The organism is Rhodococcus sp. 14-1411-2a, assembly GCF_002259485.1.
Lineage (GTDB): Bacteria > Actinomycetota > Actinomycetes > Mycobacteriales > Mycobacteriaceae > Rhodococcoides.
Genome location: NZ_NPGA01000017.1, coordinates 1 through 55,392, shown reverse-complemented (window position 1 = coordinate 55,392; position 55,392 = coordinate 1). Strand labels below are relative to the sequence as shown.

At 64.6% G+C, this 55,392-nt stretch carries 57 protein-coding genes, 1 tRNA gene, 1 rRNA gene and 1 riboswitch (1 of these 60 only partly in view); of the genes, 28 read left to right on the top strand and 31 right to left on the bottom strand.

What is annotated here, in order from left to right; translation table 11 throughout:
• From CH291_RS17255 to CH291_RS17225, 7 genes are all read left to right on the top strand, one after another.
• Positions 1–559, top strand: the 3' portion of a protein-coding gene (locus CH291_RS17255) for a DUF305 domain-containing protein (protein WP_094638670.1). 164 nt of this gene lie to the left of the window's left edge; only the last 559 of its 723 coding nucleotides appear in the window; its start codon lies off the left edge, out of view; it ends in the stop codon at positions 557–559.
• Positions 560–627: 68 nt separating this feature from the next.
• Positions 628–700: transfer RNA gene (locus CH291_RS17250), tRNA-Arg, on the top strand.
• Between the two features lie 60 nt (positions 701–760).
• A complete protein-coding gene (locus tag CH291_RS26840; protein ID WP_094688150.1) occupies positions 761–1,645 on the top strand; it encodes a hypothetical protein in 885 nt (294 codons plus the stop codon).
• A gap of 14 nt (positions 1,646–1,659) precedes the next feature.
• Entirely contained in the window at positions 1,660–2,247 is a 588-nt protein-coding gene (locus CH291_RS17240; protein WP_094638668.1) for a class I SAM-dependent DNA methyltransferase, read from the top strand.
• Between the two features lie 73 nt (positions 2,248–2,320).
• Entirely contained in the window at positions 2,321–3,664 is a 1,344-nt protein-coding gene (locus tag CH291_RS17235) for a DUF2254 domain-containing protein (RefSeq protein WP_094688149.1), read from the top strand.
• A gap of 35 nt (positions 3,665–3,699) precedes the next feature.
• A complete protein-coding gene (locus tag CH291_RS17230; protein WP_094688162.1) occupies positions 3,700–4,233 on the top strand; it encodes a MarR family winged helix-turn-helix transcriptional regulator in 534 nt (177 codons plus the stop codon).
• A gap of 102 nt (positions 4,234–4,335) precedes the next feature.
• On the top strand, positions 4,336–5,160 hold the full coding sequence (locus CH291_RS17225; RefSeq protein ID WP_094688148.1) for a hypothetical protein: 825 nt from the start codon (positions 4,336–4,338) through the stop codon (positions 5,158–5,160).
• Between the two features lie 44 nt (positions 5,161–5,204).
• Here the strand turns inward: CH291_RS17225 and CH291_RS17220 are convergent, their stop codons facing one another.
• The 7 genes from CH291_RS17220 to CH291_RS17190 form a co-directional block, all read right to left on the bottom strand.
• Positions 5,205–5,981: an enoyl-CoA hydratase gene (locus CH291_RS17220; RefSeq protein ID WP_094688147.1), complete on the bottom strand. Its 777-nt coding sequence runs from the start codon at positions 5,979–5,981 to the stop codon at positions 5,205–5,207.
• Entirely contained in the window at positions 5,978–6,886 is a 909-nt protein-coding gene (gene mmsB / locus CH291_RS17215) for a 3-hydroxyisobutyrate dehydrogenase (RefSeq protein ID WP_094638583.1), read from the bottom strand. Before mmsB ends, CH291_RS17220 begins: the two co-directional genes overlap by 4 nt.
• Positions 6,883–7,941, bottom strand: coding sequence for an enoyl-CoA hydratase/isomerase family protein (locus CH291_RS17210; RefSeq protein ID WP_094688146.1), 1,059 nt, complete (start codon positions 7,939–7,941; stop codon positions 6,883–6,885). Before CH291_RS17210 ends, mmsB begins: the two co-directional genes overlap by 4 nt.
• Positions 7,938–9,077, bottom strand: coding sequence for an isobutyryl-CoA dehydrogenase (locus tag CH291_RS17205; protein ID WP_094688145.1), 1,140 nt, complete (start codon positions 9,075–9,077; stop codon positions 7,938–7,940). The genes CH291_RS17210 and CH291_RS17205 overlap by 4 nt, the downstream gene beginning before the upstream one ends.
• 7 nt (positions 9,078–9,084) lie before the next feature.
• The gene (locus tag CH291_RS17200) at positions 9,085–10,593 is read right to left on the bottom strand and encodes a CoA-acylating methylmalonate-semialdehyde dehydrogenase (RefSeq protein ID WP_094688144.1); all 1,509 of its coding nucleotides are present in this window, start codon (positions 10,591–10,593) and stop codon (positions 9,085–9,087) included.
• Positions 10,594–10,671: 78 nt separating this feature from the next.
• Positions 10,672–11,424 carry an SWIM zinc finger family protein gene (locus CH291_RS17195; protein WP_094688143.1) on the bottom strand — a complete coding sequence of 251 codons (753 nt, stop codon included), beginning with the start codon at positions 11,422–11,424 and terminating at the stop codon, positions 10,672–10,674.
• Positions 11,424–14,255: a DEAD/DEAH box helicase gene (locus CH291_RS17190; protein WP_094688142.1), complete on the bottom strand. Its 2,832-nt coding sequence runs from the start codon at positions 14,253–14,255 to the stop codon at positions 11,424–11,426. The genes CH291_RS17195 and CH291_RS17190 overlap by 1 nt, the downstream gene beginning before the upstream one ends.
• Positions 14,256–14,335: 80 nt before the next feature.
• Between CH291_RS17190 and CH291_RS17185 the strand changes: the two genes are divergently transcribed.
• The 3 genes from CH291_RS17185 to CH291_RS17175 all read left to right on the top strand — a co-directional run bounded on the left by CH291_RS17185 (position 14,336) and on the right by CH291_RS17175 (position 16,899).
• Entirely contained in the window at positions 14,336–15,241 is a 906-nt protein-coding gene (locus tag CH291_RS17185) for an NADP-dependent oxidoreductase (protein WP_094688161.1), read from the top strand.
• A 97-nt stretch (positions 15,242–15,338) separates the two neighbouring features.
• Positions 15,339–16,061, top strand: a complete 723-nt coding sequence (locus tag CH291_RS17180) for an HNH endonuclease family protein (RefSeq protein WP_256980881.1) — start codon at positions 15,339–15,341, stop codon at positions 16,059–16,061.
• Positions 16,062–16,071: 10 nt separating this feature from the next.
• Positions 16,072–16,899, top strand: a complete 828-nt coding sequence (locus CH291_RS17175) for a shikimate 5-dehydrogenase (RefSeq protein ID WP_094669477.1) — start codon at positions 16,072–16,074, stop codon at positions 16,897–16,899.
• A gap of 1 nt (position 16,900) precedes the next feature.
• Here CH291_RS17175 and nagB read toward each other — a convergent pair whose 3' ends face one another.
• Genes nagB through CH291_RS17160 form a run of 3 tightly spaced genes read right to left on the bottom strand, consistent with a single transcriptional unit; the run spans position 16,901 to position 20,109 of the window.
• A complete protein-coding gene (gene nagB / locus CH291_RS17170) occupies positions 16,901–17,680 on the bottom strand; it encodes a glucosamine-6-phosphate deaminase (protein WP_094688141.1) in 780 nt (259 codons plus the stop codon).
• The gene (locus CH291_RS17165; RefSeq protein WP_179276586.1) at positions 17,681–18,865 is read right to left on the bottom strand and encodes an N-acetylglucosamine-6-phosphate deacetylase; all 1,185 of its coding nucleotides are present in this window, start codon (positions 18,863–18,865) and stop codon (positions 17,681–17,683) included.
• Positions 18,862–20,109, bottom strand: a complete 1,248-nt coding sequence (locus CH291_RS17160) for a PTS transporter subunit EIIC (RefSeq protein WP_068048343.1) — start codon at positions 20,107–20,109, stop codon at positions 18,862–18,864. The genes CH291_RS17165 and CH291_RS17160 overlap by 4 nt, the downstream gene beginning before the upstream one ends.
• A 175-nt stretch (positions 20,110–20,284) precedes the next feature.
• Between CH291_RS17160 and CH291_RS17155 the strand changes: the two genes are divergently transcribed.
• Together CH291_RS17155 and CH291_RS17150 are read left to right on the top strand one after the other, a co-directional pair.
• On the top strand, positions 20,285–20,515 hold the full coding sequence (locus CH291_RS17155; protein ID WP_032393491.1) for a glucose PTS transporter subunit EIIB: 231 nt from the start codon (positions 20,285–20,287) through the stop codon (positions 20,513–20,515).
• Entirely contained in the window at positions 20,512–20,973 is a 462-nt protein-coding gene (locus CH291_RS17150; protein ID WP_094638592.1) for a PTS sugar transporter subunit IIA, read from the top strand. Before CH291_RS17155 ends, CH291_RS17150 begins: the two co-directional genes overlap by 4 nt.
• A gap of 2 nt (positions 20,974–20,975) precedes the next feature.
• On the opposite strand, the gene CH291_RS17145 is transcribed toward CH291_RS17150, so the two are convergent.
• Complete coding sequence (locus tag CH291_RS17145) at positions 20,976–21,719, bottom strand: GntR family transcriptional regulator (RefSeq protein ID WP_179276585.1); 744 nt, start codon at positions 21,717–21,719, stop codon at positions 20,976–20,978.
• Positions 21,720–21,901: 182 nt separating this feature from the next.
• On the opposite strand from CH291_RS17145, the gene CH291_RS17140 reads away from it, so the two are divergent.
• Together CH291_RS17140 and CH291_RS17135 are read left to right on the top strand one after the other, a co-directional pair.
• Positions 21,902–23,119 carry a benzoate/H(+) symporter BenE family transporter gene (locus CH291_RS17140; RefSeq protein ID WP_094688140.1) on the top strand — a complete coding sequence of 406 codons (1,218 nt, stop codon included), beginning with the start codon at positions 21,902–21,904 and terminating at the stop codon, positions 23,117–23,119.
• 10 nt (positions 23,120–23,129) lie between these two features.
• A complete protein-coding gene (locus tag CH291_RS17135; protein ID WP_068048350.1) occupies positions 23,130–23,603 on the top strand; it encodes an acyl-CoA thioesterase in 474 nt (157 codons plus the stop codon).
• A gap of 4 nt (positions 23,604–23,607) precedes the next feature.
• Here the strand turns inward: CH291_RS17135 and CH291_RS17130 are convergent, their stop codons facing one another.
• Entirely contained in the window at positions 23,608–24,633 is a 1,026-nt protein-coding gene (locus CH291_RS17130; RefSeq protein ID WP_094669475.1) for a phosphotransferase family protein, read from the bottom strand.
• 114 nt (positions 24,634–24,747) lie between these two features.
• Positions 24,748–25,071, bottom strand: a complete 324-nt coding sequence (locus CH291_RS17125) for a hypothetical protein (RefSeq protein WP_068048355.1) — start codon at positions 25,069–25,071, stop codon at positions 24,748–24,750.
• Positions 25,072–25,664: 593 nt separating this feature from the next.
• On the opposite strand from CH291_RS17125, the gene CH291_RS17120 reads away from it, so the two are divergent.
• Positions 25,665–26,378, top strand: coding sequence for a hypothetical protein (locus CH291_RS17120; protein ID WP_094688139.1), 714 nt, complete (start codon positions 25,665–25,667; stop codon positions 26,376–26,378).
• A 40-nt stretch (positions 26,379–26,418) separates the two neighbouring features.
• Here CH291_RS17120 and CH291_RS17115 read toward each other — a convergent pair whose 3' ends face one another.
• From CH291_RS17115 to CH291_RS17105, 3 genes are read right to left on the bottom strand one after another with little or no spacing between them, the layout of a single operon-like run.
• Positions 26,419–27,840 carry an NAD(P)(+) transhydrogenase (Re/Si-specific) subunit beta gene (locus CH291_RS17115; protein WP_037193418.1) on the bottom strand — a complete coding sequence of 474 codons (1,422 nt, stop codon included), beginning with the start codon at positions 27,838–27,840 and terminating at the stop codon, positions 26,419–26,421.
• On the bottom strand, positions 27,840–28,163 hold the full coding sequence (locus tag CH291_RS17110; protein ID WP_068048360.1) for an NAD(P) transhydrogenase subunit alpha: 324 nt from the start codon (positions 28,161–28,163) through the stop codon (positions 27,840–27,842). The genes CH291_RS17115 and CH291_RS17110 overlap by 1 nt, the downstream gene beginning before the upstream one ends.
• Positions 28,163–29,281 carry a Re/Si-specific NAD(P)(+) transhydrogenase subunit alpha gene (locus CH291_RS17105; RefSeq protein ID WP_068048363.1) on the bottom strand — a complete coding sequence of 373 codons (1,119 nt, stop codon included), beginning with the start codon at positions 29,279–29,281 and terminating at the stop codon, positions 28,163–28,165. Before CH291_RS17105 ends, CH291_RS17110 begins: the two co-directional genes overlap by 1 nt.
• A 245-nt stretch (positions 29,282–29,526) precedes the next feature.
• On the opposite strand from CH291_RS17105, the gene CH291_RS17100 reads away from it, so the two are divergent.
• Positions 29,527–29,976 carry an HIT family protein gene (locus CH291_RS17100; protein ID WP_068048366.1) on the top strand — a complete coding sequence of 150 codons (450 nt, stop codon included), beginning with the start codon at positions 29,527–29,529 and terminating at the stop codon, positions 29,974–29,976.
• Positions 29,973–30,617, top strand: coding sequence for a Type 1 glutamine amidotransferase-like domain-containing protein (locus CH291_RS17095; RefSeq protein WP_094638598.1), 645 nt, complete (start codon positions 29,973–29,975; stop codon positions 30,615–30,617). The genes CH291_RS17100 and CH291_RS17095 overlap by 4 nt, the downstream gene beginning before the upstream one ends.
• Positions 30,618–30,641: 24 nt before the next feature.
• Here the strand turns inward: CH291_RS17095 and CH291_RS17090 are convergent, their stop codons facing one another.
• Positions 30,642–30,953, bottom strand: coding sequence for a hypothetical protein (locus tag CH291_RS17090; RefSeq protein WP_068048371.1), 312 nt, complete (start codon positions 30,951–30,953; stop codon positions 30,642–30,644).
• Between the two features lie 192 nt (positions 30,954–31,145).
• On the opposite strand from CH291_RS17090, the gene CH291_RS17085 reads away from it, so the two are divergent.
• The 3 genes from CH291_RS17085 to CH291_RS17075 all read left to right on the top strand — a co-directional run bounded on the left by CH291_RS17085 (position 31,146) and on the right by CH291_RS17075 (position 33,675).
• Complete coding sequence (locus tag CH291_RS17085) at positions 31,146–31,661, top strand: DUF3558 domain-containing protein (protein WP_068282542.1); 516 nt, start codon at positions 31,146–31,148, stop codon at positions 31,659–31,661.
• A gap of 4 nt (positions 31,662–31,665) precedes the next feature.
• Entirely contained in the window at positions 31,666–32,202 is a 537-nt protein-coding gene (locus tag CH291_RS17080) for a DUF3558 domain-containing protein (protein ID WP_094638600.1), read from the top strand.
• Positions 32,203–32,292: 90 nt separating this feature from the next.
• Positions 32,293–33,675 (top strand): FAD-binding oxidoreductase, encoded by a 1,383-nt coding sequence (locus tag CH291_RS17075; protein ID WP_094638601.1) that lies wholly within the window; start codon positions 32,293–32,295, stop codon positions 33,673–33,675.
• Here the strand turns inward: CH291_RS17075 and CH291_RS17070 are convergent, their stop codons facing one another.
• From CH291_RS17070 to CH291_RS17025, 10 genes are all read right to left on the bottom strand, one after another.
• Entirely contained in the window at positions 33,676–34,986 is a 1,311-nt protein-coding gene (locus CH291_RS17070; protein WP_068048381.1) for an aspartate aminotransferase family protein, read from the bottom strand.
• Entirely contained in the window at positions 34,987–36,123 is a 1,137-nt protein-coding gene (locus CH291_RS17065) for an ABC transporter substrate-binding protein (protein ID WP_094688138.1), read from the bottom strand.
• Positions 36,120–36,878, bottom strand: a complete 759-nt coding sequence (locus tag CH291_RS17060; protein WP_094638604.1) for an ABC transporter permease — start codon at positions 36,876–36,878, stop codon at positions 36,120–36,122. The genes CH291_RS17065 and CH291_RS17060 overlap by 4 nt, the downstream gene beginning before the upstream one ends.
• Positions 36,875–37,654: an ABC transporter ATP-binding protein gene (locus tag CH291_RS17055; protein ID WP_094688137.1), complete on the bottom strand. Its 780-nt coding sequence runs from the start codon at positions 37,652–37,654 to the stop codon at positions 36,875–36,877. Before CH291_RS17055 ends, CH291_RS17060 begins: the two co-directional genes overlap by 4 nt.
• On the bottom strand, positions 37,651–38,586 hold the full coding sequence (locus CH291_RS17050; RefSeq protein ID WP_094638606.1) for an ABC transporter permease: 936 nt from the start codon (positions 38,584–38,586) through the stop codon (positions 37,651–37,653). Before CH291_RS17050 ends, CH291_RS17055 begins: the two co-directional genes overlap by 4 nt.
• On the bottom strand, positions 38,583–39,614 hold the full coding sequence (locus CH291_RS17045; RefSeq protein ID WP_068048397.1) for a TIGR03842 family LLM class F420-dependent oxidoreductase: 1,032 nt from the start codon (positions 39,612–39,614) through the stop codon (positions 38,583–38,585). The genes CH291_RS17050 and CH291_RS17045 overlap by 4 nt, the downstream gene beginning before the upstream one ends.
• Positions 39,615–39,617: 3 nt before the next feature.
• Positions 39,618–41,039: a dihydropyrimidinase gene (gene hydA / locus CH291_RS17040; protein ID WP_068048398.1), complete on the bottom strand. Its 1,422-nt coding sequence runs from the start codon at positions 41,037–41,039 to the stop codon at positions 39,618–39,620.
• The gene (locus CH291_RS17035; protein ID WP_197477958.1) at positions 41,039–41,878 is read right to left on the bottom strand and encodes a nitrilase-related carbon-nitrogen hydrolase; all 840 of its coding nucleotides are present in this window, start codon (positions 41,876–41,878) and stop codon (positions 41,039–41,041) included. The genes hydA and CH291_RS17035 overlap by 1 nt, the downstream gene beginning before the upstream one ends.
• 104 nt (positions 41,879–41,982) lie before the next feature.
• On the bottom strand, positions 41,983–43,497 hold the full coding sequence (locus CH291_RS17030; protein ID WP_094688136.1) for an ATP-dependent DNA ligase: 1,515 nt from the start codon (positions 43,495–43,497) through the stop codon (positions 41,983–41,985).
• Positions 43,498–43,705: 208 nt separating this feature from the next.
• Positions 43,706–45,283 (bottom strand): carboxylesterase/lipase family protein, encoded by a 1,578-nt coding sequence (locus CH291_RS17025; RefSeq protein ID WP_094638609.1) that lies wholly within the window; start codon positions 45,281–45,283, stop codon positions 43,706–43,708.
• Positions 45,284–45,381: 98 nt separating this feature from the next.
• On the opposite strand from CH291_RS17025, the gene CH291_RS27215 reads away from it, so the two are divergent.
• The 6 genes from CH291_RS27215 (at position 45,382) to CH291_RS16995 (ending at position 50,978) form a co-directional block, all read left to right on the top strand.
• Positions 45,382–46,029 (top strand): hypothetical protein, encoded by a 648-nt coding sequence (locus tag CH291_RS27215; protein WP_231893729.1) that lies wholly within the window; start codon positions 45,382–45,384, stop codon positions 46,027–46,029.
• Positions 46,030–46,147: 118 nt separating this feature from the next.
• Positions 46,148–47,545: a sugar porter family MFS transporter gene (locus CH291_RS17015; protein WP_094638610.1), complete on the top strand. Its 1,398-nt coding sequence runs from the start codon at positions 46,148–46,150 to the stop codon at positions 47,543–47,545.
• A 63-nt stretch (positions 47,546–47,608) separates the two neighbouring features.
• Positions 47,609–47,708, top strand: a riboswitch (TPP riboswitch).
• A complete protein-coding gene (locus tag CH291_RS17010) occupies positions 47,702–48,424 on the top strand; it encodes a TenA family protein (RefSeq protein WP_068048433.1) in 723 nt (240 codons plus the stop codon). It overlaps the preceding riboswitch by 7 nt.
• Positions 48,421–49,434 (top strand): ABC transporter substrate-binding protein, encoded by a 1,014-nt coding sequence (locus CH291_RS17005; protein ID WP_094688135.1) that lies wholly within the window; start codon positions 48,421–48,423, stop codon positions 49,432–49,434. The genes CH291_RS17010 and CH291_RS17005 overlap by 4 nt, the downstream gene beginning before the upstream one ends.
• Positions 49,412–50,248 (top strand): ABC transporter permease, encoded by an 837-nt coding sequence (locus CH291_RS17000; RefSeq protein WP_094669464.1) that lies wholly within the window; start codon positions 49,412–49,414, stop codon positions 50,246–50,248. Before CH291_RS17005 ends, CH291_RS17000 begins: the two co-directional genes overlap by 23 nt.
• Positions 50,241–50,978 carry an ABC transporter ATP-binding protein gene (locus CH291_RS16995; protein WP_094688134.1) on the top strand — a complete coding sequence of 246 codons (738 nt, stop codon included), beginning with the start codon at positions 50,241–50,243 and terminating at the stop codon, positions 50,976–50,978. The genes CH291_RS17000 and CH291_RS16995 overlap by 8 nt, the downstream gene beginning before the upstream one ends.
• Positions 50,979–51,053: 75 nt before the next feature.
• Here the strand turns inward: CH291_RS16995 and CH291_RS16990 are convergent, their stop codons facing one another.
• Entirely contained in the window at positions 51,054–51,710 is a 657-nt protein-coding gene (locus CH291_RS16990) for an FMN-dependent NADH-azoreductase (protein WP_068048416.1), read from the bottom strand.
• 73 nt (positions 51,711–51,783) lie between these two features.
• On the opposite strand from CH291_RS16990, the gene CH291_RS16985 reads away from it, so the two are divergent.
• Positions 51,784–52,146, top strand: a complete 363-nt coding sequence (locus tag CH291_RS16985; RefSeq protein ID WP_094688157.1) for a helix-turn-helix domain-containing protein — start codon at positions 51,784–51,786, stop codon at positions 52,144–52,146.
• Positions 52,147–52,161: 15 nt separating this feature from the next.
• Here the strand turns inward: CH291_RS16985 and CH291_RS16980 are convergent, their stop codons facing one another.
• Positions 52,162–52,482 carry a homoserine dehydrogenase gene (locus CH291_RS16980; RefSeq protein ID WP_094688156.1) on the bottom strand — a complete coding sequence of 107 codons (321 nt, stop codon included), beginning with the start codon at positions 52,480–52,482 and terminating at the stop codon, positions 52,162–52,164.
• Positions 52,483–52,712: 230 nt separating this feature from the next.
• Positions 52,713–53,483, bottom strand: a complete 771-nt coding sequence (locus CH291_RS16975) for a hypothetical protein (RefSeq protein WP_094688133.1) — start codon at positions 53,481–53,483, stop codon at positions 52,713–52,715.
• A gap of 187 nt (positions 53,484–53,670) precedes the next feature.
• Between CH291_RS16975 and CH291_RS16970 the strand changes: the two genes are divergently transcribed.
• Complete coding sequence (locus tag CH291_RS16970; protein ID WP_068048422.1) at positions 53,671–53,955, top strand: GNAT family N-acetyltransferase; 285 nt, start codon at positions 53,671–53,673, stop codon at positions 53,953–53,955.
• 1,340 nt (positions 53,956–55,295) lie between these two features.
• Here CH291_RS16970 and rrf read toward each other — a convergent pair.
• Positions 55,296–55,392 (bottom strand): 5S ribosomal RNA (gene rrf, locus CH291_RS16960); the annotation flags it as partial.

Genomic DNA, 55,392 nt, shown 5'->3' with positions numbered 1-55,392 from the left:
TGCTGCGGACTCGGTGGACGTCGGCTTCGCGCAGGACATGACCGTGCACCACAACCAGGCGATCGAGATGGCGGCGGTGGCGTTGACCAACGCGCCGGATCAGGCAGTCAAGAGCCTGGCGTTCGACATGCTCACCTCGCAGCAGAACCAGGTGGGACAGATGCAGGGCTGGTTGGCCCTGTGGGACCGAGCACCGATCTCGACCGACGGCTACATGAACTGGATGGCCGAGGACGACTCGCACGGTCACTCGATGGGCGGAATGTCCATGGATCCCGGATCCTCGGATCCCACCAGGGCCATGCCGGGCATGGCCAGTTCCGCTGAGCTCGCCGCTCTTCGCCAGGCCACCGGCTCGGATGTCGACGTGATGTTCCTGCAACTCATGCTGCGCCACCACGAGGGCGGCCTGGCGATGATGGAGTACGCGCAGACTCACGCGCAGTCACCGGCGGTGATCAATCTGGCGAACTCCATGGTCGCCACCCAGACCAGCGAGTCGACGCTGATGAAGCAGATGCTCGCCGAGAAGGGTGCGCAGCCGCTGCCCGAGGGGTGATTTCGGCTCGGGTCGCGGATGCGCTAGTCTTTCGTACAGCCCAACAGGCACACCGGTTCGTCCGGTGCGCCCCCGTAGCTCAGGGGATAGAGCGTTCGCCTCCGGAGCGAAAGGCCGCAGGTTCGAATCCTGCCGGGGGCACACATCTTTCACGCACGTCACCGTCGTACGGTGGCTGCTCGAACGAGACGGTGGACTTCGATGTCCGAGAATCTCCCCCGAGTCGAGACCGTCGTCGACGACCTGTACTCACTCCCTCCCGCTGATTTCGTCTCGCATCGTGCGGCATACGTCACCCGGTTCAAGAAGGCCGGCGACAAGGTCGGTGCCACCCGAATCGGTGCCTTGCGCAAACCCACGGTCGTGGCGTGGTTGGTGAACACCCTGGCTCGCCGAGACGAATCGGCTCTGGCGGAACTGTTCGATCTGGGTGAGCAACTCGAACGGGCCCAGCAGCGCGGCGACGGCCCCCGACTGCGTGAATTGTCCACTGCCCGAAGCACTTCCATACGCGCCCTGACCGATCGAGCAGTCTCGCTGGGACGTGACCTCGGGGTGACCGTCGGCGACAACGCTGCCCGCGAGGTCTCCAACACCCTGAACGCGGCGATGGCCGACGCCGAGATACGCGACCGCGTCCGCAAAGGCAGAACCGTGGTGGCCGAAACGTACAGCGGCTTCGGGCCTGCGCTGCTGTCGATCGTTCCGGACTCTCCCGACGATGACGACGCCGCCGAGGACGACCCGGTTTCTCCCGAGGTCGAGGACGACCGGCATAAAACCGACGAAGCCGAACGAAACCGACTGCTCGCCGAACTCGAGTCGGCCGAATCCGATCTCGATACCGCGCGAACCGAAGTCGACGAAGCCCAAGCGGACACCGAACGAAAAGCGTCCGAACTGCACAGCGCTGCAGAAGAAGTCGAGCGAATCGAGGCCGAGCTGGAGGCCGCCGGAGCCCGAGAGCAGGCTGCACGAGAAGCACACGAGGCCAGCGTCGTACAGGCGGAGTCGACGGCGGCGGCACTAGACGCGGCCCGCATCCGCGTGGCCGAAGCCCGGTCGGCCCTCGACTCCCTGACCTGACCTACCCTGGCGGGGTGACCACACGCTGGCAAGCCGAGAACTCCGCAGACGATTCCGCGCGCTACATCGAGCGATTCGACCGCCTGGCCGAACGCGGCGTGGATCTGCACGGCGAGGCCCGCATGGTCGACGCGGTGGTCTCCCCCGCGTCGAGCATTCTCGATGCCGGATGCGGGACCGGCCGACTCGGTGTCGAGTTGGCCCGGCGCGGACACCGTGTGACCGCAGTGGATCTCGATCCCGTTCTGGCCGAGGCCGCGCGAGCGCACCCCGAACTCGACGTTCATGTCGCCGATCTGACGACGCTCGATCTGGGCCGGACGTTCGACGCGGCCGTCGCAGCGGGCAACGTACTCGTCTTCATGAAGCCCGGTACCGAACGCACTGCGCTCCAACGCATCTGGGCACACCTGACCGAAGGCGGAGTGTTCGTCACCGGATTCGCCACCGATAGGGAGTACACCGTGGACATGCTCGACGAGGATCTGGCGGCGGTCGGTTTCGTCCTCGAGCACCGATTCGCGACGTGGGATCTCCGGCCCTGGCGGACGGACGCCGACTGGGCCGTCACCGTGGCACGAAAGCCGGCCCTGCTGGCCTGACACGGCATCGATCGGAGCGACGGGATTCGAATACCGAGGGTTGATTCGGACGCCTACGGGAAGACTGTGCGTCATGAAGGAACACATGGCGAAGCTGCGGGAATCGTTCTGGTTCATTCCCGCCGTCCTCGGGGTCGTCGCACTCGTGCTCGCGCAGGCTCTGGTGAGTCTCGATCGCTATCTGCTCGATACCCGGGTGGATCTGACGGGCTCGCTGCTCTACCACGTGGGTGCCAGCGGCAGCCGAGACATCCTCGGTGCCATCGGCGGGTCCATGCTCGGCGTGGCTGCGACGTCGTTCTCCATCACCATCTCCGTCCTCGCCACCGCCAGTTCCTCGTACGGCCCCCGCCTGGTGCGCAACTTCATGGCCGATCGCGGCAATCAGGTGGTGCTCGGCATCTTCGGTGCCACGTTCCTGTACTCGCTGATGGTGCTGCGGTCGATTCGCTCGATCGAATCCGACGGCTCGGTCTTCGTGCCGGACATCGCCGTCAACGTTGCCGTCGCACTCGCGGTGGTCGACGTGGGTGTGCTCGTCTACTTCATTCATCACATCGCACAGTCGATCCAGGTGGCGACGCTGTCCGGCCGCGTCCGCGACGAACTGTCGGAGTCCGTCGACGCGCTCTACCCACCCGAACAACCCGCCGATGCAGCGTCGGCAGAGGGCATCGTCAAGCCGCCCGTCTACACGACGGTGCTGGCCGAGGAGTCCGGGGTGATCATCGACATCGACGAAGACGCAGTGCTGAACATCGCTGGCGACACCGACACCGTGATCGATGTTCATCGAGTGCCCGGTGAACACGTCGTCGCCGGTGAACCGCTCGCCGATGTTCTGGCCGATCGATCGGCGAACATCTCCACCGACGCGGTCGGACGGGTTCGAGGGTCGTTCGCCATCGGCACCAGTCGAACACCGCGGCACGACATCGCTTTCGCCGTCGAGCAGATGACCGAAATGGCTGTGCGCGCCCTGTCGACGGGCGTCAACGACCCGTACACGGCACGCAACGCCATCGACGATCTCACGGTCGGACTGGTCGCGGTCGTCCAGCGTTCCAGGCCCTCCCGGGCTCGGTGCGGCTCCGACGGCACCGTACGGGTGATCACCCGCCGCGTCGCGGTTCCGTCACTGATCGACCATGCCCTCGATGCGGTGCGGATCTACGGCACCGGCAGCCCCATGGTGGTGCAGGCCGGAATTCGCCTCGCCGAGCGAGTGGGTCGTGCGGCACAGGATTCCGAGAACGTCGACGCCGTACTGACTCAACTGGACTTGCTGGACCGCGCGTTGGCCTCCGGCGACACCGATACCGCCCGCACAGCCGAAGCCCGCGAGCAGATCTCGCTTGCCCGCGCCGCGATCACGGATCGAGTTCCGCTCGCAGTACCTCGCGTCGTCATTCGGTAGACGCCGGAACCGGACACCGTGGGAGGATGGTCGGTATGCCAGCACCGTCTCCGCTTCCCCTCGATCCCATTGCAGAGGCACACCGCCAGTGGACCGAACACGGATGGTCCGACGCCGCCGACGGTATGGCCGCAGTGACCTCGTTGATGCGCGCGCAGCAGATCATGCTCGCCCGGGTCGAGGAAGTGTTGAAGCCGACGGGACTGACCTTTTCGCGCTACGAACTGCTGACGTTGTTGACCTTCACCAAGAACGGGGCTCTGCCGATGGCGAAGGCGAGCGCACGTCTGCAGGTGCATCCCACGAGCGTGACCAACGCTGTCGATCGTCTCGAGTCCGTGGGATACGTTCGACGCATCCCACATCCGAGCGATCGACGCACCACCCTGGTCGAAATCACCGAGCAGGGACGCACATTGGCCGTCGAGGCCACCGAGCGCTTGAACTCACTGGTGTTCGCACGCCCCGGTCTGGCACGGGACAAATTACTGGCGCTCGTTCGGATCTTGGCGGAACTCCGTTCGGATGCAGGCGATTTCGACAGTGAAAACATCACTACATCGTTCTGAGTTCGATCGTGACTCGTCACAAGACAATGGCACACCCGTACCGTTCGTGGTGCAATTGCTCCAGGAACAGGTCGGAGCCGATCTGCTGAAGGGCGGGGCGGGGTGCTGGTTTTGGGGGTCGGGGCGGGTGCGCACGGCGCACGCGCAATTCTGACGTATCTGGACAGCCCCCACCGCACACCCATCGTGTCCAGGACGGTGCGCCGAGCCCCGGGTCAGTCGCTGTCCACCACGATCGCCACCGGCGTCGACGCCATCCACTCCATCGCCGCGACGATGTCGCTCCCGGTTCAGTTCTCCGCCATCGCTTATCGGGTTGCCACCGATCCCGGCTCGGTCGCCACCAGCGGTACGGCCCGCACGGCCTCGCTCGTTCCGGAAACCGCTGCGCAGGTGCGCTATCTGCGCTTCATCGGGCTGGTGCCCAATCACGGCGTCACTGTGTTGTGCGATATCGGAAGCACCGGAACCACTGTCACCGTCATCGACCTGGCGTCCACTCGCACCCTCATGACGCGGCGCACTGCCACGTTCTGCGGCGACGATCTCGATCACTCGGTTCGACGGCTACTTTCGTCCAACGGTGTTCGTATCGGAATCGACGCCAGCCGGTCCATCAAGGAGCAGCTGAGCGTCGACTCCGTCGTCAGCACCGCCGATCCATCAGGTGCCGCGCGGCATGTGCTGACCCGACGTGACTTCGACGATCTGATCGCCGGACCGGTGCGGTACGCGGGCATACTGGTGGAGCAGACCATCGAATTATCCGGTGCCAGACCGCAGTCCATCGTCGTGGTGGGCGGCGGCGCGAACATCACCTCGATCGCGCGGTCGCTCGAGCTGCGAACCGGCCTGACGACGCTGGTGCCGTCGATGCCGGAGTTGGTCTCGGCCCGCGGGGCCGCCCTCCTGTCCCCCGACAGCTAGGGCGGGCCCGGGAGTGGAGCCTGCGGAACGACCCCGAAGGTCAGCTACCGATGCTGGAAGTTCGGCGTTCGCTTCTCGATGAAGGCCGACATGCCTTCCTTCTGGTCCTCGGTGGCGAAGGTCGAGTGAAACACGCGCCGCTCGAACAGAACACCCTCGCGAAGGCTCGACTCGAACGATCGGTTCACTGCTTCCTTGGCCATCATGGCGACCGGCAGCGACATCTCGGCGATGGTCGTGGCGGTCGCGATGGCGTCGTCGAGGAGATCCGCGACCGGCACGATGCGCGAGACCAGCCCTGCTCGCTCGGCTTCCTCGACCTTCATGTTGCGACCGGTCAAGCACATCTCCATGGCCTTGGCCTTGCCCACTGCACGCGTCAGGCGCTGCGACCCGCCGATTCCCGGAATGACGCCGAGCTTGATCTCGGGTTGCCCGAATACCGCGGTGTCCGAGGCGATCAGAACGTCGCACAGCATCGCGAGTTCGCATCCACCGCCGAGTGCGTAACCGGACACCGCTGCGATCAACGGCGTTCGAGCCGATGCCAATCGGTCCCAGGCGGCGAAGAAGTCGTCGAGATACACGTCCATGTAGGACTTGGGCTGCATCTCCTTGATGTCGGCCCCGGCCGCGAAGGCCCGTTCGGAACCGGTGATGAGAATTGCACCGATGTCGGAGTCCGCGTCGAGTTCATCGACCACCGAGACGACCTCGCGCATCAACTGAGAATTGAGTGCGTTCAATGCCTTGGGACGGTTGAGCGTGATGATGCCGACGCGTCCCCGACGTTCGAGCAGAATCGTCTCGTAGTCACTCACAGGTCTGCTCCGTTCGAGCGCTCGCGGATGTCGTTGATGATGCCGGAGAAGTCGACATCGGTGCCGCCCCCGGTTGTTTCCTTGAAGCGAGCGTACAACTCGGCCGCCCGTAGGCCCAGGACACCCTCGACACCGTTGTCGCGCAGTGCATTGGCGGCCAGGCCCAGATCCTTGTCCATGAGCGCCGCGGCGAAGCCGGGCTTGTACTCGTTGTTGGCGGGGCTCGTCGGTACGGGACCGGGCACCGGGCAATTGGTCGTCAGCGCCCAGCATTGACCGGATGCAGTCGAGGCCACGTCGAACAACGCCTGGTTGCTCAGGCCGAGTTTCTCTCCCAACACGAACGCCTCGCTGATGGCGATCATGGACACTCCGAGAATCATGTTGTTGCAGATCTTGGCGGCCTGGCCGTTGCCCGCTGCGCCGCAGTGCACCACCTTGCGACCCATCACGTCCAGAACTGCTGCCGCAGAGGCGAAGTCCTCTTCGGATCCGCCCACCATGAATGTCAACGTTCCCGCGGCCGCTCCCCCGACACCACCGGAGACCGGTGCGTCCAGACTGCGGTGGCCTGCCTCGTGCACCAGCTTGTGCGCGGTGTGCGCGTCGGCGACGTCGATGGTCGAGGAGTCGATGAACAACGTGCCCGGCGCGGCAGCAGGCAGCAGGTCCGCGTACAACCCGAGTACCAGTGTGCCGTTGGGCAGCATCGTGATGACGATGTCGGCATCGGTGACGGCGGCCACAGCCGATTCGACCACGGTGACGCCGTCCTTCGTGGCCTGCTCGAGCGCGGCGGGCACCAGATCGAAGCCCTGCACCGTGTAGCCCGCCGCAGCCAGATTGGCGGCCATCGGTCCACCCATGTGGCCGAGGCCGATGAAGCCGATCGTCTTCTCGCTCATGACTGCTCACCTTCTGTGTGTGCGTTCGACAGGCCCAGTTCCGCATCCCCGAGAGGTGCGAAGTACCGGTCGACGTCCTCGGGCGTGACGTCTGCCGACGTACGCGGTTGCCATTGCGGGTTGCGGTCCTTCTCGACCACCTGTGCTCGAATTCCTTCGACGAGATCGTGACTGCTCAGGGATGCGACCGACACGCGGTACTCCTCGTCGAGCACCGCCTCCAGCGTCGGCAGCGTGGCCGCCCGGCGCAGCGACCTCAGCGTCACGGCCAGCGACACAGGCGATTTGGACGCAATGTCCTCCGCGGACTTCTGCGCCTCCGGCACCGTGCTGGCTGCCAGAGCGTCGACGATGGCCTGGACGTCGTCGCCTGCATAGCACTCGTCGATCCATCCCTGCTGACCGGCAATCGTGGACTCCGGTGCCGGCTCGCTGAACGTCGCGACGGCCTCTCCGACGCTGACCGTCTCGAGTGCCGAGTAGAAGTCTTCCAGCTTGTCGGACGGGATGTAGTGATCGGCGAAGCCGACTGCGATGGCGTCGCCGGCATTCATCCGCGCCGTGGTGAGCGCGAAGTGGGTGCCGATCTCGCCCGGAGCACGCGAGAGTAGGTACGTACCACCCACATCCGGAACGAAACCGATTCCGACCTCGGGCATCGCGATCTTCGATCGCTCGGTGACGATGCGAGTGTTGGCATGTGCCGAGAGCCCGACGCCTCCGCCCATGACGATGCCGTCCATGATGGCGACGAACGGCTTGGGGAATCGAGCGATCGCGGCATTGAGGATGTACTCCTCGCGCCAGAAGTCCTTGCTGCCGCTGCCACCGTCCTTGGCGTCGTGGTAGATGGAGACGATGTCTCCGCCTGCGCACAGTCCTCGCTCACCGGCTCCGGTCAGAAGGACGACGTCGACAGCGTCGTCGGTTGCCCACTGCGCCAACGCCGGCGCGATCTCACGCACCATCGCATGATCGAGCGCATTGATCGCTTTGGGGCGGTTCAGGGTGATCCGACCGATTCCGCCGGAGACCTCGAGGATGACGTCGCTCATGCGGCACCCACGATCGAACGTGCCACAACCACTCGCATGATCTCGTTGGTCCCTTCCAGAATCTGGTGCACCCGAAGGTCACGAACGATCTTCTCGACGCCGTACTCGCTGAGGTAGCCGTACCCACCCAGCAGCTGCAATGCGCCGTTGGCGACCTCGAAACCGGTGTCGGTTCCGAAACGCTTCGCCATCGCGCACATCTCGACCTTGTCCGCAGCGTCGTTCTGCAACGCGTCCGCGGCCCGCCACAGCAGCGTGCGGGCGGCTTCGAGTTCGGTCTTGAAATCGGCCAGTCGGAACTGGAGCGCCTGCGCATCGAGCAACCGTGCCCCGAACGCCTTGCGCTCGGCGAGGTACGCAACGGCCTTGTCGAGAGCGGACTGCGCTCCGCCGATCGAGCACGCGGCGATGTTGATGCGTCCGCCGTTGAGTCCGTTCATGGCGATACGGAACCCGTCGCCCTCGTTGCCGAGCAGATTCTCGGCCGGAATGCGGACTCCTTGGAGAACGACCTGCCGGGTGGGTTGAGCGTTCCACCCCATCTTCTTCTCGTTGGCGCCGAAGGACAGTCCCGCCGAGTCCTTCGGCACGATGAACGCGGAGATGCCACGTGGGCCCGGTGCACCGGTGCGCGCCATGACGACGTACACCTCGGATGTGCCTGCGCCGGAGATGAATTGCTTGACGCCGTCCAAGACGTACTCGTCACCGTCGCGCACCGCCTTGGTGCCGAGCATCGCGGCATCCGAACCCGCGCCTGGCTCGGTGAGGCAGTAGCTGCCCAACTGATCCATCGTGCACAGGCCCGGCAGCCAACGCTGCCTCTGTTCGTCGGTTCCGTAGGTGTCGATCATCCAGGCGACCATGTTGTGAATGGAGATGTAGGCCGCGATGGACGGGTCGCCGGTGGCCAGCTGCTCGAAGATCCGCACCGAATCGACTCTGGTCAGACCCGATCCGCCCACGTCCTCGCGAATGTAGATGCCGCCCATTCCCAGTCCAGCTGCCTTGCGCAACACGTCCACGGGGAAATGCTTGCTCTGGTCCCACTCGATCGCGTTCGGGGCCAGAAACTCGTCGGCGAATTCACGAGCGGTGTCGTTGATCGCTCGCTCGTCCTCGTTCAATGTGAACATCGCCGAATCAGTCCATGTTCGGAATGACGAAGTGATTTTGTGCCGCAGCCTCTTTGGTGCCCGACGGCCAGCGCTGCGTGACGGTCTTGGTCTTGGTGTAGAAGCGGATCGAATCGGGTCCGTGCTGGTTCAGATCACCGAATCCCGAGCGCTTCCAACCACCGAACGTGTGGTACGCGATCGGCACCGGAATCGGCACGTTGACCCCGACCATGCCCACCTGGACGCGGGAGCAGAAATCGCGAGCAGTGTCGCCGTCACGGGTGAAGATGGACACGCCGTTGCCGTATTCGTGCTCGGTGGGCAGACGCAGCGCATCCTCGTAGTCTTTTGCGCGCACGACGATCAGGACGGGCCCGAAGATCTCTTCCTTGTAGATCCGCATGTCGGTCGTCACTTTGTCGAACAGTGTTGCGCCCGCGAAGAACCCACCCTCGTGGCCTTCGAGGCTGAAACCGCGCCCGTCGACGACCAACTCGGCACCCTCGTCCACACCGATCTGGGTGTAATCGTTGACGCGCTTGAGCGCATCGCTACCGACGAGCGGGCCGAAATCCGCGTCCTCGTCGTCGGAGCGACCGATCTTCAGCTTCGCCACCCGCTCGGTGAGCTTGGCGACGAGCGCATCCGCGGTCTCTTCACCCACCGGAACCGCGACGGAAATAGCCATGCAACGCTCGCCCGCGGAACCGTAGGCGGCACCGAGAAGGGCGTCGGCGCCCTCGTCGAGATCGGCGTCGGGCATCACCAGGGCGTGGTTCTTGGCTCCACCGAAGCACTGTGCACGCTTGCCGTGCTTCGCCGCGGTCTCGTAGATGTACTGCGCGATGGGGGTCGAGCCGACGAAGCCAATCGCCTTGACGCGGTCGTCGGTGAGCAGTACGTCGACGGCGGTCTTGTCACCGTTGACGACGTTGAACACACCCGGCGGCAGTCCTGCTTCGAGGAAGAGTTCGGCGAGCTTGAGCGGGACGGACGGGTCGCGCTCGGAGGGCTTGAGGATGAATGCGTTTCCGCAGGCGATGGCCGGGCCGGCCTTCCACAGGGGAATCATCGCGGGGAAGTTGAAGGGGGTGATTCCGGCTACGACGCCGAGCGGCTGACGCATCGAGTAGACGTCGATCCCGCCGCCTGCACCCTCGGTGTACTCGCCCTTGAGCAGATGCGGGACGCCGACGGCGAACTCGACGACCTCGACGCCGCGCTGAATGTCGCCCTTGGCGTCGGCAATCGTCTTGCCGTGCTCGGAGGACAGCAGGCGGGCCAGTTCCTCGGTGTCGCGAGTGACGAGCTGCAGGAACTTCATCAGGACTCGCGCTCGGCGCTGCGGGTTCCACTTGGCCCATTCACGTTGGGCCTGTTCGGCATCGGCGATGACGGCCTCGACCTCGGATACGTCGGCCAGGGGAACACGGGCCTGAACCTCGCCGGTGTTGGGGTCGAACACGTCCCCGAAGTTTCCGGAGGTGCCGGCGACGTGCTTGCCGCCGATGAAGTGCGTGAGTTCGCGAGCCATGGAGTTTGTCCGTCCTCGAGCGTGGAAAGTGAAGTACGCCCATCCTATAGTCGGATGTCCACGTAAGTCCAGAAGTCGTCACATTCGGTCGTAGAACTGCCTCAGATCGGCACCGGCGCGACTGACCTCGGCCTCGGAGGAGCCGTCGGCGCGGAAGATTCGACGCAGGATCAACGGATCGAGATCGTCAATCGCGGGAGCGAACGCCACCTGGGGAAGTTGGGGGAACGACGCGCGATCGCCGAACCAGTCATCGGGGTCGAACTCGTCGTCCCCGTCGCCGACGCCCTCGATCAGTTGATCGAGATCGACTCCACGCAGTGTCAGGATGGTGGCGGCGGATGCGTCGATGTGCTCGGCGGCGATGTACATCAGCGCCGCCGCGTGTTTGCAGGGCCACCCGTCGTCGGGGCACGTGCAGTCGAAATCGAGCTGCCCCTTGTCGTGCGGCAGCAACACCGACGCAAGCGCCTGCGGAATGGCGTTGGAGGCCAGCTCGGCCAGCATGCCGGGGTTCGAACGCACCCGGCCGACCAGTGCGGCAACCTCACCCTGAGTGAGCGGGTCGACGGTGACCGAGGCCGAGAACGGCTCGAGCTGACTGCCCTGCACCTCGCCGTATATCTGCCCGCGCTCGACCCCGAGAGTGAGCACCTGCCCTTGGCGCGCATACGTTCTACCCCGAGCGATCCGGCCCGGATCCGCGAGGTCTTCCATGGCCGCCACGAAATGCCTGCCCCACCACGTCTGCCCGAAGGCACCGCGCTTGTTTCTGGACTCGATGCCGCCCTTGGCTTTTCGACGCTTGCCGTACTGCGAGAAGTCGACCATCACTCCCCCACCGCATCCTCACTGAGGCGGAACAGTTCCTGCAGCTCCGCGGTGTCCATCTCGGTCACCCAGTTCTCGCCGGTGCCCACCGCCAGATTCGCCAGGTCCTGCTTGGAGACCAGCATCGAGTCGATCCGTTCCTCCACGGTGCCCACGCACAGCAGTTTGCGCACCTCGACGTTCTTGCGCTGCCCGATGCGAAAGGCCCGGTCCGTCGCCTGATTCTCCACCGCCGGATTCCACCAACGATCGAGATGAACAACATGGTTGGCGGCCGTGAGGTTCAACCCGGTGCCGCCGGCCTTGAGCGAGAGCATCATGATCGGCGGACCGTCGTCGCTCTGGAACTTCTCCACCATCTCGTCGCGCTTGGCCTTGCTCACCCCGCCGTGGAGGAACGGCACCTCGGTGCCGAATCGTTCGGCGAAGTAGGGTGCCACGAGCTCACCGAACTCCCGAAACTGCGTGAACAACAACGCTTTCTCGTTGTCGCCGAGAATCGAGTCGAGCATGTCCTCCACCAAGCCGATCTTGCCGGAACGATGCTGACCCCTCTTGAGCACCGGCGAGCCGTCGGACAGGAAATGGGCGGGGTGATTGCACACCTGTTTGAGGCGAGTCAGCGCGGACAGCACCGCGCCCTTGCGCTTCATGCCCTTCGCGTCGGCGATCTGCGCCATCATCTCGTCGACGACCGCCTTGTACAGCGCAGCCTGCTCGGCCGTGAGGTTGGCGCGCACGGTCATCTCGTTCTTCTCGGGCAGATCCGAGATGACTGTCGGATCGGTCTTGACGCGACGCAGAATGAACGGCGACGTGATGGCGCGCAGACGCGAAACCGCGCTCTCGTCGTTCTCGCGCTCGATCGGAACCGAGAATCGCTTTCGGAAATCCGACGGCCTACCGAGCATGCCCGGATTGGCGAAGTCGAGAATGGACCTCAGCTCGTCGAGACGATTCTCGACCGGCGTTCCGGTGAGCGCCAGCTTGTGATCCGCGGGGATCGCGAGCGCCGCCTTGGCCTGCACGGTGCCCGAGTTCTTGATGTGTTGCGCCTCGTCGAGGACCACACGACGCCACGTCTGCTCCGCCAACTGCGCGCGATCCTTCGCCATCAGCGCGTACGTGGTGACGATCAGATCGTGCTCGGCGATCGCCCGGTCGAGCTCCTCGTCGCGTAGTCGCGTCGGACCGTGATGCACCAGAACCCGCAGTGCCGGAGTGAATTTCGCCGCTTCACGCTGCCAGTTGCCGACCACCGACATCGGTGCCACCAGCAGTGTCGGCGTCGAACTCTTCTCGTGCGCGAGCAGTGTCAGCACCTGCAGCGTCTTGCCCAGCCCCATGTCGTCGGCGAGTACCGCCCCGAGACCGAGCCGACTCATGAACGCGAGCCAATCGAGCCCACGCTGCTGATACGGCCGCAGAGTCGCGTTCACACCGTCGGGCACCGGGATCGTCTCCGGCACCACACCGGGCTCGAGCAACGTGGCCGCCCAGCCGGTGGCGCGGATGTCCTGGACCGGAGCAGGTGGCGGATCGGCCAACGTCATCTCACGCATCAGCGTGCTGAGCGCAGTCCCGTCACCGTGATGCTCGGCGACGTACTTGGCGGCTCGCGCGAGCTGACCGCCGTCCGCGAGCACCCACTGACCGCGGAGCCGCACGAGATCGCCCTTCGAGACGGCGAGCCTGTTCATCTCCGCCTCGGTGAGCACCATGTCGCCGAGTTGGAGTTGCCAGTCGTAGGACACCAGTTCGTCCATGCCGACCGCCCGATCGGCTGCAGCTTTCGTCACCGCCGGTGAATCGACGCGCAATCTCATCGACGGATCGAGCCTCGTCCAGGCCCGGGGAAGCAGAACCGTGGTTCCGGTGGCCTGCAGTGCCGTCGCACCGTGTTCGACGAGGTCGATGACCACCGACGCCGGAAGCAACAGGTCCAGGGTGCCTTCCTGCGACGGCAGATCGCGCAGTCTCGGGTACGCCGCCACGGCCTCACCGAGCTTGCGGACGGCGATGGAGAGCAGCGTGGCATCGACCTTACGGCTCATCGGAACCGGTCGCGGCGCTTCGCCGTCCGCGCGCAGACACACCTGCAGCGTCCAGTACGACTCCACCGCCTCCTCGGAGGAACTGTCGACGGCGTCGTCGTCATCGGGTTCGAGCAGCCGGAGTACCAGCGAGGGTTCGTCGACGGTGAGGCTTCCGCGCCACTTCTCGAGCAACGTCGACATCTGTTGAGTGCCATCGGCATACGGGTCGTCGCGAACCAGAGCCGACAACAGTGGATGCTCCGAGTCGGGTCTACCCAGAACCGATCTGACGATCGGATCGGTGAGCTCCTCCACCATGTCGTCGAGAATCTTCTTGGGCCGCTCACCTGCGCGCTGCACCGACGGCATCGCGACGGCGAGTTCGCTGAGCCAGGCACGTTGACGCTCGCCCCCGACCAGACGCCACCGTGGCCACCACTGCCCGTCCATCAACTTCAGGGCCGGAACGACGCGACCGCCGCGGACCCAGCGTTCGATTCCGCGGGCGACATGCGCCAGGTAACGGAGGTCACCGGAGATGGCCGCGTGGTCCGGCGGCGTCCGCAACAGCAGATCGGCACCGTCGTGCGGGGCGAGTGCGATGGCCGGAACCTGCACCGGGGCCTGCGCGGTGGCGGCGCGTCCGGGTGCCGGAAACGACACCGCAGCACGGTGCCGAAACGTTCTGGTGAGCACGTGCGCGTGGGTCGGCGGCAAGTCGGGCTCATCCCCGGTGGTGATCTCGTCGTCCCACAGCATCAGCCCGGCACCGGGAGACCAGAGACCGTGCAGCATCGGTCCATCCAATCAGCAAGCACCGACAGACTTCAGGTGAGGCGCTTCGAGCGAGTCGCTGGGTGAGGCACAGTATGTACATGATCGCGTACGGCTTCAGTGAATACGGCGGACCCGACACCGAATACCTTCTGGACCTACCCGTCGCCGAGCCGGGACCTGGCCAGATTCTCGTCGCGGTCCACGCCGCCGGCGTCAATCCCGCGGATTGGAAGGTGCGGGCGGGCAATCGCAAGGACACCGTGCCGATCACCCTGCCTGCGGTTCTCGGCCGGGAAGTATCGGGCACGGTCGTGTCGGCCGGTGCCGGTGTGGCCGACTTCTCGGTGGGCGACCACGTGTTCGGAGCCACCGCGTCGGGATACGGAGGCTATGCGCAGTACACCGTGCTCAACGCGTCGAGCACAGCCCACAAGCCCGAATCCGTGTCCTGGGCGGCCGCAGCCACTCTGCCGGTGGCCGCCGGGACCGCATACGACGCGCTGGCGCGGCTCGCCGTGGGCGCGGGTGATTCCATCCTGGTGCTCGGCGCGGGCGGCGGCGTGGGTTCGACCGTTCTGCAACTCGCGCGAGCCGACGGTATCGACGTTCTCGCAGTCGCGAGTACGGGCAAGCGGGAGTGGATCGAGAGCCTCGGAGCCGAATTTCTCGCCTCCGGCCCCGATTTCGTCGACTCACTGTCACGACCGGTGAACGGCATCATCGATCTCGTCGGGGGCGAGAGCTTGCGCGCCGCCGCGACCGCTGTGACGGCGGGGATACCGATCGTCAGCGTTGCAGACCCGGTGCTCGCGGCGCAGTGGGGTGGTTCCGGTGTCGATCGCGACCGCACCACCGCGGCATTCGCCCGGCTGGCCGACCTGACTGCGTCGGGCATCATTCGTCCGCGTATCGACCATGTGTTCCCGCTCGAGCGTGCGGGTGAGGCTCTCGCCCTGGTCGAGGACGGGCACGTGCTCGGCAAGGTCGTGGTCGAGGTTCGCTGATGCCGGGTTCGCGGGAGCGGAGAACTGTCGGTGCGTTCCGGCACACTGCTATGACAAGGAACGACGACCGAGTACCGAGATCGACGATGGGGCGTGCGTGAGAAAGCTGTGGGTGGCGGTACTGCTGGTGATCGCTGCGGCCGTGATGGCAGTGTTCGGCTCGTGCGACCGGCCCATCGTCCCCGGTTTCTCCCCCGTCGAACCCGCTCCGGGTAGTCCCACTCGCACTCAGGTCGAGCAGTTGCTCGCGCAGGTTCGCGTGGTCGCCGCCAGGCCCGACGCCCTCGGCTACGAGCGCGGATGCAAGAGCGGCGAAGGGTGTGTGTTCGGCCCGGCGTGGACGGACGACTACGACGGGCCGGGTGGTCACGACGGCTGCGGTACCCGCGACAACGTCCTGGCGCTGTCGATGACGGAAGTCGAGTTCCGGGCCGGCACCCGCGACTGCGTCGTGCTGTCGGGTTCGCTCGCAGATCCGTACTCCGGTGAGCCGATGCAGTTCACCAAGGCCGATGCCGGAAAGATCCAGATCGATCACGTCTACCCCCTGTCCGCCGCGTGGGACATGGGCGCGAACACGTGGTTGCCCGACAAGCGAATTCGGTTCGCCAACGACGTCGCGTTCAATCTGCTCGCGGTCAACGGAGCCGACAATCAGAGCAAGAGCGACAAGACACCCTCGCAATGGTTGCCGCCGAACGAGGCCTACCACTGCTTCTACGCAGGAAAGTACTTGTCGGTCGCCGCCCAGTACGAGTTGCCGATCACCCAGGCCGATCAGGGTGTTCTCGCTTCGGTCGCCTCGACGTGCGCGGCGTAAAGTCTCAGCGATGGCACCAGCACACGCGCGCAGCTTCCTCGACCGTGAGACACAGCTCTGCATGTCCCTGTCCGGCCGACCGAGCAACATCGGAACACGCTTTCACAACTATCTCTACGACGAGTTGGACCTGAACTTCGTCTACAAGGCGTTCACCACCACCGACCTCGCCGCAGCGGTGGGAGGCGTTCGCGCGCTGGGCATTCGAGGCTGCGCCGTCTCCATGCCGTTCAAGGAAGATGTCATCGAACTGGTCGACGTGATGCACGAGTCCGCCAGCGCGATCGAATCCGTCAACACGATCGTCAACGAGAACGGCGTCCTGCACGCATACAACACCGACTACCAGGCCGTCGCGAACCTACTCGGCGCGAGTGGCTTCTCCACCGATTACTCGGTGGCGGTCACCGGCAGCGGCGGTATGGCGAAAGCTGTCGTTGCCGCGCTGCGGGATTCGGGTTACACCCGGGGTACCGTCGTCGCCCGCAACTCGAACACCGGCCCTGCCCTCGCCGAGACCTACGGCTACGACTGGTCCGCCGAAGCGGTGGGCGCAGACCTGCTGGTGAACGTGACCCCGGTGGGTATGGCCGGTGGACCGGACGCTGATTCGGCACCGTTCACCGACGAGCAGATCGACGCGGCGAAGGCCGTGTTCGACGTCGTCGCCATGCCGTCGGAGACGCCGCTGATCGTCGCCGCTCGGGCCGCCGACAAACCCGTGATCACCGGCGCTCAGGTCATCGCCCTGCAGGCGGCAGAACAGTTCGTCCTCTACACCGGAGTCCGGCCGTCGGACGAACAGATCGCGCGCGCATCGGAGTTCTCGCGCAGGTGACTCACAGGTGCTGCCACCGGGGCTTGTTGGCGTAGGCGTACCGGTAGTACTCCGCGAGTGCTAGCGACGACGCCGCGGCCTCGTCCAACAGCACCGTTGCGTGCGGGTGCCATTGAATGGCCGACGCCGGACAGTACGCCGACAGCGGTCCCTCGACGGCCGCCGCCACCGCGTCCGCTTTCGACTCCCCCGTTGCGATCAACACGAGGTGGCGCGCCTCGTCGATGGTGCCCAGCCCCTGCGTCAGTACGTGATGCGGTACGTCCTCGGGAGAATCGAAGAACCGGGCATTGTCGACGCGCGTCTGTTCGGTGAGCGTCTTCACCCGCGTCCGCGACTTCAGTGAAGATCCGGGCTCGTTGAAGCCGATGTGCCCGTCGGTGCCGATTCCGAGGATCTGGACATCGACGCCACCTGCGGCCGCGATCGCGGCGTCGTACCGCTGCGCCTCTGCAGCTATGTCGTCCGCTTCGCCGTCGGGCGAGAAGACCGCGGCGTCGTCCAGGTCGACGTGGTCGACGAAGTTGTCTCGAATGAACGAGAAGTAAGACTGCTCAGCGGTTTTCGCCAGTCCGATGTACTCGTCGAGGAGGAAGGCGCGACAGTGCGCGAACGACAGGCCGTCCTCCCGATGCCGCCGCGCCAATTCGCGATACGTGCCCACCGGGGTCGACCCGGTCGCCAGTCCCAGTACAGCCGGACCGGCTCGCACCACTCGTTCGACGATGTCGGCGGCCGTTCGATCCACTGCGTCGACCCCCTCGAGGATCACTACCTCCATCTAGCTGTCCTCTCCGATTGCAGTTCCGCCTCTGATCACCTGCAGTGGCTCGAACGCCGCGTCGACCACCAGGACGTCGGCTCTCATGCCCTCTTCGAGGCAACCGATCTCGGAGTCGAGGCCGATCGAGGCCGCCGGAGTCGACGATGCAGCCCGCACGGCCTCGACCAGGGGCACGCCGGCGTCCAGCACGGCTCGGCGCACCAGGTCCAGCACGGTAGCGGTTCCGCCCGCGATCGGAGCGGTCTCGTTGTCTGCGTCGCGGGACAACCGTGCAACCGCGTGGCGGACGGTCACATCCAGTGGTCCGAGTCGATAGCGACCGTCCGGCATGCCGGCTGCGGCCATCGCGTCGGACACCAGTGCGATCCGTGCGCCACCGACGAGATCGAACACCGCACGCACGGTCTCGTCGGCGAGATGCACTCCGTCGCCGATCAATTCGAGCACCATCATGCTGCGCGCCGCGGCCGCCAGGCATTCGCTCACCGGGCCCGGCGACCGATGATGCCAGGTCGGCATTCCGTTGAACAGATGTGTTGCAGTCATGGGGCCGTCCCCCAACGACTCGATACCGCGTCGAGTGGTGAGCGCGTCGGCGTCCGTGTGCCCGATGCTGGGAAGTATTCCGTTCTCCCGCAACATCTCTGCGATAACGGGGAACCCGTCGATCTCGGGCGCCAGGGTCATCGACCGCACCGCGCCGCGGCCCGCGTCCAGTATGTCGCGGAGCAGTCCGGGATCTCCGCTGCGCAGCGAGGCCGGATCCTGTGCGCCGCAGCGTGCGACGGCGAGAAACGGCCCCTCGAGGTGGACGCCTGCGATGTCACCGGATTCGTACAGATCGGCCAACACCGACGTCTGCGCGATCAGCCGATCCGGCGGTGCCGACACCAGTGAGGCGAGCATCGTCGTGGTCCCGCGAGAGCGGTGATGCCGTACCGCCGTCATGAGATCGACGGCCGGTGAATCGGGAAACGACGTTCCAGCTCCACCGTGGCAGTGCAGATCGACCAACCCCGGGAGGATCGTCGAATTCGTTTGCGGGACGGCCTCACCGGGCCACGCCGATGTCGGCCCGACCCACGAGATCCGGTCTCCCGTCGACGCGACGACGCCGTCCTCGATCACCCGGTCGCGCGTGACGACCCGTCCGCGGTGCGCCGTCGCAGTGGATGCGGTCATGCTCGGTCGGGTTCGAGCACGGCGTCGTCCTCACGTCCGGGGGTGCGCAGGTTCCACTTCTTGATGACGAAGCTGAACAGGAAGTAGTAGATCACCGCGTACACCAGGCCGATCGGAATGAGCAGCCAAGCCTTGGTGGCGATTCCGTAGTTCAGCAGGTAGTCGATGCCACCGGCGGAGAAGAAGAAACCGTCATGGATTCCGAGGGCATTGGTCAACGCCATCGAGGTTCCGGTCAACACCGCGTGGATGATGTAGAGCGGCCAGGCCACGAACATGAACGAGTACTCGAGCGGCTCGGTGATCCCGGTGACGAAGGCAGTCAGGCCGGTGGACAACATGATTCCGCCGACGATCTTCTTCTGCGACGGCTTGGCATTGCGGTAGATCGCGAATGCCGCAGCGGGAAGGGCGAACATCATGATCGGGAAGAATCCGGTCATGAACACTCCGGCGGACGGGTCGCCGGCGAAGAACCGGTTCAGATCGCCGCGGACCAATTGACCGCTTGCATCCTGGTAGTCCCCCACCAGGAACCAGACGACGGAGTTCAGAATGTGGTGCAGCCCGGTGGGAATGAGCATGCGGTTGGCGAAGCCGTAGATTCCGCTGCCCACCACACTGTGGTCGGCGACGGTGTTGCCCACCCATTGGAGAGCACTGTAGAAGAGTGGGTACACGAACGACATGATCACAGCGACGACGAGACCGGTGATCGCCGTCATGATCGGCACCAGACGACGGCCGCTGAAGAAGCCGAGATAGTCCGGCAGCTTCTGGCGATAGAAACGCTGCCAGAGAATTGCCGAGAGCAGTCCGATGACGATGCCTGCCAACACGCCGTAGTCGATCACGGCGGGGTCACCGTTGGCATCGACCTCTCCGTCGAGCACGACCGGCGACATTGCCGTGAAGACGCCGTTCATCACCATGTAGCCGACCACCGCTGCGAGCGCCGTCGAACCGTCGGACTTCTTCGCCCAGCCGATGGCGATACCGACCGCGAAGATGAGGGGAAGCCAGGTGAAAACCGACTGACCGGCGGCGGAGATGACCGCAGCAGTGGTCTCCAGTGCGCTGAATCTCCCCAGCAGGTCGTCCTGACCGAGCCGCAGGAGAATTCCGGCGGCAGGCAGAACAGCGATCGGCAGCATGAGGCTGCGACCGAACCGCTGCAGCCCGGCCAATGATCGTGATTCCTTCTTCGGCTCGGTATCGATCGAGTCCGTCTTCTTCGGGGTCATGGCGACCTTCTCTTCGAGGCTGGTCCTTCGGGGGCGATTTCGCTGTTGTGACCGGATGCCATCAGGGGTACTGTCCGGTCATTACCAGTTGTAGTTTGGCCAGGTGGCAGGCTCGTGTCAACCCGGCCGTGTGATCCACCCGACAGATACAAGCCGACAGAAAGCGAGAATCCACATGTCCAAAGCGGACGCGATCGTCGAAGGCCTCGGCGGTGCCGACAACATCGTCGAGATCGAAGCGTGCATCACTCGGCTGCGCACCGAGGTGAAGGACGGGTCGTTGGTGAACGAGGCGGCGCTCAAGGCGGCAGGTGCCCACGGCGTGTTTCACAAGGGAACCGCCGTTCAGGTCATCGTCGGCCCCGAAGCGGACACGCTCGCAGAAGACATCGGCGACATCCTGTGAGCGCACGGGCGATCCTCAGCCCGGTTGCCGGGCAGGTCATCTCGCTCGCCGATGTGCCGGACCCGGTGTTCTCGGCGCAGATGGTCGGCTCCGGTGTCGCGCTACGCCCGGCTCCGAGCGACGGGGCCGTCGAGGTTCGGTCACCGGTCGCAGGCACGATCCTCAAACTCCATCCGCACGCGTTCGTCGTCTTCACCGAGGACAAGGCGGGCGTGTTGGTGCACATCGGCATCGACACCGTGAAGATGAAGGGCGCGGGCTTCGAACTCGTTGCCGCAGAGGGTGATCGAATCCAGGCCGGCGACCTCGTCGTCACCTACGATCCCGCAGCGATCGCGGCGGCAGGCTACTCGGATGTCGTTCCGGTGGTACTGATGGACTCGAAGCCGGATTCGGTCACCAGTGCAAGCATCGACAACACCGTGGCAGTGGGCGATCTTCTGTTCGAGCTGCCCTGATCTCACCGACGCTGCGGGGTGCGCCGCCCGCCTTCTACTTCCATCGACAGTTGATACCGATCGCAGCGGTACCAGCTCTCGGTGTGTTCGAGCGGCTCGTCGCCGCTGAAGGAGACGCGGTCGAAATACAGCACGGGGGCACCGCGCTTTGTGCCGAGCAGAGTGGCGATATCGCTGTCGGCCGCAGTGGCTTTGACGGTCTGCTCGGCCCGGTCGATGGTCAACCCGTAGTGGATCTGCACGGCCTCGTACACCGATTTGCTCAGGTCGTGCTCGATCAGGCCGGGGAGCAGGGAAGCCCGGTACCACGCGTCGTCGACGCTGACCGGTTCGGCGTCGGCCAGCCGGAGGCGCTTGACGTGGTAGGTCTGTTCGCCGTTGGCCAGGCCGAGGGCACGAGTCGTTGCCGCCGAAGGGCTTTCGAGCCGTGCGAACAGCACCACCGTGGTAGGCGTCAATCCTTGCGCGCGCATCTCCTCCGAGAACGACGCCAGGTGCAAACGAGACTGAACGGTGCGACTGGCCACGAACGTGCCCTTGCCACGCACCCGAACCAGGTGTCCGTCGTTGACGAGCTGGCCGATGGCCTCGCGGACGGTGATGCGGCTGACGCCGTAGTCCTCCATCAGTTTTCGCTCGCTGGGCATCAGATCGCCGGGTTGCAACTCCTTGGTGCAGCGGTGCAGCAGAATCGCGCGAAGCTGTTCGTGCTTCGGGACTTGACTGTCCCTCAGATGTACGGGCATCACCACTGCGCCGGCCTTTCCGTCACTCGCCGACCCAGCGGTACGGACTGGTCCGGTCCAACCCAAAGACTACGTCACGTCGACCGTGCCCCGACAGCGTTCGGCCACCGACTCCGAGCGCCGACCCGGCGCGACGGGAAACGACGCGACAGGCGACGGCCCACAGTGCATCATCGTCAGTCGTGACCACTGCCGACGCCGCCGACAGACCGACGCCGCTCTCGACCCCCGTCAGCGCGGGAATCGTGGCATCACTGGTCGGCTTCACCAGCTCGTTCGCCGTCGTGCTGACGGGCCTGCGGGCGGTAGGGGCAAGCCCGACCGAGGCGGCCTCCGGATTGCTGGCGCTGTGTGTCACCCAGGCCGTGGGCATGATGTGGCTCGCGCGCAGATACAGACAGCCCATCACGCTGGCGTGGTCGACGCCGGGCGCTGCGCTGCTCGCCGGAACCGGCATGGTGGTCGGAGGGTGGCCCGCCGCAGTGGGTTCGTTCGTCACTGTTGGGGTGCTGATCGTCCTGACCGGCCTGTGGCCACGACTCGGTGCCGTGGTCTCGAAGATCCCGATACCACTCGCTCAGGCGATGTTGGCCGGAGTGCTGCTGCCGCTGTGCGCGGCACCGGTCGTTGCATTTGCCGACTCCCCCGCCCTTATAGCTCCGGTGGTACTCGTCTGGCTGCTGGTACTTCGCTTCAACGCGCGCTGGGCGGTGCCCGCTGCGTTCCTCGCGGCAGCTGCAGTCATCGCAGCGGACTTGATCGGCGGCGGCACACCCATCGCGGCCTCCGATCTGATTCCTCGGATCGACTGGACGATTCCGCACTGGACGTGGCAGGCGACCGTCGGTATCGCAGTGCCGCTGTACATCGTCACCATGGCGTCGCAGAACATCCCGGGCACCACCGTCATGGCGTCGTTCGGCTACCGAATTCCTTGGCGTGCGTCGATGACCGTCACCGGAACCGGAACCGTCCTCGGCGCTTTCGCGGGTGGGCACACGATCAACCTCGCGGCGATCAGCGCTGCGCTCGCGGCGAATCCCGGTGCCCATCCGGACCCGAAGCGGCGATGGGTCGCGGCGTTCTCTGCCGGCTCCTCGTATCTGGTGCTGGCGCTGGCGTCCGCGGCCCTGGCGACCCTGGTTGCCGCAGCGCCTGCAGGCGTGGTCGAAACCGTTGCCGGACTTGCCTTGTTGGCAACTCTCGCCGCGTCGCTGTTCGGTGCACTCGAACATGCGTCGGACAGGGAGGCGACCGTTCTGACGTTCCTCGTCGCCGCTTCCGGCCTGACGTTCGCAGGAATCGGCTCCGCATTCTGGGCCTTGGTCGTCGGGCTGGTGGTCCGAGCGATCCTGCGTCGGCAGTCCCCGGCGACGCCCGCTTCCGACGCCACTGGTTAGGGTCACGTTCATGACCGATCAGGTGAACCCAGGGCCGGAATTGTCGCACGCATCGGACTTTCCGGCTCTGTGGCCCGTGACGACGCGATGGGACGACAACGACCACTACGGCCACGTCAACAACGTCACCTACTACGCGTATTTCGATACCGCCGTCAACGGTTGGTTGATGGAGACGACCGGACTCGATATCCGGACACTGCCGGCGATCGGTGTCGTCGCCGAAACCTCGTGCCGCTACCTGTCCGAGTTGAGCTTCCCGGATCGACTTCAGGTGGGCCTGGCCGTCGAGAGGCTGGGCACCCGAAGCATCGTGTACTCGCTCGGGTTGTTCCGCGAGGCCGGCGACGATGCGTTGGAGTTGGCGGCGAGGGGTCGATTCGTACACGTGTACGTCGATGGGGTCACCCGTAAGCCGGTGGCGATTCCGCCCGAAATCGAGAGCGCAGCGCGCACTTTGGTGATCGGGACCGCGTCGAGCTGACCGACTACAGGCCGATTTCGTCGGCCGTACGCAATGCCCTGGTGACTATGTCGTCGATAAGCGTCGTGGTCGGCCCGCCTGCCACGGCCCGGTTTCGCGAGTCGGCTTCCATCCGGCGCATGACGCCTTCGGCGATGATCGAGAGCTTCCACAGCGCCAACACCTGCCAGAATCCGACGTCGGAGACGTCGCGCCCGGTGTGCTGCGCATACGACTCGACAAGCTCGGCCCTGGTGGGAAAGCCCGGCAGAGTCGAAGCCATGAACGGACCAGCGACCCCGTCGTCGGCTTGCGGCCAGTAGGCCAGCAGACCGCCGAGGTCCGCCAACGGATCTCCGAGTGTGCACAGTTCCCAGTCGACGACCGCCGCGACACGGCCGTCTTCGCGGGCCGTGATGACGTTGCTCAGGTGGAAGTCTCCGTGCACCAGGGTCACCTCGTGCTGCGGAGGAATCCCCGCTGCCAATCGAGTTGCCAGCGAATCGATACCGGGTACGTCGCGAGTGCGCGAGGATTGCCACTGCTTCGTCCACCGGGCGAGTTGGCGAGCGGCGTACGGTTTGTGACTGGCCAGATCTGCCAGACCCGCGGAGTCGAGATCGACGCGGTGGATGTCGGACAGCGCCACCGTGAGGCCGAGTCCGATGCGGCGTCGGTGATCGGGGTCGAGTTGTTCGGCTGCCGCCACCGAGTCGACGACGATCCCGTCGACGAAACTCATCAGCACGAGCGGGACCTCGGACACCGAAGGATCCTCGGTGATCGCAATCATCTTCGGAACCGGCACCGCCGTGTTCTGCAGGCCGGACAGAATTCGATGTTCGCGCACGACATCGTGTGCGGAGGCCAGCAGATGCCCCAGTGGTGGACGGCGAAGCACCCAGTTACTGCCACCGGCGTCGCGGACGGCGTAGGTGAGATTGGACTGACCGTTGCCGATCCGCTGAAAGGTGAGGGGCGAGGTTGCGCCTATCCCCAATCCTGCGATCCAGGTCGATACTGCGTCTTCGTCCAGTCCCACTGCGCCCATACAGAACCCTCACTTCGCCGCGCGACACCGTTGTCGCCTGCCGTCACCGGAATTCGACCGATAGTAGCGAAGCGGAACCTGCCCTGGTGCGAAAGACTCCGGGCTCGGGGCGTGTCAGCTGGCGCGCACGAACGCGGGGACCAGATCCGGTGCGGCAGGTACTGCGGCCGGCACCGCTGCGCCGCGCTTGACGGCGATTTCGTCCACTTCACCGATCAGCATTGCGACCAACGTCTCCGGTTCTGCCGCCCACACCGAGGAGATGTTGCGCACCTCGGCCGGAGCGAAGAGGCCGCTGTTGGTCAGTGCATCGATCCACTCGGCGACGGCCTCGGCGGTGGGCTCGGGCACCGTGGATCGATCGAGGGAGTCCGCCTCGAACTCGTTGCAAAAGAAGGCGCGGACCATGTCGAGCTGTCCCTGAGACATTGCGGTCATGTTCTTCTCCTTCGAGTGTCCGGCGTCCGTAGTTGTCGAATACCCCGTGGCTACGGGTTACGACGGGTAGCACGGTCCGTTTCCAGATCGTTATCGTTTGGGCTGTAACGGTCGAATGCGGGTTTCCGATGCGGCTGAAACTACGCCCTTCCGGTGGGTCTCGCCCAGGGTGAACTGGACTATGTGAGTATCGTCACACAGTTTTACCCATCCGATCAACGCTTTGCAACGAAGTCATAGTTCGCTTTACGAACTGCTGTGATGGGGAACAACGGGAGGACAAATGCCCAGCTGAGAGGGCCGAGGGCCGACCCGGGGTGCTGTTCGACACTCGGACATGAGCACCACCGAATCGAATCCACCCCGCTCCGTTCCAGGTCAGAGGATTGCTGCCACGCATGCAAACATGTTCGCGCACCTGAATATGGCGCTGAAACAAACTTCCAGAATTTGACGGCGCAGACTCTGCTCCTCGACAATTCACGGTTCCGCACACGCGACCCGGTGTGATCGAATCGTTACCAGAGCAATGATCAGCCGGTTCCCAAGTTCCTCACATCCGCCGTTCAGCAGGTTCTGGCACCGTGGCACCCATGTCACCACCGAGCCTGGACTCCGGACCGATTCGCGCGTCGACCGACGCAGAGACGACTGCGCTGCCGTCCAGCACCTCGAGCCGCAGACGCAGGCGAGCCGTCGTCGCGCGCTCGGCCGTGTCAGGTGCCTCTGCGGTCCTGCTGCCGATCTTCCTGATGTGGGCACCGCACATCGCAACCACGACGTCCTGGCAATCGACCCCGGCCGCGGCACTGGCCGCTCATCTGCTCGATGCGATCGATGTGACCGCGGTGTTGATCGCCGTAGCCGCGCTCGCCGTCGTGGCGCTGATACGCAAGCTGCCGTACGGAATCGGGGTGGTGATCGCCTGCACCGTCGGTGCCGTCGTCACCAGTGCGATCGCTCGCGAGATCATGGGAGCGTCGATGCCGTCCGCAGACCTTCCGAGCGGTCAACTCGTCGCCGTGGCCTCGCTGCTCGGAGCTGCATCCATGGTGGCGTCCGCGGCGTGGCGGCCCGTGATCCTCGGTCTGGGAACGGTCGCAACACTCGCGGTGGCGGCGGCCGCCCTGATCGTCGGATCCGCGTCCGTCACCGGGATCGTGAGCGCCGCATCGATCGTGTTCGTGTGGTGGCCGACGTGCTCGATCGTCATGCTCTTCTCGCCCGATGCAGCTGCCCGTGAAGCCCGCAACCCGATCGACACGGCCGCTCTGGCCGTTCGACGCAAGACGGGGCGCTCCCGTTGACATCAGGAGCGCCCCATTCTGCGTTGCTACGAGGTCGTGACTAGAGAGCTTTGAGCTCCTCGGTCACCTCGGATACCGACTTCTTCGCGTCACCGAACAGCATCGAGGTGCCCTCGGCGAAGAACAGCGGGTTCTCGATGCCTGCGAAGCCCGAGGACATCGATCGTTTGAGGACGATGACCGACTTCGACTGATCCACGTTCAGGATCGGCATCCCGTGAATCGGGCTCGACGGGTCGTTGCGCGCCGCCGGATTGGTCACGTCGTTCGCGCCGATGACCAACGTGACGTCGGTACGGGCGAACTCGTCGTTGATGTCGTCCATCTCCTTCATCGCGTCGTAGGCGACGTCGGCTTCGGCAAGGAGCACGTTCATGTGCCCGGGCATGCGACCGGCGACGGGGTGAATGGCGTACTTGACCTCGACGCCCTTCGACTCCAGCAGCTTGGCCATGTCCTTGACCGCGTGCTGCGCCTGCGCGACGGCGAGGCCGTATCCGGGAACGACGATGACCTGGTTGGCGTACGCCATCTGGATGGCAGCGTCGGCTGCGGAGGTGGCCTTCGCCGTTCCGCCGCCTGCACCCGCAGGACCTGCAGCAGCGTCGCCCCCGCCGAATCCACCGGCGACGATCGCCGGAATGGAACGGTTCATGGCCTTGGCCATCAGGTTGGTCAGGATCGTGCCGGACGCGCCGACGATCATGCCGGCGACGATCATCGCAGTGTTGTTGAGCGCCAGGCCTGCGGCCGCCGCAGACAGACCGGTCAGAGCGTTGAGCAGCGAGATGACGACCGGCATGTCTGCGCCGCCGATGGGCAGCACGACCGTCAGACCGAGAATTCCGGCGAGTACGAGAACCGCCACGATCCACCACTGCGACACCCCGCCGCCCGGAGTGGCGTTGATGCCGATGACCACGGCGGCGGCCACAGCACCGATCAGCAGCAGAGCATTGAGCGGCTGCTGCAACTTTCCGATGGTGATGGGCGAGCCGGGCAGGGTCTCCTGCAGCTTGAGGAACGCGATCAGCGATCCCCAGAACGAGATCGACCCGATGATGGCCGCGAACAGCGACCCGATGACGATGTGGACCGTCGGCGATTCACCGTGCTTGAAGTTCGAGAATCCCGACGTGTCGAGGAATTCCGCCCACGCGATCAGCGCAACCGTTCCACCGCCGACGCCGTTGAACAGGGCCACCAACTGTGGCATCGCGGTCATCTTGACTCGGCGAGCAGGCGGGATACCGAGCGCGACGCCGACGACCAAGCCGACGACGATCAGAATCCAGTTTCCGGTATCGCGAATAGAGATCAACGTCGCCACGACGGCGAGGAACATGCCGACAGCGGCGATCTGGTTGCCGCGCACGGCTGTCTTCGGTCCGGTCAGACCCATCAGTCCGTAGATGAACATGCCGAAGGCGACGATGTAGAGAATGTTGACGAGATTGTCCATCAGGAGTCAGCACCCTTCGTGGCCTTGGCAGGAACGGGCTTGGACTTGAACATGCCGAGCATGCGGTCGGTGACCACGAATCCACCGATGACGTTGACCGTTCCGAACACGAGAGCGACGAACAGGATGACCTGCAGGCCGATGGACGGATCCTCGACCTTGCCGAGCACCACCAGGGCACCGAGCACGACGATGCCGTGGATGGCATTGGTTCCCGACATCAACGGGGTGTGCAAGGTGTTGGGCACCTTGGAGATCACCGCGAAGCCGACGAACCCGGACAGCACCAGGATCGCGATGTTCGCGAGCAGCGGGGTGTACATCAGTTCTCCTTCTCACGTGTCACGCAGGCGCCGGCGAGGACCTCGTCCGAGAAATCCGGAGCGAGCTTGCCGTCCACCAACATGAGTTCGAGCAATGCCGAGATGTTCTTCGAGTACAGCTCGCTGGCGTGCTCGGGCATCGAGGCCGGCAAGTTCAACGGGGAGCAGATGGTGACGTCGTGCTTGACGACGGTCTCGCCGGGCTCGGTGAGTTCACAGTTGCCACCGGTTTCCCCTGCGAGGTCGACCACGACGCTGCCCGGCTTCATGCCCTCGACGGCCGCGGCCGTGACCAGTCGCGGGGCGGGGCGTCCGGGAACCAACGCGGTGGTGATGACCACGTCGAATCCCTTGATGGCCTCTTCGAGAGCCTTCTGCTGTTGCACCCGTTCGTCTTCGGTCAGCTCACGCGCGTATCCGCCCTCGCCTGCGGCGTCGATCCCCAGATCGAGCCACTGCGCGCCGACGGAACGAACCTGGTCCGCCACCTCAGGACGCACGTCGTACCCGGTGGGGCGGCCGCCGAGACGCTTCGCGGTGGCGAGCGCCTGCAGACCTGCCACGCCGACGCCCAGTACCAGCACGGTGGCGGGCTTGACGGTGCCCGCGGCGGTGGTGAGCATCGGGAAGAACCGGGTGGACTCCGACGCGGCCAGCAGCACGGCCTTGTAGCCGGCGACGTTGGCCTGAGAGGACAGTGCGTCCATCACCTGCGCCCGTGAGATCCGCGGGATCGCTTCGACGGCGAAGGCCTGTACACCAGCCGCCTTCAACGCCCCGATGCTGTTCTCCGCGTTGCGCGGTGCCAAGAATCCGATGAGCGTCGAACCCGACGTCAGCTTGGCGATCTCGGCATCGGACGGCGGCGCGACCTTCACCACGACGTCGGCCGACCACGGATCACCGATTGTCGCTCCGGCGGCGACGTACAGCTCGTCGGGAATCAGAGCGCCGAGACCGGCGCCGGACTCGACGACGATCTCGACGCCCTTGCCCGCCAGGGAGGCAACGATCTTGGGCACCAGAGCGACACGACGTTCACCCTCCCCCGATTCCCGAACCACACCGACGACAGTCGTGGATCCCGAACCCTTCTCAGTGCTCTGCGATGTATCCAAATCTCCGTCTTCCTGCGTTGAATGGTGTCCACGAATCGACCAACGGCTCCGAGCCTGCGACGAGCGGACGAACCCATGCGACAAGGCACAAGGTCCCTGATAGTAGCCAGAGGAGACAGACCGCGGGTAGCCCGGAACACAGTCCGATTCGTTCTGAATCGAGTCCGTTTCGACATTCCTCGGCCACGGGGAGCGCAATTGTGATGCGCGCCATATGGGTCTATCGGTGATGAACGGACCCTACAGTGACAACCGTGGAACCTTGCATCTTCTGTGCCATCGTCGCGGGTGACGCTCCCGCGCACCGCGTGTTCGAGAACGACCATGCCGTCGCGTTTCTCGACATCCGGCCGGTCACTCGCGGCCACCTGCTCGTCGTTCCGCGCGAGCACGCCACCGATCTGAACGCGACCCACCCGGACGCGGCCGCAGACGTGTTTCGCGTCGGGCACACGCTGGCGCGCGCGGTCCGGCACTCGGACCTGCGCGCCGACGGAGCCAATCTCGTGATCAACGACGGTAAGGCCGCATTTCAGACGGTCTTCCACCTGCATCTGCACGTGGTGCCTCGTTGGCACCGGGACCGCTTCCGGTTCGCGGCCGGCTTCGTGACACGTCGTCTGAGTGAGCCCGAGCGTGTCGCAGACGCCGTTCGTGTCGGGTTGGCCCGGCTCGATGGCGATCCGACAGCATGAAGCTGTTCCTGTCGTCGTATCGATTCGGTGGCCACTCCGAGGCTTTCGTCGACCTCACCGGCCCACCGTCCGATCTCGCCGTGATTGCGAACGCATCGGACGCGTGGCCGCGCGCCGCTCGCGAATCCTCGCTCACAAGCGAGTTCGTTCCGCTGCGGGCGCTCGGGTATCGGCCTGCCGAGCTGGATCTGCGCGAGTACGTGGGTCGGTCCGCTGCTCTCGAGCGCGCCCTCGACGACTTCGGCGCGGTGTGGGTGCGCGGGGGCAACACGTTCGTCCTGCGCGCTCAGCTCGCCCGCTCGGGCGCAGACGAGGTCATCGCCGAGCGTGTTCGGCGAGGATCGATCGTGTACGGCGGATACAGCGCGGGCGCGTGTGTTGCCGCACCGTCGTTGATCGGCGTCGAGGACGCGGACGACCCCGGCGAGGTTCGGCCCGCGACAGGTGTCGATCCGGTGTGGACCGGACTGGGCCTGGTCGGTTTCTCGATCGTCCCGCACCTGAATTCCGTTCTGGACGAGAACGATTCGGGGCATGCAACGATGCAGCGCCTGCGCAGGGACGGCATCGACTGCCGTGGGTTGACCGACGAACAGGCCATCGTCGTCGATGCGTCGGGAACGCGTGTGCTCGGTAGTTGACCGTCCTTCGGCCCGGGCGAGTCTTCAGCCCAGGCGAGCAAGTGGAGCGAGTCGGTCCAGCGAGGACCACGCCAGCGAGCACCGTCTGGCGGTCATTTCGTCCGCGTCGAGCACCAGCATGTCGAACAACTGGCGAGGGGCCTGATGCCACGAGTCGGCAATTTGCGCGATGGCTGCTCGATCGAAGAGCCCGGACTGTGTCAGCGCCTGAACCCACTCGTCGATCTCGCCTCGGTGAATGCGCTCGATGGTGTCGTATTCGATTCCGCCCCCGAGAAATTCGTACGAGAACATCGCGGCCACGTAGTTCCAGGAGTCACTTCCGGGATCGATCATGGTGCAGCCTCCTTGTCGACTCGCACCGCGTGGAGTGCGAGGTTCGCTGCGCTGGACGCTAGCGTGGCGAACTACAAATTTACGTGTCGACGACGCATCGATCTGGTAACGCCTGAGGCTGGTGTTACTGATGTGACTCACTTCGGTCAAACGCTCTCCCTCTCCCCGACAGGGTGGGTAAAGTCCGCGTTCGTGCGCACTCGAGCCGTTGCAGCCTTGATCGCTGCGGTCGCGTGCGGGCTGGTCGGATGCTCGAACACGCCGGCCACCGAGGCCGGTCCGGATACGTCCGAGACGGCCGACCGACCCATCACCGAAGAACTCTTCGTCGGTGAATGCGGCTCGATGGACGACGCAGAAGTGCAGGAACTCACGGCCGTATCCGACCTGACGGCGGTGTCCGAGAACGCCATTCGTTGCCGCTGGGAATCCGCGAGCGGCGCGTACGCGATGTTCACCTGGTACCGCGGCAGCCCCATCGACCGAGAGAGTTCCGTGGCCGAGGCCGTCGGTCGCACCATCGAGCGCATCGATGTGGACGGTCACCCTGGATTCACCGCCGCGGCGTCGGGAGCGTCGTGCGAGGCCGGAGTCGAGAACGGGGACGGCTTCGTGCACTGGTCCGTCAACTTCGTGGTCGACGGCCCCCGCGATTCCTGCGACGTCGTCGAGGATCTGGCCAGAACCACGATCTCGAAGGCGAAGTAGCCTGATGTCGACATTCCGCTCCGCCGATTCCACCCGCCGCGTCCTCGCCGCTGTCCTCGTCACTGCGGCCGTCGGTACCGGATGCACCACCACCGTGACCGGTACGGCCGTGCCCGCTCGATCCGGCGGCAGCGGACAGTTCGACAAGCTGCTCGGGGAGTGCATCGCCGTCCCTGATCCCACCATCGCCGAAACAGTGGGTGCCGACCTCGTCGAGCAGTACTTCTACGGTGCAGTGTGCATGTGGACCGGCATCGGCGGCGGCGGACTCATCGATGTGACTTTCGCCTGGTTCGAGAACGATGCACTCTCGCGCGAGCGAGACCTGGCCGATCGGCTCGGCTACGCGACCGAAGACGTCACCGTTGCCGGCACCACGGCGTTCCTGTCACGACGGCCGGACGATCCGTCGTCGTGCGGAATCAGCGCGGCGTACTCGGGTGTCATCACTTGGTGGGTGCAGTACCGAGGCGCCAGTCCGGCCGACCCGTGCGCCGCCGCCACCGAACTCGCAGAACTGACGCTGCAACGCAATCAGTGACCGAGCGCCGACCGGCCCCGACTCCACCGCACACGCGGCCGTGACACACTCGAGTGGCGACGGTCACAATTTCGATGTGAGGAGACCGAGATGTCGGTGACGACCGATACAGATGCCCGCCTGAGCGAGCTCGAATCCCTGCTGTCACCCGGCGCGGTGGTCACCGACCCGGACATCACCGAGGGCTACCGCCGCGACTGGGCGAAGGATCCCGACGCCGGCACCCCACTGGCCGTCGTGCGCGCACAGTCCACCGAGGACGTTCGCGCCGTCATGCGGTGGGCCACCGAGCACAACGTGGCGGTCGTCCCACGCGGCGCCGGATCGGGTTTGTCCGGTGGAGCCACCGCCGTGGACGGCGGAATCGTGCTCACCACCGAGTTGATGCGCGAGATCACCGTCGACCCGGTGACCCGCATCGCCGTCGTACAACCCGGGCTGCTCAACGTCGAGGTCAAGAAGGCCGTCGCAGAGCACGGCCTCTGGTACCCACCGGACCCGTCCTCGTTCGAGATGTGTTCCATCGGAGGCAATGCGGCCACCAATGCGGGCGGCCTGTGCTGTGTGAAGTACGGCGTCACCACCGATTACGTTCTCGGTCTCGAGGTCGTCCTGGCCGACGGTACCGCCGTCCGACTGGGTGGGCCACGCCTGAAAGACGTTGCGGGCCTGTCCCTTGCGAAGCTGTTCGTCGGCTCCGAGGGCACGCTGGGCATCATCACCGAGATCACTCTTCGACTGATCCCGGCGCAACCTCCCGCCAGTACGGTGGTCGCGTCGTTCGCGTCGGTACACGACGCGACCGCCGCAATTCTGGCCATCACCCGGAACTTGAGGCCGTCGATGCTCGAGTTCATGGACCGCGCGTCCATCGGTGCCGTCGAAGATGCCATGAACATGGGACTCGATCGCGAGGCGGCAGCGATGCTCATTGCTCGGTCCGACTCCCCCGGTGCCGACCGAGGTCGCGAGATCGAGATCATGGCGGCCGCGTGCACCGAGGCCGGCGCATCGGATGTCTTCACCACCGACGACCCCGACGAGGGTGAGGCCTTCGCTGCCGCACGGCGATTCGCCATTCCCGCGGTCGAGCGACTCGGCAGCCTGCTGCTCGAGGACGTCGGGGTTCCACTGCCCGCACTTCCGGCCCTCGTCGACGGAATCGCCGAGCTGTCCACGAAATACGACGTGCTGGTGGCGGTCATCGCCCACGCCGGCGACGGCAACACCCACCCCCTGATCGTCTTCGACCCCGAGGACGCCGACATGACACGGCGCGCCAACATCGCCTTCGGCGCGATCATGGATCTGGCAATTTCGTTGGGCGGCACCATCACCGGTGAACACGGTGTCGGTCGCCTCAAGAAGGCCTGGCTGCCCGATCAGGTCGGTGAGGACGTCATGGAGCTGACCCGCAGGATCAAGACTGCCCTCGATCCGGCGGGCATCCTCAACCCCGGTGCGGTGCTGTGATCACCCGTCGACGGTGAACCCGTCCGCGACCGTCAGCACCTCGTCGAGGATTTCCAGTCCCTGACGAATCTCGTCCTCCGAGGTCGTCAGCGGGGGTGCGATCTGCAGACGGTTACCTGCCACGAACGGCCACAACCCACGCGACTTTGCCGCGGCGGTCACCGTGCCCATGGCCGCCGCGTCCTTGCCCGACGCAGCGAACGGCACCAACGGTTCCCTGGTCTGGCCGTCCTTGACCAATTCGACGGCCCAGAAGAATCCCTTACCGCGCACCTCGCCCACGCTCGGATGAGATTCGGCCAGCTTCGACAGGCCCGCCCCGAGTACGTCCTCCCCGACGTGACGCACGTGCGGAAGAATCTTGTCGCGCTCGAACACTCCGATGGATGCCACGCCGGCGGCGCACCCGAGCACGTGACCGGAGTAGGTCAACCCGCCGGGATAGGGCTTGTGATCGAACTGCGAGGCGATCTTCTCCGAGATGACCACCCCGCCCAGAGGCACGTACCCGGAGTTGACGCCCTTGGCGAACGTGATCAGATCCGGTGTCACATCCCAGGCCTGGCATGCGAACCATTCGCCGATTCGCCCGAACCCGACCATCACTTCGTCGGCGATGTAGACGATTCCGTACTTGTCGCACAGCGCCCGAACGCCGGCCAGATATCCGGGCGGCGGGATCAGCACACCGTTGGTGCCGATGACCGATTCGAGGATCAGTCCGGCGATGTTCTGCGCACCCTCGAGCACGATGACCTGTTCGAGGTGTGCCAGTGCTGCGGCCGTTTCGTCCTCGGGAGTCGTTGTCCCCCAGGGTGACCGGTAGGGATACGGCCCGAAGAACCGGACGACGTCGACGTTGGTGGGTTCGGTGCCCCAACGCCTCGGCTCACCGGTGAGACCGATCGCAACTCCGGTTCCACCGTGGTACGAGCGGTACGCGGCAAGCATCTTCGTGCGCCCGGTGTGCTGTCGGGCCAGCCGCACCGCGTGCTCGACGGCTTCTGCGCCACCGGTCGTGAAGAACACTCGATCGAGATCACCCGGCGCACGTTCGGCGATCAATGCCGCGAGTTCACTGCGTTTGTTGTTGGCCACGGTCGGAGAAATGGTCGTCAGAACCTGGGCCTGTTCGACGATGGCGGCAACGACGTCAGGGTGCTGATGCCCGAGGTTGACGTTGACCAACTGTGACGAGAAGTCCAGGTATCGCTTGCCCTTGTCGTCCCAGAACCACGATCCCTCCGCACCCTCGACGGTGATCGGATTCAGTTCGGCCTGCGCCGACCAGGAGTAGAACACGTGATCCATCTACTTGCCGCCTTCCTCCAGTGTGACCTCCATCGGAGCGTACGACTCTCCGGTCACATCCACACCGTCGGCCTTCAACAAATCCAAAGCCTCGGTGACGTACTCGTTGGTGTACGCCTCGGCGTCGGGGTCGGCCGTCAGCACCGTCGAGCCCTCGGCATTCCGGGTGGACTTCGCGATGTCGACCGTCTGCCGCCAGGCCGCCTCGTCGATCATTCCGATCCCGTCCGCGGACGGCCAGATCAGTTTGTTGACTTCGTTGACCTGCCACAGCTGATGACTCGCGCCGAGTGTCGAGCCCGCAGCGACGGTGATGTCGCGGCACGTCTCGACGTTGTCGCGGCAGAATATCCAGCCCTTCAACGATGCCGCCAAGAATTTGACGGTCTGCTCCCGGTACGCCTCGTCGGAGAGCTTGTCGGTATTGGCCCAGATCGCGTCCTGCAGCATCGCGACGCCGTCGTCGTTCCAGTTCAGCGACGTGAAATCGTCCTCCGTGTAGAGCGCACCGGTTGCGGGGTTCACGGTCTCGAGCAACTGGGCGTACTCGTTGTAGGACATCGCCTGGGCTGCGGCGATATCTCCGGACAGAAGGCCGTTCATGTCGAACTGCTGCTGCACCAACGTCACGTCGGAGGGACTGACCCCGGCCTTGGTCATACCGGCGAACAGCTCGAATTCGTTGCCGTATCCCCAGTTTCCGACGGTCTTGCCCTGGAGATCGGCCGGTGTGGCGATGTTCTGATCCTTGAACGAGACCTGCAATGTGCCCGACTTCTGATAGATCTGGGCCACGTCGGTGATGCCGGCTCCGGCCTCACGGGATGCGAGCGCCTTGGGTACCCACGCGACGGCGTAATCGGCCTGCCCCTGTGCGAGCACGGTTTGCGGAACGATATCCGTTCCACCGTCGAGGATTTCGACGTCCAGCCCCTGTTCCGCATAGAAACCCTGATCGACGGCGGCGAGGTAGCCCGCGAACTGGCCCTGTTTGAACCACTGCAGTTGCAGCTTGATCGTGGTGTTCCCGTCGGCCGCGGTGTCGGTGTCGGTCGTTGTGGTGCTGCAGGCCGAGGCGACCACCGCCAGAGCCATGACGACGGCGAGAAGGGGTCGGGGGGTTCGAGTGATGTTCATATCCATCTTTCCTGGGGACGACGCCGGGACACGAGTTTCTCGAGCAACAGAACAACCACGAAGAAGAGCAAACCGACTGCGATGGCACCCATCACGTAGGCCCACGCCCGGGGGTAGGCCGTGTTCGCCGCGGCGGAGGTGATCCGCGACCCCAAACCGTTCTGCAGTCCACCGAAGTACTCGCAGATGATGGCAGCAATGACAGCATTGGGAGCGGCAACCCGCAACCCGGTGAAGATGTGCGGAACGGCGGACGGGAGGCGAACGATTCGGGTGAACTGCCAACCGCCCACGGCATACGACGTCATCAGGTCGTGGTGCACGGCCGAGACCTGACGCAGTCCTTTTGCCGCACTGACGAATACCGGGAAGAACACGACGATGGTCACCACGAGTCGCCGCGGTAGGTCGGTGGTCGAGGAGAACATCGAGTTGAACACCGGCGCAAGAGCGACGATGGGAACGGCTGCGGCACCCGCCGCCAACGGGGTGAGCAGTTCGTCGACGATCCGCAGGCGAACCGCGGCCATTGCTGCGAGGAGACCCAGAACCGAACCTGCGATCAACCCCACGAGAGCGTTGGTTCCCGTTGCCAGACTTGCCGATCCGATGTTGCCGAGGTTGCGCACGAATTGCTCGGCGATGGCGCTCGGCGACGGCAGCAGGAACGACGGAACCCCCGCGACGACCGTGAGCAACTGCCACAGGGCGAGTGCCGTAGCACCGAACACCACCGGTGGCAGCCAGAGCTTCATCGCAGATCCGCACTGCGCACCGCACGGCCGTGCAATGCGTCACGAACCGCGGTGATGGACGCGAAGAACTCCGCCGATTCTCGTGGATCCCCGTTCGCATCGAAACTGTCGATCGTGAGTGTGTCGACGATCCGTCCCGGCCGAGGGGACATGACAACCACCCGATCGGACAGGTACACCGCTTCCGGAATCGAATGGGTCACGAACACCACTGCTGCGCTGGACTGCTCGGCGATGCGGAGTAGGTCGTTCTGCATCTTCTCGCGGGTCATCTCGTCCAGTGCCCCGAACGGTTCGTCCATCAACAACAGTCCCGGCGTTCGAGCCAGCGCCCGTGCGATCGCCACTCGTTGCTGCATCCCACCGGACAGCTCACTGGGAAATTTCTCTGCGAAATCGGTGAGTCCGACGAGGTCCAGCAACTCGCGAACCCGTTCTGCTCGCTGACGTTTGGGAACCTTGTGCAGTTCCAGCGGCAATGCGACATTCGATTGCACTGTGCGCCAATCGAGCAGCCCTGCCTGTTGAAAGGCGATGCCGTACTTCTGTTCGACGCGGGCTCGGCGAGCGGACAGGCCGAACACCGATACCGAACCGGACGTCGGTTGCTCGAGATCGGCCACGATGCGGAGCAACGTCGACTTACCGCACCCCGAAGGCCCGATCAGCGAGACGAATTCACCGGGGGCGATCGCGAGCGATACATCCTCCAGCGCAGTCACTCCCCCGTCGAACGTCTTCCCCACGCCCTCGACGAGTACCGCATGCTCGGTCATGACCGATCCTTTCGACCGGGCGAGCGGCCCGCATAACGGCCGAGCGCGACATCGAGCAGCGATACCAGTGCGGTCACCACCAACCCGAGCACCGCTGCGCCGAGAACAGCGGCGTACAGGCGGGACGCATCTCCAGTTGCCTGCTGCGAGAACACGATGATCTGCCTACCGATACCGCCGGTCGTTCCGGTGGAGATTTCGGCGACCACGGCACCGATCACGGCTGCGGCTGCAGCCAGCCGCAGCGCCGGAATCAGATGCGGCACAGAGGCGGGCAGGCGAAGTCGAACGAGGGTGCTCCACCATCCGGCCGCGTAACTGTGCATCAGATCGAGTGCTGCCCGATCGGGTGCACGCAGGCCGCGCAGCATTCCCACCGCCACCGGGAAGAATGCGAGATACGACGCGATGACGGTGATGCTCATCCACGGCTGCCAGGCGTAACCGCCGATGGCGATCTTCCCGCCCCAGCCCGCGACGAGCGGTGCCAACGCGATCAGCGGAACCGTCTGCGAGACGATCACATACGGCAACACGGACCGCTCGACCCACACGAACCGTTGCATCGTCACGGCGAGCAACAGCCCGACCACCGTCCCCAGCGCGAACCCGAGTACGGCGAGCCCGAACGTGAACAGGCCACTGGACACGATCGCGGCACCGACACTGCGAGCACCGGCGACGTTCACCTCGGGCTCGGTCAGCGCCGCCAACACCGACCACACGTGCGGTAGTGCACCGTCGTCGGTGCGCGGCAGCACCCGCACTCCGGCGACACTCACCCCGTTCTCGGGGACGAGCACTTTCACCAGCTCCCAGACCGCCAGCAACGAGCCGACAGCCACCACTGCCATCACCGGACGCCGCACTCCTCGATTCGCACCGGCGGGAGTGGGTGCCACCACCGCTGCCCGATCGAGCAGACTCGTCACGACGTTGCCGTCACGCTCGGGCGGATCTGCGGAATGATGCTCTCTCCGTATGCCTCGAGTGTCGCGGCCTTGGCGTCGTGCTGCAGGTACACCGAGAACTGGTCGACGCCGAGTGTTTCCAGCTCTTTCAGCTTGGCGATGTGATCGGCCGGAGTGCCCAGTAGGCAGAACCTGTCGATCACTTCGTTCGGAACGAATTCTGCGTGCGAGTTTCCTGCTCGACCGTGCTCGTTGTAGTCGTACCCTGTGCGCGCTGCGATGTAGTCGGTGAGAGCCTGCGGAACACCACCGCCATCGCCGCCGTATCGCGAGACGATATCGGCGACGTGGTTGCCGACCATCCCGCCGAACCAACGACACTGATCTCGGGCGTGTTCGAGCCCTGCGTCGGTACCGTCGGTGACGTAGGCGGGAGCTGCAACGCAGATCGAGATCGAGTCCGGGTCGCGACCCGCTTGCTCGGCCGCAGCGCGGACCCGACCGATCGTCCAGGCCGCGATATCGGGATCGGCCAGCTGCAGAATGAACCCGTCCGCCACCTGTCCGGTGAGCTCGAGGGCTTTGGGCCCGTACGCCGCAACCCATACCTCGAGCCGGGACCGCTCCGCCCACGGGAACTGCACCGTCGTCTCACCGACCCGGGCGCTCCGACCGTTGGCCAGGCTTCGGATCACCTCTATCGATTCCCGCAGCGTTGCAAGGGTTGTCGGCTTGCCGCCGAGGGCACGGACCGCCGAATCACCGCGGCCGATGCCGCAGACGGTCCGATTGCCGAACATGTCGTTGAGCGTCGCGAACGTCGATGCCGTCACCGTCCAGTCACGGGTGGCGGGATTGGTGACCATCGGGCCGACGGTCACCCGTCTCGTCGCGGCCAGAATTTGGCTGTAGATGACGTACGGTTCCTGCCACAGCAGGTGCGAATCGAATGTCCACACGTGCGAGAAACCATGTGTCTCGGCCTGTCTGGCCAGGTCGACCACACGGGACGCCGGCGGATTGCACTGGAGCACTACCCCGATGTCCATGGCTCAGATCAGATTCTGAGACAGGTCGCGTCGGACGAATCGGCCGTGTCCCGCAGTGCCGGAATAGGATCCAGCGTCGACGATGATCCGGCCTCGCGAGATCACGGTATCGACGTGACCGTCGATCTCGAAACCTTCGTACGCCGAGTAGTCCATGTTCATGTGGTGGGTCTTGTCGACGCCGATGCTGGTGTGTCCGTTCGGGTCGTAGATCACGATGTCAGCGTCGGCACCCGGGGTGATGACGCCTTTCCTCGGATACATCCCGAACATCCTGGCCGGAGTGGTGCAGCAGACGTCGACCCATTTCTCCAGCGTGATCTTGCCGCTCTTGACGCCCTGGAACATCAGATCGATGCGGTGTTCCACCGAACCGATCCCGTTGGGAATCTTGGAGAAATCGCCGATACCCATCTCCTTCTGGTCCTTCATACAGAACGGGCAGTGATCGGTACTGACGGTCGATACGTCACCGGTGCGGAGGTACCGCCACAACTCGTCCTGATGCCCCTCGGCTCGCGACCGCAGTGGCGTCGAGCAGACCCACTTGGCACCCTCGAAGCCCGGTGCACCAAGTTGTTCTTCGAGAGACAGATAGAGGTACTGAGGACACGTCTCGGCAAACACGTTCTGCCCGTTGCCACGGGCCTGCGCAATCTGTTCCAGGGCCTGCTTGGCCGAGACGTGTACGACGTAGAGCGGTGCGCCGGTGACGTGAGCGAGCATGATCGCTCGATGCGTCGCCTCCTCCTCGAGCTGCCACGGCCGTGACGTGCCGTGGAAGTACGGGGCCGTGTCTCCACGCGCGATCGATTGAGCAACGAGTACATCGATCGCGATGCCGTTCTCCGCGTGCATCATCAGCAGTGCACCCGTTTCGGCGGCGGACTGCATTGCGCGCAGGATCTTGCCGTCGTCGGAGTAGAACACACCCGGATAGGCCATGAAGAGTTTGAAGCTGGTGACGCCCTCGGATACCAACTCGCTCATGGCTTTCAGCGAATCGTCGGTGACATCGCCGATGATCTGATGGAAGCCGTAATCGACGGCGCATTGCCCCGCGGCCTTGTCGTGCCATTGCGCGAAAGTGTCCTGGACGCGCTGACCGGGTGTCTGAATCGCGAAGTCCACGATCGTCGTCGTGCCGCCCCAAGCGGCTGCGCGCGTTCCGGTTTCGAAGGTGTCGGAGGCGAACGTACCGCCGAACGGCATCTCCATGTGCGTGTGTCCGTCGACCCCACCGGGAATGACGTATTTGCCGGTCGCGTCGACGACGACGTCCGCCGAGGTCTTCAGGTCGGCGGCCAGGGAGACCGATCCTGGTGCCAGCACGGCCACGATGCTCTCACCGTCGATGAGCACATCCAATGCCTGTGCGCCGGTGGTGGATACCACGGTTCCGCCGTGCACGAAGGTGGTGGCCATCAGGGTTGCACCAGCGGTCCGTATGCGTCGGGCCTGCGGTCACGATAGAAGGCCCACCGGTCGCGTACCACCTTGAGCAGGTCCATGTCGAGGTCACGCACGATTATTTCGGGTTCCGTATCCGACGCCACTTCGCCGACGAATTTGCCTTCGGGGTCCACGAAATAGCTGGTCCCGTAGAAGTCGTCGTCACCGTATTCGGATTCGATTCCGACTCGATTGATCGCGCCCACGTAGTACTCGTTGGCGACGGCCGACGCGGGCTGTTCGAGCTTCCACAGATAGTTCGACAATCCACGCGAGGTGGCCGACGGATTGAAGACGATTTCGGCACCGGCAAGACCGAGCGCCCGCCAACCTTCCGGAAAATGCCTGTCGTAGCAGATGTAGACACCGATACGCCCGACCGCGGTGTCGAACACCGGCCACCCCAGATTGCCGGGGCGAAAGTAGAACTTCTCCCAGAATCCGTTCACGTGGGGGATGTGGTGTTTTCGATACTTGCCGAGATAGGTTCCGTCGGCGTCCACCACGGCAGCGGTGTTGTACAGAAGTCCGGGCTGTTCCTGCTCGTACACGGGCAGAATCATCACGATACCGAGTTCTTTGGCCAACGCGGCGAAACGGTCGACGGTAGGCCCAGGTACCGATTCGGCATATTCATAGAATTTCGCGTCCTGCAATTGGCAGAAGTACGGACCGTAGAAAAGTTCTTGGAAGCAGACGACTTTCGCGCCCTGCTCGGCGGCGGACCGAGCAAACCCCTCGTGTGCCGCGATCATCGATTCTTTGTCACCGGTCCACTTGCTTTGGACCAGAGCAGCTCGAACTGTGGACATCATTGGCACTCCATCTCTCGCTGGCTTGCACCCTCGAGAATATTTTGCGCCGTGTTACGGGGTCGTTCGGCCGGTTTCGTATGTATTAATCGTCGGGACTGTTTTCACGAGTGTGGAAGGAGTGCGCGCACGGCGTCGATGGAGTCCGCGGTGGCGAGGTCCTTGTCGGGGCGATACCGCAGTACTCGCGCGAATCGCAGGGCCACGCCGCCCGGGTAGCGCGGGCTGACCTGCACACCGTCGAGTTCGATTTCGACGATCAGTTCGGGACGCAGGTACACCGTGTGCTCGTCGCGTTCGCGCTCGTGTTTCGGGAATTCCTCGGTCTGCCACTGCAACAGAACGTCGGTCGGGCCCTTGAAGGTCTTACCGACCATGATCGGCTCACCGCCGTCGGGATCGCGAGCTCCGAGATGCAGATTGGACAGGTAGCCGGTGCGGCGCCCGTATCCCCACTCGGCTCCGAGGACGACGAGGTCGAGCGTGTGTTCGGGTTTGACCTTCTGCCAGCTCTTTCCGCGGCGGCCCGCGGCGTACGGCGCACCGAGCGCTTTGAGCATGACCCCTTCGTGCCCGGCGTCGAGTGCAGCGTCGAAGTGGGCCGCTGCTGCGTCCGCATCGGGCCGAACGGCACTGGGAATTCGGTGCCCTGGCGCTACCCGGTCCAGTGCGGCCAGGCGCTGCTCCAGCGGGGCATCGAGCAGGTCCACGCCGTCGAGGTGCAGGCAGTCGAAGAAGTAGGGCTGCAGCAGCAGCTCGTGTGCACTCTCGGCACCGAACCGACTCATCGTTTCCTGGAACGGTCTCGGCCGTCCGCTGTCTTCGAGCGCGAGGGTCTCCCCGTCCAGGACCACCGAATCGCACGGCAGCTCGAGAACCAGTTCCACCAGCTCGGGCACACTTGCAGTGATGTCGCGCAGGGTTCGCGTGTAGATGCTCACGTCGGTTCCGGAGCGGTGCACCTGAATTCGCGCACCGTCGAGCTTGTATTCCACGGTGAGGTCGCCGGACAACTGTTCCCAGGCAGCGTGTAGAGACTCTGCGGGAGAGGCAAGCATCGGCCGGACCGGGCGACCGACCTCGAGCCGGAATGCATCCAACGCGTCGACGCCACCGCTGATGGCGGCAATGGCCGTCGCAGTCAAACGACCCGAGAGCATGAATGCGCGACGCACCGGTGCCTGCGGCAGGTTCGTGGCCGCGGCAACAGCGTCGACCATGATTCCTTCGAGCGCGCCCTGACGCAGCTCGCCGGTGACGAGCCGGATCAGAAACCGACGCTCCTCGGCTGTGCTGCGGGAGAACAGGTCGGTCAGTATCGCTACCCGCCGCGCAGCAGAACCGGCTCCCGACGTCGCCGCGACCGAAGATATCGCCTCGTCCACCTCGGCAACCGTCAGCGTCGAGTCGGCAGCGGCCGCCACGTCGAGATCGGCCAGGGTGCGCCAGCCGACTCCTATCCGCCCCTGCGGCAATTCTCCCGACAGCCACGACACAGCGGGCTCGATGTCGTCGGTCTCGGCCTCGGCGAGCAGGGCAGCGATCTGCCCGATCTTGATCTTGCGCGAACGCGTCGCCGACACTGCACGGGACGTTTCGACGATCCTCGACATCAACACACAACGAACATAACCGCCCCCACCGACAGACCCGCCTGATCAGGTCATTCCGCAGGCTCCACTCCCGCGCGCTGACATCCAATTGTTACCGGTGTGACTCGAGCGACCACTGTTCTTGCTGTTACGTTCGATTCATGTCAGCCACGTCCGTGCGACAGAACGCGCAGGAGTGGAGCCTGCGGAACGACTCCGTTGCATGGACGACGTGTCAGCTGAACCCGAGAACGCGGTCGCCCCACGCCGCGCGCATGTCGCCATCGGGGTCGTCGACGAGAGTGTCGGATGCATCGATCACCAGCGTCCAGCGCGTCTTCTCGGTGTACGGAGCCCAATGCTTGGACGCATCCAGCGCGGCGGGAACACCGTACCGCGCGAAAGCGAGCCAGCGTCTCTGCATCCGCGCGGACACCGCCATTGCGGGCTTTCGGCCACCGAGCCAGAAGGTGGGGTCTCGGTTGAGAGTTCCGAAATTGCCGAAGACGTACGGCAGCTCGGTCGCATGTCCCGCTCCCACCCGTGCGGCCTTGAGCATCGGCGTCGCATGATCGAATCGGTACATCCATGTAGGCGAATGCCTGCTGTGCGCGTCGGCGATCCACAGACTGGGCATGAGAAATCCTGCGTCCCGCGAAATAGCTTGTGCTCCAGCGGGTTTGTCTCGGTCCGGATACGCTGCCATGATTTCGGCGACACGATAGGCCGGCAGATCCGCGTGGTCGTGCGCGATGGCGCGGAACATCTCGGAGACGGTGTCCGAGGTGATCGGCATCAACGGAGACTTCATGAATCGGAAGATCGAGGGCTCGTCGTGGTTGGTGCCGATGATCAACGGGATCTTGTGCGAGAGCCCCTTCTGAAAGGCAGCCACGGGATAACGCGGAACGATATCGCCGTCGACGACCGGCGAAAGACCAAGTGTCCCAGGAACTGTCGTCGGGATCTCGTAACAGAGCGTGTCGCCGGCGGTGACCAGCCGGGTGAAATGCATGTCGAACAATTCGCCGATGTCTTCCCGGTCGACGCCCACCAACTCGAGGAATCTCGACGCCACCGCGGCTCCGCGGTCGGGGCCGTACACCGAGGTCGCGGGCGCGCTCTGCACGATCGCGCGCTGGAACAGCCCCTCGGCCTTGGGAGAAGTCATCAACGTGGTGACCGACGCTCCCCCGGAGGATTCACCGAACACCGTCACCTGATCGGGATCGCCGCCGAACGCAGAGATGCACTCGCGGACCCACTGCAGTGCGGCAATCTGATCTCGCAGCCCCAAATTGGTCTCGAACGTGTGCTCGTCGGTGGAGAACGAGGAAAGGTCGAGGAACCCGAACGGGCCCAGCCGGAAATTGATGGTCACCACCACCACGTCGCCGTTCTCGCTGAGGTTCCTCCCGTCGTAGACCCGCTGGGCGGACGATCCGAGCGAGTACGCACCGCCGTGGATCCAGACCAGCACCGGCCGCAGTTCCGCGCCGGGACGGGGAGCCCAGATGTTGAGCGTGAGACAGTCCTCGGAAATCGACAGCGACGGATCGATCGGCACCGGACTGTCGCGACCCTGCGGAGCCATCGCACCGAACTCGAGGCCGTCGAGCACCCCCGACCAGGGTTGCAACGGACGCGGCGCACGGAACCGGAGCTTGCCCACCGGAGGCGTCGCGTAGGGAATACCCCTCCAGGCCACGATCGGCGACGCATCGGCAGCGACCGGATAGCCGAGAACGTCGCCGTAGGGCGTGCTCACGAGCACGGTGGAATCGGACGCAGCGGAGTCAGACGCGGTGTCCATGGAACCTCCCCTTCGGTCGTTGCCCAACGTACCAACATCAACCATCCCCTCGGCGACGATACGCACAGCGTCGACGCCCGCGAGCGAAGGAACCGACGATGAAGACAATCGGATGTGCCGCAGTGGCAATCGTCGGGGCGTGCCTGCTCGGAGGCTGCGGCTCGAGCGGGGAAGGCAACGGTCCGATGGCGACCGTGATCACCGACCGCCCCACCCCGATCACCACGGCTCCCTCCGTCACCTCCGCCGCGCCGGCATCACCGTCCACCCCAACGACGACCACGCCGACGTCCACCACGGCGGCACCGACGAGTCCTGCTGCAGCCCAGGCAGAACCGCAGGATTACGCCGGTAAAGCACCCGGCTGGTACTACTTCACGAGCCCGAGCGGGAAATTCGAGTGCGGTATCGCCGTGCTCGAGTCCTCGATCGCCGGATGCCACGGGTCACTGCCTGATTCGGCACCCGAGGTTCCCGGCAGCGGGGCGTCGGGAACGGCGGTGAAACCCAACGCTGTGCAGCTGATTGCCGGGTCTGCGGCGAAGTTCGAGAGCTTGGGTGATCCCAAGTTCCACCGTTTCGACGGCACTGCGGCGGCCTTGCCGTACGGCGAAGTGCTCACAATCCCCGGAAGTGGCTCCACCAACGGCCTCCAGTGCAGCGTCGACGAGCAGACCGGGGTCACGTGCACCGATCAGGTCGGCCACGGTTTCACCGTCTCGGACGACGATTTCGACCTTCGTTGACGGTCTCGTTCGCGCGGCAAACAACCAGGCGTAATGTCCGGGGACGGTACGACAATCCCTGCCGTACGGTCTCCCCAGCGGCCGACGCCTGTGCGCGCGGCCGGAAGGTGCATCACTCATGAATCAGACCTCGGACCGCCACACAGCGAAGGTCATCGGCGTCAGCATCGCCGCTGCTGTGGGCGGATTCCTGTTCGGCTTCGACAGCTCGGTCATCAACGGCGCTGTCGACTCGATCGAAGATCACTTCCTCCTCGGTTCGTTCACCACAGGCTTCGTGGTCGCGATCGCGCTCATCGGGTGCGCAGTGGGTGCCTGGTTTGCCGGCAGCCTCGCAGACCGTTGGGGACGCAAGAAAGTCATGCTGCTGGGCTCGGCCCTGTTCGTCATTTCCTCGATCGGTTCGGGATTGGCCTTCAGCGTCCCCGACCTCATGCTCTGGCGCGTACTCGGTGGCCTCGGAATCGGCATCGCCTCGGTGATCGCCCCGGCCTACATCGCCGAGATCGCTCCGGCCAAATGGCGCGGATCCTTGGCCTCGCTCCAGCAATTGGCCATCACCATCGGCATTTTCGCCGCTCTACTGTCCGACGCTCTTCTCGCAGGCGCAGCCGACGGCGCGTCCAACGACCTGTGGTTCGGCATCGAGGCATGGCGCTGGATGTTCCTGGTCGGCGTGGTTCCCGCTCTCGTGTACGGGTTGCTTGCCACCCTCATCCCGGAGTCTCCGCGCTACCTCGTCGGTCAGCATCTCGACGAGGAAGCAGCCCGAGTCCTCGCCGAGATCACCGGGGAACTGCACCCGGACGAGCGCATCCACGAGATCAGGCTGACGCTGCGCAAGGAGTCGCGTTCGTCGTTCGCCGACATTCGCGGTCCGAAGTTCGGCCTGCAACCCATCGTCTGGGTGGGCATCACCATGGCTGTGCTGCAGCAGCTGGTCGGCATCAACGCGATCTTCTACTACTCGACGACGCTGTGGCGTTCTGTCGGATTCACCGAGGATCAGTCGTTCACAACCTCCGTCATCACCGCGGTGATCAACGTGGTCATGACATTCGTGGCGATCCTGTTCGTCGACCGTATCGGTAGGCGCAAGCTGCTGATGGGTGGCTCGATCGGCATGTTCGCCGGACTGGTGATGGCGTCGGTGGCGTTCTCGCAAGCAACCGGCAGCGGCGACGACGTCACCTTGCCCGCTCCGTGGGGTGCGATCGCCTTGGTCGGGGCCAATCTGTTCGTCATCTTCTTCGCCTCGACCTGGGGTCCGATCATGTGGGTCATGCTCGGTGAGATGTTCCCCAACCGCATGCGCGCCATGGCGCTCGGCATCGGTACCGCAGCCAACTGGATGGCCAACTTCGCTGTCACGCTTGCCTTCCCGCCGCTGACGTCGTCTGTGGGCCTGTGGGTGATCTACGCAGGATTCGCATTGTTCGCCGCGCTCTCGTTCTTCTTCGTCAAGGCCAAGATCCGGGAGACCAAGGGTATGGAGCTCGAAGACATGCTGGGGTGATGCCGGACCGCAGATACAGGGGCAACAGCAGCGCCATCGAGTGACCGGTGTTACTGTCACTGTCGTTCTGACACGGGGTGTGTCCGCCGATGCGGATGCTGAGATCAAACCCGCCGAACCTGATGCAGGTAATGCTGACGAAGGGATGTCAAGGCGATGACGCCTGTTGTATCTGCGGACCCGGTCCGCTTCACCGATCGACTGTGGGATGCGTCCGAGAACATTCGACGTGCGATCGACGACCTCGAATTTCTTCGGCTCCTCGGGGCGGGGACGCTTCCGCTCGACGCGTTCCGTCGGTATCTCGAACAGGACTCGCTCTATCTGGGCGGATACGTCAAATCGCTGTCACTGCTGGCAGCGCATGCACCGAACCCGGTCGTCGGCGCGTTCTGGGCGAGCGCCGCCGCGAGTGCGATGGACGAAGCCGCATCGCACGAAGCGATGCTGACCGGTGGAGCGCTGCCCCCGTCGACCCGGACGCCCGAGCCTTCACCTGCATGCCTGGGCTACACGTCCTACCTGACCGCGACGGCGGCGACCGAACCGTATCCTGTTGCGGCAGCAGCTGTTCTGCCGTGCTTCTGGATCTACGCCGACGTCGGCCGCTCACTCGCCAGGGCAGCGAAGGCGGTTCTCGATCGAGATCCCGAGCATCCGTACGCGCAGTGGGTGGCCGCGTACGACGCGCCGGAATTTCATGCCATCGTCGACGCCGCCAGAACATTCGTCGATGACGCCGCAGCGGCCGCGACGCCGACGCAGCGCGAACAGATGATCGACGCCTTCTTCGTGGCATCGAGATACGAATTGATGTTCTGGGACAGCGCGTTACATCCCACCCCATGGCCCCTGGCCGAGAGTGCGGTGTACGCATGAGAGCCACTCGGATTCTCGCCGCATTGGCGGCGGCCGTCGTTGCCACGACCGGACTTGCGGGCTGCTCGGACTCGACGGACTCGAACACCATTCGGTTCGCCCTCGACTGGACGCCGAACACCAACCACACCGGCCTGTACGTAGCCCTGCAGGAGGGTTATTTCGCAGACGCAGGCCTGGACGTGGAGATCCTCCCGTACAACAACACCGCGGCAGATACTCTCGTCGATGCCGGAAACGCCGAGTTCGGAATCAGCACACAGAGTTCGGGCGTCTTCGCCACCTCCGCAGGCGCGCAGACCGTCTCGGTCCTCGCGCCGCTCCAACACTGGGCGACCGGTATCGGAGTTCGTGCAGACAGAGACGACATCCCGAGCCCGAAAGCACTCGACGGCAAGGTCTATGCCGGCTTCGGTGAGTCCGGCGAGCAGGCCGGCATGCAACAGGTCATCAAGAACGACGGCGGCACAGGCGAATACGAGACCGTGGTACTGGGTACTTCGGCGTACGAGGCGGTCTACTCCGGTACCGCGGACTTCACCGTCTCCTACTTCGCGTGGGAAGGCATCGAGGCCGAGCACAGCGGAACTCCGATGAAGTACTTCGACTACACCGACTACGGATTTCCCGACGCCTACGCCATCACGATCAGCGGCAACGAACCGTGGCTCGACGCCCACCCGGACGAGGCGAGAAAGTTCGTGCAGGCACTGCAGCGCGGCTACCAGCTCGCTGCCGACGATCCGGACAAGGCAGCACAGGATCTGATCGACGCCAACCCGGGAACCTTCACCGACGAATCGCTCGTCTTCGAGAGCCAGGAGATGCTCGCCGCGAAGTACATGAAGGACTCCAACGGCGAGGTAGGACGACAGAGCCTCGACAAGTGGGCCGCGTACTCGAAATTCCTCTACGACAGCGGTGTGCTGGCCGATCAGAACGGCGCACCTCTGACTGCGGAGCCGGACTGGTCGACCTACTTCACCAATGACTACCTCGGCGATCGATGAGTCGGTAGCCGCTGACCGGGGTTCCTACTCGTTCAGCGGTATCCGAGCCTCGCTGCGGTGGGCGTGGCCCGCGCTGACCGTCGTCGTCCTATTCATCGCCGCCTGGCAGATCTATGTCGAGATCAGCGGCATCCGACCGCAGGTGTTGCCGTCCCCCGGCCGCGTGGTGGTCCAGGGTTGGGCGCAGCGCGACGCGATTGCCGAGAACGCGGCGGCGACCCTGCAGGTGACCCTCGTCGGCTTCGCGGTATCCCTGGCCCTGGCGTGGTTGCTGGCCATCGCGGTGGATTTCTCGCCGTGGCTGCGGCGCGCGTTCGTTCCCCTCTTCGTCGTATCGCAGACGCTCCCGATCATCGCGATCGCGCCGCTGTTGATCATCTGGTTCGGCTTCGGGCTGCTTCCGAAGATCCTGGTGATCGCACTGGCCACGTTCTTCCCGATGGCCATCGGGCTCATCGAGGGTTTCGCGGCGGCCGATCGGGACGCGCGATCGCTGCTGGCCAGCATGGGAGCCTCGCGCTGGCAACAGTTTCGATACGTGCGGCTTCCGTCGGCGCTTCCGCGATTCTTCACCTCTCTTCGCATCGGAATCACCTACGCCGTGGTCGGCGCGATCTTTGCCGAATATGCCGGAGCCAGTGCAGGGCTCGGCATCTACATGAGTCAACAGAAGAACTCGTTTCGTACCGATCTGGTTCTCGCCGCGGTTGCCGTGACGGCCGTGATCAGTGTGGTCCTGTTCGTCTCCACCTTTGTGGTGGAGCGGTTCGTCGCACCTTGGGCGCGCCACGGTTCGGTGGGTCTTCATGTCTGAACCCGACACCTTCATCGATGTTCGCGATCTCACCAAGTCGTTCGGCGAAAAGGCTGTGCTCGACGGCATTTCGTTCGGGGTGCAGCCTGGTCAGTTCGTATCGATCATCGGTCCCAGTGGCTCGGGCAAGAGCACTGTGTTCAACATGCTCGCCGGGCTCGACCGACCCGATTCCGGCACGGTTCGCGTACCGCCGTGCGCCTACATGCCGCAGAAGGATCTGCTGTTTCCGTGGCGTTCGGTGTTGGACAACACCACCCTCGGTCTCGAAGTGCAGGGCGTCGCCAAGAAGGAGGCGCGTGCGCGGGCACGCGAGCTTTTCCCGGTCTTCGGCCTGGACGGGTACGAGTCGGCCAGGCCGTTCGAGCTCTCCGGCGGTATGCGCCAGCGAGCGGCGCTGTTGCGCACGGTGGTTCAGGGTCGATCGGTACTGCTGCTCGATGAGCCCTTCGGGGCGCTTGACTCGTTGACGCGAAGCGACATGCAGGCCTGGTTGCAGCAGGTCTGGTCGGAGTTTCGATGGACGGTACTGATGATCACGCACGACATCCGTGAAGCGGTCTACCTTTCCGATCGCGTGATCGTCCTCTCCCCCAGACCCGCCCACGTTCGACGCCAGGTCGAGGTGACGCTACCCCGCCCACGCGGGCTCGAGATCGTCACGACGCCGCAGTTCGCAGCGGTCGAGAAGCAGCTGATGGACGTTCTGCTCAGCGCGTCGACGCTCTGACCGACATCACGACGCCGACCTCGGGTGGTGTCGTTGCCTGGCCGTTCGAGCGGACTTCGCCAGGCTACTGGGCCCTCACCTGGCAGTTGTCCCACCCAATCGCAGCGCGAGATCGTCGACGGCGGAGAACGCCGCCTCGAGATTGGCTTGCGCCTTGGGAATCTGCGGCGCGAGTGCCGGCACCCGCTCGGCGAGCGTCAAGTCGACCGGAACGAAGTGAACCTCCATTCCCAGCGCAACTCCGAGCACCTGACGCAGTTGCGCGGTGGTGTGATCGGCGGACGCGTTGTCCGTACCGGGGGTGTAGTCGTTTCCCCGACTGGTCACCACGACGACGGGCTTGCCGACGAGGGGTGCGGTGTCACTGTCGAACGGCACGGTGAGGCCCGGAACGTGTATGTAGTCGATCCATGCCTTCAGGGTCGATGGGATCGACCAGTTGTACATCGGCGCACCGATCAGCACCGCGTCCGCAGAGATCAGTTCCTCGATCAGTTCGACCTGCAGCGCCTCGGCAGATGGCTCGACGGTTTCGTCTGCGGTTCGCAGATGAGGTGCCCAATGCAGCGCGGAGGTGGGCAGATGCGGCAGCGGACTCGTGTGCAGGTCTCGATGGATCACCGAGTGGTCCGTGCCGATCCCATGCCAGGCGTCAGAGAAGCGGGCCGTGACCCGCCGGCTGGTCGAGCGGACCGGGTCGGCGGACGAATCGAGGTGCAACAACTGCGGCACTGAACACTCCTCACATGCTGGGTGCTTCGAGCCTATGCGTACCGCCGCGTTCGCTCGCTCCTATCCTGGACGAATGGACTTCCGATTCGTCATGCCTCCCCTCGACTCGCGATCGGCCACCTCGCTGGCGGCGGTCGTTCACGAGCGCACCGGGTCAGACGTCGACATCAGAATCGGCGGTTCGGAGGTCCGACTCGACGACGCGACACGCAGCGCGGTGTTGGAACTTCTCACCCAGCTCGCGACCGGCCGGGCGGTGGCCGTCGGTACCGTGGACGAGTTGCTGACCACCTCGCACGCTGCCGAGGTGCTCGGTGTTTCGGACACCTATGTCAGACGGTTGGCCGATGCGGGCGATCTACCGATCGAAATGCGCGGCACCCACAGGCGATTTCGGCTCGAAGACCTTCTGCGGCATCGTGATCGATTCCGGTGACGATGACGGTTGCCGTCACCCGGCCTCGCGTTCGAAGTGCTCGGACTGGACCGTCATGAGATCACGGAACGCCTGTCCGGCGGCCAGCCAGAGTTGTTCGGAGTCGATGTAGTCCACCCCTCGGATCTCGACGTCGCCCAGGTATGCGCCGACGTCGACTGACAACATTCCGATGACCGAAGAAACGTCGGCATCGAGATACGTGGATTGGGTGTTCTGCAGCTCGCGGAACTGAGCCGAGAAGAACTCGGCCGGGATTCTGCGATCGACGAACTGGGCGATGAGGAACAGGAAGCGGGACGCGTGGGCGGAGCCCGTCCGGAAGGAATGTTCCATGGTGAAGACCTCTCCCCACGGTCGACAGCACCCCTCGCACTGTCGACCGTTGAGCTCGCTGGTACCCGAATTTCGATGATCGGACGAACTCTCGAACATCGATTCGACCCAGAGGCTAAAACAGGGAGCTCGTCCTACCAGGGCCAGATTAATCGGACCTTTCTCCGGTTTTGACCGGAAAAGGCGATTTGATGAGGAGTCACAACTACGTAGTCCCGAGCTGTGGTTCTCTACTGAAACGATCCCAGCGGAGCACGGTCCGGAGTGTCCAGTTGCCAGAACTGCCAGCCGTCCCGCTCTTCGACGTCACCACTGATATGCGTTGCTACCGCACTGGCAGCGACGGAAGGATTGTCGAACCGTCGGCCTTCCATCGGTCCTGCGGTGATCTCGAGTCGCTGCGTCTCGGGATCGTAGCGTCCGCTCAGCCGATAGCCCTCGCAATCGGCGACCACGCGTACTCGGTTGTCGATCACTTCTTCTTCCAAGGCCGCCTTGGCCGACTTACGGGGTGCTTTCACCCGGGGAGTACGTACCCACGTCTGTTCGGGGCCGACATCGATCGTCGTGTCCAGCGTCGAGCTCAGACCCAGCAGGTCCCAACGCTCGCTGCCGTGCAGCACTCGGTCCACCGCGATTGCGTGATGCCCGGTCCTGGTGCGCAGTGGCGAATCCTGGACCCACAGGTCGACCTCTCCGCGAATGTCGGTGGCCATCTCTTCCGACGACACCATGTAGAAACGCGGCTCTTCGTTCGCGAGATCGACGAACACCCAGTACGAGGATCCGGTGTCGTCACTCTCGAGCGATTCGTCCTGCCTGCGGGCCTTCCAATCACCCGTCACCTTCGATCGAACTCGAACTATGCACGACGACGTGCCGTCCATCGACCAGACCTGCACGGGATTTCGGCGCGACGTCGTCAGCCGCTCCGCACGTCCACCGCGCTGAGCGACGGTTCGGATGAATGCCTTGATTCCCCGGTCGGATGTGTCTTCCACGGATTGCCACCTTCAGCCTCGAGAGCGACCCGTACTTATGAAGAGCGGTGTTGCGACGGGTGGCGCTGGCACGACTCGGTTTCCCTCACCCTACTGCGTCGATGCCTGCTCGAGTAACCGCAGAACGCCCCACGGGAGGAGTGCCGGTTACCGTGGTGACACCGAAACTCGGCCAGGAGGTACCACCATGCCGGTCAAGATCACCCACGACACTGTTGACCACAGGTTCGAGATCCATGTCGATTCCGAGCTGGCAGGCTACTCGGAGTACCTCGAATCGGACGGATCGAGAACGTTTCATCACACCGTGACGCTTCCGCAGTTTCGCGGCCGAGGACTTGCCGCCGCCCTTACCGAATACGCGCTCGACGACACCAGCACGCAGGGTCTGCGCGTTGTCCCCGCGTGCTGGTTCGTTCGCGACTTCATCGCAGCCGCGGGCGATCGCTATTCCCATCTGACCGTCCTCTGACCGTCAGCGACGGGACGACATCACCTCGACGCTGATCTCGGATTCCGATTCGCAGTCCTTCGAAGCTATGTCCTCCGCAGCCTCACCGTCACATGAAACCTCTTCTGCAACAGTTGCTTCGGCAGCTCTCTCCGCCGCGACCCGACGCCGTTCGTAGTTCTGCGCACCCCGCGCGACGCGTTGTCGATGTTCGTTCAGGATTTGTTCGTAGTGGTACATCTGTTCTCCTACAACAAGAGTGGACGCCGAGCACAGAGCATTGCTGTGCGGCGAAGTATTGAGTCGATCGATGCATATCGTCGGCAGGAACCGGCCGATTGCGCCGAAGGCTCACTCAGAGAGCATGATCGGCGGCCATGGCAATCCGCGTGTAGACGAATCGACGGCGCACGGAATTCGCGTCTGCTGTCATTGTCCACCTCCACGGTGTCTGCGATGTGCCTGTGCCACGATCATGCACGGCTGCGGCGACGAACTCCACCGATTAAATTCAGCGGACGACGACGAAGGGGTTGCATCCCACCAATCCTCCTGGAGCAACTGGTGATTCGCGTCGACTACGCGCTCTCTGCGATGCCGCGAGGCCCCGACAGTGACGACACATCGAACCGACACCCTGGACGCTGCCCGGTACTACTCGTTTCTGACGTTCGCTGAGTCGAGATGGTGATTGTGAGCCCGCAACCGCGCGCCGGCACCTGGGTTCTGGCCTCGCTCTCCGCAGACGCGCGCGCGTTCGTCAGGTGCGCGGGAAATGGCGAGTGGTCGGGGCGCGATTCTGCGCGCGGATAGCGAACGCGCTCGCGTCTGCGCCGGAGTACACAGTCCGCTGTCGCGTCGTCTGCCCGCACCCCAGTTCAGACACAGACCCCGACTGCCCCGCCCCCGCTCGCCGCAAGTGCGCGCGCGTTCGTCAGGTGCGCGGGGAATGGTGACTTGTCGGGGCGCGATTGTGCGCGCGGATAGCGAACGCGCGCGCGTCTGCGCTCCTATGAGCGTCCGCGGTCGCGTCGCCTGTCGGCAACCGGGTCCAGGCCCGGACCGTACCGGATGCGTGCGGATTCGTGGTCCGCGGTCGCGTCGTCTGCCCGCACTCCAGTTCAGACACAGACCCCGCTCGTCGCAAAGGCGCGCGCGTTCGTAAGAGCGTCCGCGGTCGCGTCGTCTGCCGGCTGACTAGTTCAGGCAGGCCGCACTCGTGGCGGGTGCGCGTTCGTCGTCGGGTGCGCGCGTTCGTGAGGTGCGCGCGCGTTCGTCGGATGCTCGTGGGTGTGGTGATGGGTGGTTTCGAAATGCAGAATGGCCCTCGACCGTGGTCGGGGGCCATTCTGGGATGTTGTGTTCGGCGGTGTCCTACTCTCCCACACCCTGTCGAGTGCAGTACCATCGGCGCTGGAGGGCTTAGCTTCCGGGTTCGGAATGGGACCGGGCGTTTCC

What these genes read in the sequence shown, in the direction of transcription:
- CH291_RS17210 (WP_094688146.1), bottom strand. Translation starts at nt 7,941, where the DNA reads ATGAGCGACGTCATCCTCGAGGTCTCCGGCGGAATCGGTCGGATCACC.
- CH291_RS17015 (WP_094638610.1), top strand. Translation starts at nt 46,148, where the DNA reads ATGAATCAGACCTCGGACCGCCACACAGCGAAGGTCATCGGCGTCAGC.
- CH291_RS17175 (WP_094669477.1), top strand. Translation starts at nt 16,072, where the DNA reads ATGGCACCAGCACACGCGCGCAGCTTCCTCGACCGTGAGACACAGCTC.
- CH291_RS17125 (WP_068048355.1), bottom strand. Translation starts at nt 25,071, where the DNA reads ATGACCGCAATGTCTCAGGGACAGCTCGACATGGTCCGCGCCTTCTTT.
- hydA (WP_068048398.1), bottom strand. Translation starts at nt 41,039, where the DNA reads ATGGCCACCACCTTCGTGCACGGCGGAACCGTGGTATCCACCACCGGC.
- CH291_RS17005 (WP_094688135.1), top strand. Translation starts at nt 48,421, where the DNA reads ATGAGAGCCACTCGGATTCTCGCCGCATTGGCGGCGGCCGTCGTTGCC.
- CH291_RS27215 (WP_231893729.1), top strand. Translation starts at nt 45,382, where the DNA reads ATGAAGACAATCGGATGTGCCGCAGTGGCAATCGTCGGGGCGTGCCTG.
- CH291_RS16995 (WP_094688134.1), top strand. Translation starts at nt 50,241, where the DNA reads ATGTCTGAACCCGACACCTTCATCGATGTTCGCGATCTCACCAAGTCG.
- CH291_RS17195 (WP_094688143.1), bottom strand. Translation starts at nt 11,424, where the DNA reads ATGGTCGACTTCTCGCAGTACGGCAAGCGTCGAAAAGCCAAGGGCGGC.
- CH291_RS17200 (WP_094688144.1), bottom strand. Translation starts at nt 10,593, where the DNA reads ATGGCTCGCGAACTCACGCACTTCATCGGCGGCAAGCACGTCGCCGGC.
- CH291_RS17060 (WP_094638604.1), bottom strand. Translation starts at nt 36,878, where the DNA reads ATGAAGCTCTGGCTGCCACCGGTGGTGTTCGGTGCTACGGCACTCGCC.
- CH291_RS16985 (WP_094688157.1), top strand. Translation starts at nt 51,784, where the DNA reads ATGGACTTCCGATTCGTCATGCCTCCCCTCGACTCGCGATCGGCCACC.
- CH291_RS17165 (WP_179276586.1), bottom strand. Translation starts at nt 18,865, where the DNA reads ATGACCGCATCCACTGCGACGGCGCACCGCGGACGGGTCGTCACGCGC.
- CH291_RS17000 (WP_094669464.1), top strand. Translation starts at nt 49,412, where the DNA reads ATGACTACCTCGGCGATCGATGAGTCGGTAGCCGCTGACCGGGGTTCC.
- CH291_RS17230 (WP_094688162.1), top strand. Translation starts at nt 3,700, where the DNA reads ATGCCAGCACCGTCTCCGCTTCCCCTCGATCCCATTGCAGAGGCACAC.
- CH291_RS17160 (WP_068048343.1), bottom strand. Translation starts at nt 20,109, where the DNA reads ATGACCCCGAAGAAGACGGACTCGATCGATACCGAGCCGAAGAAGGAA.
- CH291_RS17070 (WP_068048381.1), bottom strand. Translation starts at nt 34,986, where the DNA reads ATGGATCACGTGTTCTACTCCTGGTCGGCGCAGGCCGAACTGAATCCG.
- mmsB (WP_094638583.1), bottom strand. Translation starts at nt 6,886, where the DNA reads ATGAGCGAGAAGACGATCGGCTTCATCGGCCTCGGCCACATGGGTGGA.
- CH291_RS17190 (WP_094688142.1), bottom strand. Translation starts at nt 14,255, where the DNA reads ATGCTGCACGGTCTCTGGTCTCCCGGTGCCGGGCTGATGCTGTGGGAC.
- CH291_RS17120 (WP_094688139.1), top strand. Translation starts at nt 25,665, where the DNA reads ATGTCACCACCGAGCCTGGACTCCGGACCGATTCGCGCGTCGACCGAC.
- CH291_RS17145 (WP_179276585.1), bottom strand. Translation starts at nt 21,719, where the DNA reads ATGCCCGTACATCTGAGGGACAGTCAAGTCCCGAAGCACGAACAGCTT.
- CH291_RS17025 (WP_094638609.1), bottom strand. Translation starts at nt 45,283, where the DNA reads ATGGACACCGCGTCTGACTCCGCTGCGTCCGATTCCACCGTGCTCGTG.
- CH291_RS17045 (WP_068048397.1), bottom strand. Translation starts at nt 39,614, where the DNA reads ATGGACATCGGGGTAGTGCTCCAGTGCAATCCGCCGGCGTCCCGTGTG.
- CH291_RS17065 (WP_094688138.1), bottom strand. Translation starts at nt 36,123, where the DNA reads ATGAACATCACTCGAACCCCCCGACCCCTTCTCGCCGTCGTCATGGCT.
- CH291_RS16980 (WP_094688156.1), bottom strand. Translation starts at nt 52,482, where the DNA reads ATGGAACATTCCTTCCGGACGGGCTCCGCCCACGCGTCCCGCTTCCTG.
- CH291_RS17130 (WP_094669475.1), bottom strand. Translation starts at nt 24,633, where the DNA reads ATGGGCGCAGTGGGACTGGACGAAGACGCAGTATCGACCTGGATCGCA.
- CH291_RS17090 (WP_068048371.1), bottom strand. Translation starts at nt 30,953, where the DNA reads ATGATCGATCCCGGAAGTGACTCCTGGAACTACGTGGCCGCGATGTTC.
- CH291_RS17185 (WP_094688161.1), top strand. Translation starts at nt 14,336, where the DNA reads ATGATCGCGTACGGCTTCAGTGAATACGGCGGACCCGACACCGAATAC.
- CH291_RS17075 (WP_094638601.1), top strand. Translation starts at nt 32,293, where the DNA reads ATGTCGGTGACGACCGATACAGATGCCCGCCTGAGCGAGCTCGAATCC.
- CH291_RS17110 (WP_068048360.1), bottom strand. Translation starts at nt 28,163, where the DNA reads ATGTACACCCCGCTGCTCGCGAACATCGCGATCCTGGTGCTGTCCGGG.
- CH291_RS17115 (WP_037193418.1), bottom strand. Translation starts at nt 27,840, where the DNA reads ATGGACAATCTCGTCAACATTCTCTACATCGTCGCCTTCGGCATGTTC.
- CH291_RS17055 (WP_094688137.1), bottom strand. Translation starts at nt 37,654, where the DNA reads ATGACCGAGCATGCGGTACTCGTCGAGGGCGTGGGGAAGACGTTCGAC.
- CH291_RS17205 (WP_094688145.1), bottom strand. Translation starts at nt 9,077, where the DNA reads ATGTTCACATTGAACGAGGACGAGCGAGCGATCAACGACACCGCTCGT.
- CH291_RS17095 (WP_094638598.1), top strand. Translation starts at nt 29,973, where the DNA reads ATGAAGCTGTTCCTGTCGTCGTATCGATTCGGTGGCCACTCCGAGGCT.
- CH291_RS17155 (WP_032393491.1), top strand. Translation starts at nt 20,285, where the DNA reads ATGTCCAAAGCGGACGCGATCGTCGAAGGCCTCGGCGGTGCCGACAAC.
- CH291_RS17235 (WP_094688149.1), top strand. Translation starts at nt 2,321, where the DNA reads ATGAAGGAACACATGGCGAAGCTGCGGGAATCGTTCTGGTTCATTCCC.
- CH291_RS17035 (WP_197477958.1), bottom strand. Translation starts at nt 41,878, where the DNA reads ATGTCCACAGTTCGAGCTGCTCTGGTCCAAAGCAAGTGGACCGGTGAC.
- nagB (WP_094688141.1), bottom strand. Translation starts at nt 17,680, where the DNA reads ATGGAGGTAGTGATCCTCGAGGGGGTCGACGCAGTGGATCGAACGGCC.
- CH291_RS26840 (WP_094688150.1), top strand. Translation starts at nt 761, where the DNA reads ATGTCCGAGAATCTCCCCCGAGTCGAGACCGTCGTCGACGACCTGTAC.
- CH291_RS17080 (WP_094638600.1), top strand. Translation starts at nt 31,666, where the DNA reads ATGTCGACATTCCGCTCCGCCGATTCCACCCGCCGCGTCCTCGCCGCT.
- CH291_RS16970 (WP_068048422.1), top strand. Translation starts at nt 53,671, where the DNA reads ATGCCGGTCAAGATCACCCACGACACTGTTGACCACAGGTTCGAGATC.
- CH291_RS17010 (WP_068048433.1), top strand. Translation starts at nt 47,702, where the DNA reads ATGACGCCTGTTGTATCTGCGGACCCGGTCCGCTTCACCGATCGACTG.
- CH291_RS17135 (WP_068048350.1), top strand. Translation starts at nt 23,130, where the DNA reads ATGACCGATCAGGTGAACCCAGGGCCGGAATTGTCGCACGCATCGGAC.